Below are 49,443 nucleotides of genomic sequence, written 5' to 3'. Positions count from 1 at the left end.
CGTGAGGGAAACGCCCGGTTACATTCCGAACCCGGAAGCTAAGCCTCACAGCGCCGATGGTACTGCAGGGGGGACCCTGTGGGAGAGTAGGACACTGCCGAACTCCTTTTACAGCTCCGGCTCTTGGGCACTGCCCGAGAGCCGGAGCTTTTTTGCGTTGAGGTAGGGTCAGGGAGCACTATCGGCTCTTTTCGCACAGGAGGCCCCCGGGTGGAGGTCCAGGAGACCCGTGTCCAGACAGACCGGGTCCTCACCATCCCCAACATCCTCAGCATGGCACGGCTGGCCGGCGTACCGCTGTTCCTGTGGCTGATCCTCAGGCCGGAGTTCGGCGGCCCCAAGAGCGATGGCTGGGCCCTCCTCGTGCTGGCTCTCAGCGGGGTCAGCGACTATCTCGACGGCAAACTGGCCAGGCGCTGGAATCAGATCAGCAACCTCGGCCGGCTCCTCGACCCCGCCGCCGACCGCCTGTACGTGCTTTCCACGCTGCTCGGCCTCACCTGGCGGGAGATCCTGCCACTGTGGCTGACCGCGCTCCTGCTGGCCCGTGAAGCGGTCCTGCTGGTCATGGTGGGCATCCTCCGCCGGCACGGCTATCCGCCGCCGCAGGTGAACTTCCTGGGGAAGGCCGCCACGTTCAACTTGATGTACGCCTTCCCGCTCCTGCTGCTCAGTGACGGAAGTGGATGGATCGCGTCACTCGCTGCCATTTTCGGATGGGCGTTCGCCGGATGGGGTACAACCCTCTATTGGTGGGCAGGAGTGCTCTACGTGGTGCAAGTCCGCCGATTGGTTCGCGCGGAGACCACGACCGATTGAACTCGGCGATTGTCCAGACATGACGCCTCGATGGCCCGCGGTGTAAAAGTGCGGGACAATCTGGACGGGTGAAGTCGGCTAGACCGTCGTCTCTGGAGGAGGACGCTTCCGACATGAAGGCCGTCGTGATGGCCGGGGGCGAAGGCACACGCCTGCGCCCCATGACCTCTAGCATGCCCAAGCCGCTCCTGCCCGTGGCCAACCGCCCGATCATGGAGCATGTGCTGCGGCTGCTCAAAAGGCACGGGCTCACCGAGACCGTGGTCACCGTGCAGTTCCTGGCGTCGCTCGTCAAGAACTATTTCGGTGACGGCGAAGAGCTCGGCATGGAGCTGACCTATGCCAATGAGGAGAAGCCACTCGGTACCGCCGGAAGCGTCAAGAACGCCGAGGAGGCATTGAAGGACGATGCCTTCCTCGTCATCTCCGGCGATGCGCTGACCGACTTCGACCTCACCGAGCTGATCAACTTCCACAAGGAGAAGGGTGCGCTGGTCACGGTCTGCCTGACCCGCGTGCCCAACCCGCTGGAGTTCGGCATCACCATCGTCGACGAGGAAGGCAAGGTCGAACGCTTCCTGGAGAAGCCGACCTGGGGACAGGTGTTCTCGGACACCGTCAACACGGGCATCTATGTGATGGAGCCCGAGGTCTTCGACTACGTCGAGGCCGATGTGCCCGTCGACTGGTCCGGTGACGTCTTCCCGCAGCTCATGAAGGAGGGCAAGCCGGTCTACGGCTATGTCGCCGAGGGCTACTGGGAGGACGTCGGCACGCACGAGAGCTATGTGAAGGCCCAGGCCGACGTCCTCGAGGGCAAGGTCGACGTCGACATCGACGGCTTCGAGATCTCCCCGGGCGTCTGGGTGGCCGAGGGAGCCGAGGTGCACCCCGACGCCGTACTGCGCGGACCGCTGTACATCGGCGACTACGCGAAGGTCGAGGCCGGCGCGGAGATCCGCGAGCACACCGTCGTCGGCTCGAACGTCGTCGTCAAGAGCGGGGCGTTCCTGCACAAGGCCGTCGTGCACGACAACGTCTACGTCGGGCAGCACAGCAACCTGCGCGGCTGTGTCGTCGGCAAGAACACCGACATCATGCGCGCCGCCCGGATCGAGGACGGCGCGGTCATCGGTGACGAGTGCCTGATCGGCGAGGAATCGATCGTCCAGGGCAATGTCCGTGTGTACCCGTTCAAGACCATCGAGGCCGGCGCCTTCGTCAACACCTCGGTGATCTGGGAATCGCGCGGCCAGGCCCACCTGTTCGGCGCCAGAGGCGTCTCCGGCATCCTGAACGTGGAGATCACCCCCGAACTGGCCGTACGGCTCGCCGGCGCCTACGCGACGACCCTGAAGAAGGGCGCCACGGTCACCACGGCCCGCGACCACTCCCGCGGTGCCCGGGCGCTCAAGCGCGCGGTGATCTCCGCCCTCCAGGCCAGCGCCATCGACGTACGTGACCTGGAGAACGTGCCGCTGCCGGTGGCCCGGCAGCAGACCGCGCGGGGCAGCGCGGGCGGCATCATGATCCGTACCTCGCCCGGTGTGCCGGACTCGGTCGACATCATGTTCTTCGACGGACAGGGCGCGGACCTCTCGCAGGGCAGCCAGCGCAAGCTGGACCGGGTGTTCGCGCGCCAGGAGTACCGGCGGGCGTTCCCGGGCGAGATCGGCGACCTGTACTTCCCGGCGAGCGTCTTCGACTCGTACACCGGGTCGCTGCTGCGCAACGTCGACACGACCGGGATAGCGGAGTCGGGCCTCAAGGTCGTCGTGGACGCCTCCAACGGCAGTGCCGGGCTCCTGCTGCCCAGCCTGCTCGGTAAGCTGGGCGTGGACTCGCTGACCATCAACCCCGGTCTCGACGAGACCCGGCCCACGGAGACGGCCGAGATGCGGCGCAAGGGCCTGGTGCGGCTCGGGGAGATCGTGGCGTCCTCGGGTGCCGCGTTCGGTGTCCGGTTCGACCCCGTCGGCGAGCGGCTGTCGCTCGTGGACGAGAAGGGCCGGATCATCGAGGACGACCGGGCGCTGCTGGTGATGCTGGACCTGGTGGCCGCCGAGCGGCGCAGTGGGCGGGTGGCGCTGCCGGTCACCACGACCCGGATCGCCGAACAGGTGGCGGCGTACCACGGCACCCAGGTGGAGTGGACCACCACCTCGCCGGACGACCTCACGCGCGTGGGACGCGAGGAGGGCACCATCTTCGGCGGTGACGGCAAGGGCGGGTTCATCGTTCCCGAGTTCAGCAGCGTGTACGACGGCACCGCGGCTTTCGTACGGCTGATCGGGCTCGTGGCACGCACCCAGCTCACGCTGAGCCAGATCGACGCCCGTATCCCGCGGGCGCACGTCCTCAAGCGGGACCTGGCGACGCCGTGGGCCGTCAAGGGCCTGGTAATGCGGCGCGTGGTCGAGGCCGCCGGGGACCGCTCCGTCGACACGACCGACGGCGTGCGCGTCGTGGAGAACGACGGGCGCTGGGTGATGGTGCTGCCCGACCCGGCCGAGGCCGTCACCCATCTGTGGGCCGAGGGCCCGGACGACGCCTCCGCGCAGGCGCTGCTGGACGAGTGGTCGGCCGTCGTGGACAGCGCCGGCCGGTAGGACCGTCAGTGAAGGGCCCCGTGGCCGCCGGTACGGCGGTCCCGGGGCCCTTCGCCGTTTCGCCGACCGGCGGCGGAAATGCCGTCGCACGCGCGCGTGCCGGACACGTGTCCCCTGGCGGGCCCGTCCGGCACGCCGGTGGGGCCGTTCGGAGGTACTGCTCGCGACATGCGACGATGTGCGGCATGCCGCAGCAACCCCCCGTTCGGAGCAGCCCCACGCGGCCGCAGCGCCCGGATGCCTCCATGTCGTTGATCACCAACGTCATGGACCACAGCCTCGACGACGGGTACGCCGAGGCGGCTGCCCGGAAGAAGGCCGACGGCGAGGGCGGTCTGCCGAGGACGCTGCGGGCCAAACTGGGGCTGGCCGCCGGTCTCGTCCTCGCCGCGCTGGTCGTGACCGTGGGAGCGGCACAAGCGCGCGTGACGGCGCCCGTGGTGGCCAAGGAGCGCCAGGAGCTGATCGACCGCATCGACGACGAGACGGCGGACGCGGACAAGCTGGAGAGCGGCGTCGACGAGCTGCGGGACGACGTCGGGGCGCGGCAGCGGGCGGCTCTGAGGTCGAGCGGCGGAAGCGCCGAGGCGGACCTGGTCGGGTTGCTGTCGGGTGCCACCGCCGTGCACGGACCCGGCGTCAAACTGGTGGTGAACGACGCCAAGGAGGCCAGTGGCGGCGGTGACGCCGCCAACCCGCGCGAGACGTCGGGCTTCTCCGACACCGGCCGGGTGCGGGACCGCGACATGCAGCGGGTGGTCAACGGACTGTGGGCGTCCGGGGCCGAGGCGGTCTCCATCAACGGGCAGCGGCTGACCGCCCTGTCCGCGATCAGGGCCGCGGGAGACGCGATACTGGTCGACAACAGGCCGCTGGTGCCGCCGTACACGGTGCTGGCGGTGGGGGACGGGCAGAGGCTGAGCACCAGGTTCCAGGACAGCGCCGACGGCCTGTACCTGCACGCCCTGGAGGAGAACTACGGCATCCGCGCCACCATCTCCGCCCAGGGCGACGTCCGGTTGCCCGCCGCCCCCAGTGTGATCGTACGTACAGCACAGCCGAAGTCCGAGAAAACCGGGAAGGGCACATCGTGATCGCCGTACTGGGCCTCGTCGTGGGAGTCGTGGCCGGCCTGTTGGTCCGGCCCGAGGTTCCGGCGGTCGTGGAGCCGTATCTGCCGATCGCCGTCGTCGCGGCGCTGGACGCCGTCTTCGGTGGCCTGCGGGCCATGCTGGACGGCATCTTCGACGACAAGGTCTTCGTGGTGTCGTTCCTGTCGAACGTGGTCGTCGCCGCCCTCATCGTCTTCCTGGGCGACAAGCTGGGCGTCGGCGCGCAGTTGTCCACGGGTGTCGTGGTGGTCCTCGGCATCCGGATCTTCTCCAACGCCGCGGCGATCCGCCGGCACGTGTTCCGGGCGTGACACTTATGAGCGAACAGAACGACCCGAACCAGGGCGACGGCCGCGACGACCGGCCCGGCAACCGGCTGCGCCGGGAACTGCCGGCCGAGGTGCCGGTGCCCGCGCCCCGGCCCGCGCAGCCCGTCGAGGGGCGGCCCGAGCAGTCGCTCACGGGCCGGCAGCGGCTGGTCAAGGGCCTGTGGCCGCCGCGTTTCACCCGTGCCCAACTCATCGTGGCGCTGCTGCTGTTCGGCCTCGGCTTCGGCCTGGCCGTGCAGGTGGCGTCCAACAGCGACACCGACAGCGCGCTGCGCGGCGCGCGTCAGGAAGATCTCGTTCGCATCCTCGATGAACTGGATTCGCGTACCCAGCGTCTTGAGGACGAGAAGCAGGGACTCGAAAAGCAGCGCCAGGAGCTGCAGAGCAGCTCCGACCAGGCCGCGGAGGCGCGCCGGCAGACCGCCGAGAAGGCGAGGCAACTCGGCATCCTGGCGGGCACCGTGGCGGCGCAGGGTCCCGGCATCACCATGACGATCGAGGACACGAAGGGGGCGGTCCGGGCGGACATGCTGCTCGACGCGATCCAGGAGTTGCGCGCGGCCGGCGCGGAGGCGATCCAGGTCAACGGGGTCCGCGTGGTCGCCGGCACGTACTTCGCCGATTCCGGCGCGAGCGTCGGCGTCGACGGGAACAAGATCAACGCGCCGTATCGTTTCCAGGTCATCGGCAAGCCGCAGGACCTGGAGCCGGCGCTGAACATCCCGGGAGGCGTGGTGCAGACTCTGGAGAAGGAGCAGGCCACGGTCACCGTCGAACGGTCGGACAAGATCATCGTGGACGCCTTGCGGCAGGCGAAGCGGCCTGACTACGCTCGGTCGTCCTCCCGGTGAACCGGCGGTGCATGGGGCCGGACGGGCAGGGGCATGAGCTTGCGGGGGGTCGGCGCACCGAAGAGGTGGTGCGTGGTGGAAACTGTTTGGCGGATACGGACGTTGTGAGAATGTCCGGCTCGGCCGGTGTAGGCAATCAGGGTTCGTCCTGCCCCACGGGCGGGTCTGTTTCGGTCAAGGGGAATCGCCCGTGAAGTTGTTTGCGAAGTTGTTCGGCAAGAGCGCGCGAGAGGGCAACGCCAACGCGACCGCTCGTCATCGCGCGCAGCCTGACGCGGAGGGCCAGCGCCCGCTGTTCCGGGACCAGGTCGCTGGTCCGGGCGGTGACATTTCGGGAGGTCAGGGCGCGGCGTCTGTTGACCCTGCCCAGTCCGGCGGCATAGGTTTCGGGCAACCGTCAACCTCAGGTACGGGTGGAGGGTTTGCCTCCGGTCCGTACGCGTCCAACGCCCCGGCGGGGCAGCCGCGGCAGGAGGATCCGTCGATGTCGGTCCTGGTGTGTACGAGGTGCGGTAACCGCAATGCGGAGAACGCCCGGTTCTGTTCCAACTGCGGGGCGCCGCTGCGCCCCGGGGTGGCACCGGAGCGGGCCTCCGAGACGACGTCCACCATCTCGATCTCCGGGCTGGAGGCCTACGACTCCGAGGCGACCGGCCAGACGCCGCTGCCGATGCTCTCTCCGGAGGCACAGGCCGCGGTGGACGCGCTGCCGCTGGGCTCGGCGCTGCTGGTCGTGCGCCGGGGGCCGAACTCGGGCAGCCGCTTCCTGCTGGACAGCGACCTGACGACGGCCGGCCGCCATCCGCAGAGCGACATCTTCCTGGACGACGTGACGGTCTCCCGGCGGCACGTGGAGTTCCGGCGCTCTCCGGACGGCTCCTTCACGGTGGCCGACGTGGGCAGTCTGAACGGCACGTACGTCAACCGCGAGCGCATCGACCAGGTCGCTCTGTCGAACGGTGACGAGGTGCAGATCGGCAAGTACCGGCTGGTGTTCTACGCGAGCCGGCAGGGCATCTGACCCGCCCCCGGACGGACGTCCGGGGGGACCACCCCCAGGGAAGGTCCATGCTTCAAACACCGAGCGGCGGTGCCGGAAGCGGTACCGCCGCCAGGGACAGTGGGCTGATGAGCATCGGCACGGTGCTGAACGTGCTGCGCGACGAGTTCCCCGAAGTCACCATCTCCAAGATCCGCTTCCTGGAGTCGGAGGGCCTGGTCGAGCCGCGGCGGACCCCGTCGGGGTACCGCAAGTTCAGCGCCGGAGACGTCGAGCGCCTCGCTCATGTCCTGCGGATGCAGCGGGACCACTATCTGCCGCTCAAGGTGATCCGGGAGCATCTGGACGCCATGGCGCGCGGCGAGGCCGTGGCGCTGCCCGTGGTGGGGCGCCAGCGCACCGGAGAGGACGGGCCGGCGCCCGTGGAGGGTCCCACGGTGGCCAGGATCGGCAAGGCCGAACTGCTGGCCGCGGCGGACATCACCGAGGACGATCTGAAGGAGTGGGAGTCCTACGGGCTCATCGCTCCCCTGGAGGACGGGGCGTACGACGCCGAGACCGTCACGGTGGCCTCGCTCGTGGCCGAACTGGGCCGGTTCGGGATCGAGCCGCGCCACCTCAGGGTGATGAAGGCCGCCGCCGACCGCGAGGCGGGTCTGGTCGACCAGGTGGTGGCCCCGCTCAGGCGCCACCGCAATCCGCAGACCAGGGTGCACGCCGAGGCCCGTACGCGCGAGCTGGCGGCCCTCACGACGAAACTGCACGCGGCCCTGGTGAATACCGCTCTCGGGGTGCGGAACCCCTGAACCCCGGGGCCTCCGGGCGGCCGGATCGGGCACCTGTTCCCGGCCCGACTACCCAAACGTCCCGGGCACCGCCTAGGGTTGCTGTGTGAACGAGCTCGATGTCGTAGGTGTCCGGGTCGAAATGCCCTCCAACCAACCGATCGTGCTCCTGCGCGAAGTGGGAGGCGACCGTTACCTCCCGATCTGGATCGGGCCGGGGGAGGCGACGGCGATCGCCTTCGCCCAGCAGGGCATGGCCCCCGCGCGGCCGCTGACCCACGACCTGTTCAAGGACGTGCTGGAAGCCGTCGGCCAGGAGCTGACCGAAGTACGCATCACCGACCTGCGGGAAGGCGTCTTCTACGCGGAACTGGTGTTCGCCAGCGGGGTCGAGGTCAGCGCCCGCCCCTCCGATGCCATAGCGCTCGCCCTGCGCACCGGCACGCCGATCTACGGCAGTGACACGGTGCTGGACGACGCGGGCATCGCGATCCCGGACGAGCAGGAGGACGAGGTGGAGAAGTTCCGCGAGTTCCTCGACCAGATCTCGCCCGAGGACTTCGGCACCAGCAGCCAGTGAGACACCAGGAGCCGGTGAGACACCGGCAGGCGCTGAGCCGCCGCGCCGCAGTCGGCCAGGCGCGCGGCCGGCCTCCGGACCGGAGTTTTTCCCGGTATGGGCGGCGGCGCCGCGGGTCCGGCGCCCCGGCAATTGCCTCCGGCCGGTGAGAGCGTCCTACGGCCCGCCGCGAGGGCATTCGGCTAGCCTTTCCCCGCGGTGGGGCACGGGAAACCACTCCTAGGGTGATTATCACTCGGCGTGCCGAGTGTGGCGATCGTTGACGCACCCCTGGTGACTGCCTACCGTCGAGAAGGCAGGTCAAGGACGGAGGTCGGCGTGAGAACCAGCGGCGACGGTACGGCTGGGGGTGCCCCCGGACGCGGTTTCGGGGAGAGCGGTCCGTACCCGCCCCCGAACGCGCGGCTGCGTCCCGGCGCGGGACATGCCCATCCCGGCGGCGCGGTGGAGCACGCTCCGCAGCTTCCGACGGCGGTGCCGAACGGCGGAGGGGTGGCGTCCATGACGTCCGAGCAGATCGGCTACCGCGGGCCCACGGCCTGCGCTGCCGCCGGAATCACCTATCGGCAGCTCGACTACTGGGCCCGCACCGGCCTGGTCGAGCCCAGCGTGCGCCCGGCCTACGGGTCGGGCACCCAGCGGCTCTACAGCTTCCGGGACGTCGTCGTCCTGAAGATCGTGAAGCGGTTCCTGGACACCGGGGTGTCGCTGCAGAACATCCGCACGGCCGTGCAGCACCTGAGGGAACGCGGTTTCCGCGACCTGGAGCGGATGACCCTGATGAGCGACGGGGCCACCGTGTACGAGTGCTCCTCGCCGGACGAGGTCCACGCCCTGCTCCAGGGCGGCCAGGGCATCTTCGGGATCGCCGTCGGCGTGGTGTGGCGGGACGTGGAGAGCGCCCTCTCCCAGCTGCACGGCGAGCGCATCGACACCGGCGAGACCCTCGTCGGGCACAACCCCGCGGACGAGCTGGCGCGACGCCGCAACCGGGCGGTCTGACCGCCGGACCGGCCGGGGGCGCCCCGGCACCGCGGCCGTTGTCAGTGCCGTGGTGCAGCATCGGAGATGTGAGAAACGCGCCCACGATCCTGCATCTCGACATGGATGCCTTCTTCGCCTCGGTGGAGCAGGCGTCCAAACCGAGCCTGCGCGGGAAGGCGGTCGTCGTGGGCGGGCTCGGACCGCGCGGTGTGGTGGCCACCGCGTCGTACGAGGCACGGGTGTTCGGGGTCCACTCGGCGATGCCCATGGCGCAGGCCCGCCGGCTGGCGCCCAACGCCGCCTATCTGGTGCCGCGCTTCACGCTGTACCGGGCGATCAGCGAGCAGGTGATGGCGCTGCTGCGGGAGCTGTCGCCGCTGGTGGAGCCGCTGAGCCTGGACGAGGCGTTCGTGGATCTGGAGGCCGGGGGGACGGCCTGGGACGAGGAGTCGGCGCGGCGGGCCGGCGAGAAGCTGCGGAGGGACATCCGGACGGTCACCGGCCTCACCGGATCGGTGGGGCTCGCCGCCTCCAAGATGCTCGCGAAGATCGCCTCGGAGCAGGCCAAGCCGGACGGACTGGTGCTGATCGAGCCGGGCGGCGAGCGGGCGCTGCTGGGGCCGATGCCGGTGCGCACGCTGCCGGGCGTCGGGCCGGCCACCGGCGACCATCTGCGCCGGGCCGGGATCACCACGGTGCAGGAACTGGCCGAGGCGGGGGAGGACGAGCTGGTCCGGCTGCTCGGCAAGGCGCACGGGCAGGCGCTGTACGCGATGGCCCTGGCCCGGGACGAGCGGCCGGTGGTGGCCGAGCGGGAGGCCAAGTCGGTGTCCGTGGAGGACACGTACGACGTGGACATCCACGACCGGGCGCGGGTCGCTCTGGAGGTGCGGCGGCTGGCCGACCGGTGTGTGCGGCGGCTGCGCGGGGCCGGGCTGTCCGGGCGGACCATCGTGCTCAAGGTGCGGCGGTACGACTTCTCGACGCTGACCCGCTCCGAGACGCTCCGGGGGCCCACAGACGACCCGGCGGTCATCCGCGAGGCGGCGGCCCGGCTGCTGGACTCCGTGGACACCACGGGCGGGGTGCGGCTGCTCGGGGTGGGGGTGTCCGGGCTCGCCGACTACACGCAGGAGGACCTGTTCGCGCAGGCGATGCCGGTGCCCCTGGAGGAGGAGCCGGAGGCGGGCGCCGCCGAGTCCGCCGTGGAGCGGCCGGAGCCCGTCGAACGGCAGTGGCGTGCCGGGCAGGACGTACGGCACGCCGAGTACGGACACGGGTGGGTGCAGGGCAGCGGGCTGGGGCGGGTCACCGTGCGGTTCGAGACGCCGCTGTCGGCTCCGGGGCGGGTGCGGACGCTCCCCGTCGCCGACCCCGACCTGGTGGCGGCCGATCCGTTGCCGCTGGTCGCGGATTCCGCCCGCCCGCCCGGCGCCGGGGCGGACGCGTCCGGTCAGACCTCCTCCGAGCCCGCCAGCTTGCCGAAGTCGTGGTCGGGGACCGCGGGGGGTGGGGCCGTATCGAGTCCGTAGTGGTGGTAGAGCTGGAGTTCCTGCTCCGGGGAGAGGTGACGGCCCACGCCGAAGTCGGGGGCGTCCTTGACCAGGGCGCGGTCGAAGGGGACGCGCAGCGTGCCGTCGACGAGTTCGCTCGGTTCCAGCGGGACGAAGGCGTCCCGGGAGAAGAGGCCGGTGCGTATGGCCGCCCACTCGGGCACGCCGGTGGCGTCGTCCAGGTACACCTCGTCGATGGTCCCGATCTTGGTGCCATTGCGGTCGAACACCTTGCGGCCGATCAGGCTGCGCGGATCGATGTCGGTCTGCACGGTCCCGCTCCCTCCACGTGGTCGCGACTCATCCGTCAGCACTACCAAAGAGCACATTCAGGCAGGCGGCCACTCGAAGACCACGGCGTTGACCTCGCTGATAGGCTGACGGCGGCTGCTGACCCCGCGCGGGAGAGTCCTCCGACCACCTCGGAGGCGCCGAAGGAGCAACTCCTCCCCGGAATCTCTCAGGCTCACGTACCGCACGGACGAGGTCACTCTGGAAAGCAGGACGGGCGTCCGACGGCTCCCGTCCTCACCGACGGTGAAAGCCGGTGCCCGCGGGCGTCCGGTGAAGCTCTCAGGTGCAGATGACAGAGGGGGAGGCCGTCGGGGTGCCCGTGCCGGGGCGCCCCTCGCAGGTCGCGTCAGACCAGGAGGCCTCCGCAATGACCGCCCACCGCATTCCGCTCGCCGAGCTCGAAGCGGGCATCCCGTTCGAGCAGCGCCACATCGGGCCCGACCAGGAGGCGCGGGCCAAGATGCTCGCCCAGGTCGGGTACGGCTCGCTCGACGAGCTGACCGCCGCCGCGGTCCCGGATGTGATCAAGAACGCCGACGCCCTGGACCTGCCCGGTGCCCGCACCGAGGCCGAGGTGCTCGCCGAGCTGCGCTCGCTCGCCGACCGCAACCAGGTCCTGGGCTCGATGATCGGCCTGGGCTACCACGGCACCTTCACCCCGCCCGTCATCCTGCGCAACGTCATGGAGAACCCGGCCTGGTACACGGCCTACACGCCGTACCAGCCGGAGATCTCCCAGGGCCGCCTGGAGGCCCTGCTGAACTTCCAGACGATGGTCGCCGAGCTGACCGGCCTGCCCACCTCCGGTGCCTCCCTGCTGGACGAGGGCACGGCCGCCGCCGAGGCGGTGGCCCTGTCCCGGCGCATGGGCAGGAACAAGAAGGGCCTGTTCCTGATCGACGCGGACGCGCTGCCGCAGACCATCGCCGTGATCCGGACGCGCGCCGAGCCGACCGGCGTGGAGGTCGTCGTCGCCGACCTCTCCGCCGGCATCCCGGCCGAGGTCGCCGGGCGCGAGATCAACGGCGTGCTGATCCAGTACCCGGGCGCCTCCGGAGCCGTACGGGACATCAAGCCCGTCATCGACCAGGCGCACGAGCTGGGCGCCCTGGTGACGGTGGCCGCGGACCTGCTCGCCCTGACCCTGCTGACCTCGCCGGGCGAGCTGGGCGCGGACATCGCCGTCGGCACCACCCAGCGCTTCGGCGTGCCGATGGGCTTCGGCGGACCGCACGCCGGCTACATGGCCGTACACGAGAAGTTCGCGCGCAGCCTGCCCGGCCGCCTGGTCGGCGTCTCCGTCGACGCCGACGGGCACCGGGCCTACCGGCTCGCGCTGCAGACCCGTGAGCAGCACATCCGCCGGGAGAAGGCCACCAGCAACATCTGCACCGCGCAGGTGCTGCTCGCCGTCATGGCCGGCATGTACGCCGTCTACCACGGCCCCGAGGGCCTGAGGACGATCGCCCGCCGCACGCACCGCTACGCCACCCTCCTCGCCGCGGGCCTGACGGCCGCCGGTGTGGAGATCGTCCACGGCGCGTACTTCGACACCGTCACCGCGCGGGTGCCCGGCAGGGCCGCCGAGGTCGTCGCCGCGGCCCGGGACAACGGCGTCAACCTGCGGCTCGTCGACGCCGACCACGTCTCCATGGCCTGCGACGAGACGACCGGCCGGGCCCAGCTGGACGCCGTGTGGGCCGCCTTCGGCGCCGACGCCGACATCGAGGCGCTGGACGCGACCGCCGAGGACACCCTGCCCGAGGCGCTGCTGCGCACCGACGACTACCTCACCCACCCGGTCTTCCACCAGCACCGCTCCGAGACCGCGATGCTGCGCTACCTGCGCAGGCTGGCCGACCGGGACTACGCGCTCGACCGCGGCATGATCCCGCTGGGCTCCTGCACCATGAAGCTCAACGCGACCACGGAGATGGAACCGGTCACCTGGCCCGAGTTCGGCCAGCTGCACCCGTTCGCGCCGGCCGAGCAGGCGCAGGGCTACCTCACGCTCATCCGCGAGCTGGAGGAGCGTCTCGCCGAGGTCACCGGCTACGACAAGGTCTCCCTCCAGCCGAACGCCGGTTCGCAGGGCGAGCTGGCCGGCCTGCTCGCCGTACGCGGCTACCACCGTGCCAACGGCGACGAGCAGCGCACCGTCTGTCTGATCCCGTCCTCCGCGCACGGCACCAACGCGGCCAGCGCGGTGATGGCCGGCATGAAGGTCGTCGTCGTCAAGACCGCCGGGGACGGCGAGATCGACGTCGAGGACCTGCGGGCCAAGATCGAGCAGTACCGCGACGAGCTGGCGGTGCTGATGATCACCTACCCGTCGACGCACGGTGTGTTCGAGGAGCACGTCGCCGACATCTGCGCCCGGGTGCACGAGGCCGGCGGCCAGGTGTACGTCGACGGCGCCAACCTCAACGCGCTGGTCGGCCTCGCCAAGCCGGGCCATTTCGGCGGCGACGTCTCCCACCTGAACCTGCACAAGACGTTCTGCATCCCGCACGGCGGCGGCGGTCCGGGCGTCGGCCCGGTCGCGGTCCGCGCGCACCTGGCGCCGTACCTGCCGAACCACCCGCTCCAGCCCGAGGCCGGCCCGGAGACGGGCGTCGGACCGATCTCCGCCGCCCCCTGGGGCAGCGCGGGCATCCTGCCCATCTCCTGGGCGTACGTCCGCCTGATGGGCGGCGAAGGCCTGAAGCGGGCCACCCAGGTCGCCGTGCTCTCGGCGAACTACATCGCCAAGCGCCTGGAGCCGCACTACCCGGTGCTCTACACCGGCCCGGGCGGCCTGGTCGCGCACGAGTGCATCATCGACCTGCGCCCGATCACCAAGGCCACCGGTGTGACCGTGGACGACGTCGCCAAGCGTCTGATCGACTACGGCTTCCACGCGCCGACCATGTCCTTCCCGGTGGCCGGCACGCTGATGATCGAGCCGACCGAGTCGGAGGACCTCACCGAGCTGGACCGTTTCTGCGAGGCCATGATCGCCATCCGTGCGGAGATCGAGAAGGTCGGCTCCGGCGCGTGGCCCGCGGAGGACAACCCGCTGCGGGGCGCCCCGCACACCGCCGCCGCGCTCGGCGGTGAGTGGTCGCACTCCTACAGCCGCGAGGAAGCCGTCTTCCCGGCCGGCGTCTCGGCCGCCGACAAGTACTGGCCGCCGGTGCGCCGCATCGACCAGGCCTTCGGCGACCGCAACCTGGTGTGCTCCTGCCCGCCGCTGGACGCCTACGAGGACTGAGCGAGCCGTAAAGGCAGGCCCCGCCCGGAGGTCCGGGCGGGGCCTTTCCTTCTGGGCCGGGCGGCGGCCCCGGGCTGCCGTCGGAGAGGGGCGGTCCGCTCATCTCGTGTGCCGGGCGGCGGCCCGAGGGCGCCGGTGCGCTCAGGCCGGGTACGCGTGGGTCTGGGCCGCCTTGACCGTCGCCCAGACCGGTGCGCCCGGACGAAGGTCCAGCTCGGCGGCGGCGACCGTCGTCAGGTCCGCCGCGAGCGGCAGCTCACCCGTGAGGTCGGCGCGGATCTGGTCGCCGTGCGTCTCCAGGCCCGCGACCTCGCACCGCCACAGGTTGCGGGCGCTGGCGCCCGAGGGCCGGTCCCGGAACAGGGTCACCGCGGACGGCGGGAACGCCACGAAGACCGGCCCGGACAGCTCCTCCGTGGTCGTGATCGACGGTCCCGCGCCGAGCCGTACGGTGTGCCCGGCAGCCTGTCCCCGGTAGAGGTTGAGGCCGACGAGCCGGGCGATGTAGTCCGTGCGCGGATGCCGGGCGATGCCGGCGGGCGTGCCCGTCTGCACGACCCGGCCGTCCTCCACGACGACCAGCCGGTCCGCCAGGACCATGGCGTCCAGCGGGTCGTGGGTGACCAGGACCGACACCGCCTCGAACTCGGCCAGGTGCCGGCGCAGCCCGGCGCGGACCTCCAGCCGGGTCCGGGCGTCCAGGGCCGCCAGCGGCTCGTCCAGGAGCAGCAGCCGGGGCCGGGTCGCGAGGGCGCGGGCGAGCGCCACGCGCTGGGCCTCGCCGCCGGACAGACGGCGCGGCCTGGTGCCCGCGTGGCCGGCGAGCCCCATGCGGTCCAGCCAGGCCGCGGCCTGGGCGCGGGCCTCGGCCTTGCCCACGCCCCGGCAGCGCGGACCGAAGGCGACGTTGTCCAGGGCGGACAGGTGCGGGAAGAGCAGATAGTCCTGGAAGACGACACCGACCGGACGGGCCTCGGGCGGCGTGTGCTCCAGGGGCGTGCCGTCCAGGAGCAGACGGCCGTCCGTGAGCGGGGTGAGGCCGGCGAGGGCGCGCAGGGCGGTGGTCTTGCCGGCGCCGTTGGGGCCGAGGAGGGCGAGGACCTCTCCGGGGGCCGCCGTCAGGGTCACGTCCAAGCGGAAGCCGGGGCGGTCGACGACGAGACGGGCGTCGAGACCGGTGGCCGGGGCCGGGGTGGGGGCCAGGTTCGGGTTCGGGGTGGGGGCCGGGTTCGGCGTGGGGGCCGGGTTCGGGGTGGGGCGCCGCTCCCGGTCCTCGGCCGGGGTGTCCGGCTTCGCGTCGGCGCCGTCGGTGCGGCTTCGGTGGGTCATGGGGTCGTCATCCAGCGGTCCCTGAGGGCTGCCAGCACCGCGATCGACACGGTGAGCAGCACCAGGCTGAGGGAGATGGCGGCTTCGGGGTCGTTCTGGAGGGCGAGGTAGACGGCGAGGGGCATGGTCTGGGTACGGCCGGGGAAGTTGCCGGCGAACGTGATCGTCGCGCCGAACTCGCCGAGCGCCCGGGCCCAGGCCAGCACCGCGCCGGCCGCGATGCCGGGCGCGATCAGCGGCAGCGTGACCCGCCGGAACGCGGTGAAGCGGGACGCGCCGAGGGTGGCGGCGGCCTCCTCGTAGCGCGGGTCGGCGGCGCGCAGGGTGCCCTCGACGCTGATCACCAGGAACGGCATCGCCACGAACGCCTCCGCGAGCACCACTCCCGCGGTGGTGAACGGCAGGGTGATCCCGAACCACGCGTCCAGCCACCGGCCGACCACGCCGTTGCGGCCCAGGGCGAGCAGCAGGGCCACCCCGCCGACGACCGGCGGGAGGACCAGCGGGAGGGTCACCAGGGCGCGCACCAGGCCCCGGCCGGGAAACTCCGTACGGGCCAGCAGCCAGGCCAGCGGCACACCGAGGACGATGCTGACGGCGGTCGCCGCGGTGGCGCTGACCAGCGACAGCCGGAGCGCCTGCCACACCTCCGCGCTGGTCAGCTGGCCGGGCAGGCCGTGCCAGGGCGCGCGCACGAGCAGCGCGAGCAGCGGCAGCAGCAGGAACGCCAGCGCCAGCAGACCCGGCAGCAGCAGCGGCAGCGGCACTCCGCGCCGGCCCGGCGTGCCGACGCGACGGCGCCCCGGCCGGCCCGTGCGGGGGCCGGCCGCGGCGCCGGGCTGGTCGAGCGAGGTCACGGCTTGAGGAACCCGGCCTCGGTCAGCACCTTCCGGCCCTCGGCGGACCGCACGAGGGCGAGGAACGCCTTGGCGGCCTCGGCGTTCGGCGCGTTCTTCAGCACGGCGATCGGGTAGTCGTTGACGGCACCGGCCGACTCGGGGAACTCCACGCCCTCCACCTTGCCACCCGCGGCCCGCACATCCGTCTTGTAGACGAGCGCCGCGTCCGCCTCGTCCAGCTCCACCTTGTTCAGGGCGCTCTTGACGTCCTGCTCGTAGGAGACCGGGGTCAGCTTGATCCCGGCGGCGTCCAGGGCCTTCTGCGCGGCGGTCCCGCAGGGCACGGTCCGGTCGCACAGGACGACCTTCAGACCGGACTTGGTGAGGTCCTTCAAGGAGGACACCCCGGCCGGGTTGCCGGGCAGGGTGGCGATCTCCAGCTGGTTGCGCGCGAAGGTGGCCGGGGTGCCGGCCGCGTCCCCCCGGTCCGTCACGGTCTTCATCGTCTTGGGGCTGGCCGCGGCGAAGACGTCCGCGGGCGCTCCGCCGGTGATGCTCGCGGCGAGGGTGTCGCTGCCGCCGAAGCTGAAGGCGACCTTGGTGCCGGGGTGCCGGTTCTCGAACTCCCGGCCCAGGGCGGTGAAGCTCTCCTTCAGGGAGGCGGCCGCGAACACGGTGACCGTGCCGGACAGCTTCGGGGAGGCCGGTGTGCCGGAGTCCTGCGCGCGCGACTCCTTCGGCTCCGAGGGCGAGGCGCAGGCGCCGAGGGCCAGCAGTGCGACGGCTCCCGCACCGGCCGACTGCAGGGTCCGCCGGGTCCGGCGGACGGAACGGGTCATCACGGGGCTGCTCCTCGGCTTGGGGACAACGGTCGCGCCCTGCCACGGCCGGGCATCGACCGTTCGGCGATGATACTGCCGCATCTGCCAGGCGGAAGTCTGCTGTCACTTTGCATGAGCTGGCGGGTGGTGGCGTGTGGCTCGCATGTGCGTTTCTACAGTGGCGGCCTTGGCCGAGGAGGGCGCCCGTGTGCCGGCAAGCCGGCCGGGTCAGACGCGGTCGATGTGCACGTTCGTGGACTTCACGCGCGCGGTGGCCTCCATGCCGACCTCCAGGCCCAGTTCCTCCACGGCTTCCCGGGTCAGCAGCGAGACCAGCCGGTGCGGGCCCGCCTGGATCTCCACCTGGGCGGCGACATCGCCCAGCTTGATCGCGGTGACGATGCCGGGGAAGGCGTTGCGGACGGAGGTGTACGGGGTCTCCTCCTCGGCACTGCCTCCCTTGGCCAGTTCGACCGAGAACGCGGCGAGGTCCCCGCCCTCAATGAGCCGCCGCCCGGCCTCGTCGCGATGGGTGGCCACCCGGCCGGCGTCGGCCCAGCGGCGGGCGGTGTCCGGGCTGACGCCGAGCAGCCGTGCCGCCTGGCCGATCGTGTAGGACTGCATGCCCGTCACGATAGGGCCCCGGTGGCCGAAACCGGGGACGAGGGCTGGCCGTTCGGTATAACGCGATATAGCGTTTCTCCGGGACGGGCCCGGGGAAGAACCAGGACGGGCCGGAAATGAACCGATACGGGGGTGAGAGCGATGTCGGCGGAGCTGGTGGGGACGGCTGAGCCGGACGGTCTGCGGGCGGCGCACGTGGACCGGGACCGCGTGGTGGAGGCGCTGTCGGCGGCCGCGGCGGAGGGCCGGCTCACGGCCGGGGAGCTGGACGAACGTGTGGAGGCGGCACTGACCGCGCGCACCTTCGGAGAGCTGGCCGCGCTGACGGCCGACCTGCCGGAGCGGGCGGCCCCGGAAGCGCCCCGGGATGTCGTCCGGATCGAACAGCACGGGGCGTCGGCCACCCGGAGCGGCGAGTGGGCCGTGCCGCGCCGCATGGAGATCGAGTCGGCCTGGGGCGACGTGACGCTGGATTTCAGCGAGGCGCTGATCACGTACGACACGCTCCGCATCGACCTGGACATGCAGGCCGGTGCCCTGCGGCTGATCACCCGGCCCGGCGTGGTGGTGGACGCCGACTCGCTGGTCATCGGCTTCGGCGGCACCAGGATCCGCCCGGCCGCGGACCCGGAGACGCCGGCCGTGCTCCGGGTGGAGATACGGGGCCGGCTCAGCTACGGGCAACTGGAGGCGCGGCCCCGGAGACGGTGGTTCCGCAAAGGGTGGTTCGGTAGGCGCTGGTTGGGGAGACGGTGACATCCCCGGTGGTGCCGGTGCCGGTGCGGGCGGGTGCCGGAGCCGATGACGGCTTCGCGCGGGGCAGCCGGTTCCCGCCCGTCGGGGCTCAGCCCGTGTGCACCCGCGGACGCCGGGCGCGGTCCGGTTCCGCCTCGCGCAGCACCTCCCGGGTGACCGGGGCCACCTCGCCCTGGCCGAAGAGGAAGAAGCGGAGGAAGTTGGTGAACGGATTGCCCTCGGTCCACTCGAAGTAGATGTGCGGGGTGCGGCCCGTGACGTCACGGATGTGCAGCAGCAGCGCGGCCAGGGCGTTCGGGACGGAGGCGGACTCCAGCGTCAGGACCCGGTAGCGGCCGTGCAGCACCTCGCCGCGCACGGTCAGCCCCGCCTCGAACTCGGACGGGTCGGTCACCGTGACCTCGGCGAAGACGAAGTCCTCCTGTTCCGGCAGGTCGTTGTCGGCGCGGATCTGCTCGATCTTGTCGCGGTACTCGGCCTTGTCCCGGTGTCCCGGCTCGTTGGCGATGAACCGCATCTTCCGGCTGGCCATGTCCCGGATGAAGCGCTCGGCCATCGGATCGAGCGTCACGCTCGTCACGCGCAGTTCGAAGGCGCGGGCCAGCCGGGACAGCAGCGAGACCAGGATGATGCCCGCGATGAAACAGGCACCGATCTTCACGCCGTCCGGGCGCTCGATCACGTTCACCACGGTCGTGTAGAGGAACACCGCCGAGATCGCGCCGAACGCGAGGGTCCACCCGTGCTGGGCCGCCTTGCGCGCCGCGATGGTCACCGCGATCGCGGCCGAGCTGATCAGCACCAGCACACCGGTGGCGTAGGCGCCGCCCTGCTTGTTGACGTCGGCGTCGAAGATCCAGGTGACCAGGAAGGCGATCAGGGTGAAGACGATGACCATGGGGCGCACCGCACGGGCCCAGTGCGGGGCCATGCCGTAGCGGGGCAGATAGCGCGGCATCAGGTTGAGCAGGCCGGCCATGGCGGAGGCGCCCGCGAACCACAGGATGGCGATGGTCGAGACGTCGTAGACCGTGCCGAAGGCACTGCCGAGATACTCGTGCGCGAGGAAGGCGAGCGCGCGGCCGTTGGCCTGGCCGCCCGTCTTGAACTCCTGCTCCGGGATCAGCAGCGTCGTGATGAAGCTGGTGGCGATCAGGAAACAGCTCATGATCAGCGCGGCGGTGGTCAGCAGCTTCTTGGTGTCCCTGATCCGGCCGGCGGGCCGCTGCTCGGTGTCACCCTCGTCGCCCCGGACGTGCGGCATGACGGCGACGCCGGTCTCGAAACCGGACAGGCCGAGGGCGAGTTTCGGGAAGACGAGGAGCGCGACCCCGATCATCACGAAGACGTTGCCGTGCTCGGTGGTCAGGGCGCCGCTCCAGTCGGTGATCACATGCCCGGCGGTGACGACATGCCACAGGCCGGCGGCCACGACGACGACGTTGAGCGCGAGATAGACGCCGACCAGGGCGACCGCGACACCGACCGCCTCCAGGAAGCCCTTGAGGAACACCGCGCCGAGCAGCGCCACCAGGAACAGGGTGATCACCATCTGGTGGCCTTGCAGGGCACCGGTGAGGTGCGGGTTCTCCACCAGGTGGGTGGAGGCGTCGGCCGCGGAGAGCGTGATGGTGATCAGAAAGTCGGTCGCCGCGAAGCCCAGCAGGGTGAGCACGAACAGCTTGCCCTGCCAGAACGACAGCAGCCGCTCCAGCATCGCGATGGAACCCTCGCCATGCGGGCTCTCCTCGGCCACCCGGCGGTAGACCGGCAGGGCGCAGGCCAGGGTGACGACGACGAGCACGATGGTCGCCACCGGCGACAGCAGACCGGCCGCCAGGGCGGCGATGCCGGGCTGGTAGCCGAGGGTGGAGAAGTAGTCGACACCGGTCAGGCACATCACCCGCCACCAGCGCTGGCCCTGGTGCGGAGGCTCCGGCTCGGCGTGCGGTCCGGTGTGGCCACCGGCCTTGCCCATGTCGGACAGCCCCTCCAGCATCCAGGCGCGCAGGCGGCCGGTACTGGGAGGGCGCTCGGTCGTGGCCATCGGGCGTGCTCCTGACGTGCGGCAAGCTCTTTTCGGCCATCCCACGGACGGCGGCACCAGCGTAAGCGGAGAGTGACGCTCGGGCCCCTGCATCGGTGGCCCCGCGGCGTCAATCTTGCGTTAAGAATGGCCCGGGAGCGGCGGGTCCGCACGAAGAAGGCGAGGCGGGAGGCCGTTGCGGGGCACCGGCACCGTACCCGGGTGCCTTGCGGGGGAGCGGCGCCGACGTCGGCCGGGTGCCGCCGGTCGACCACCGAGCGTCATGGCGTGCGGGCGAGGGGCCGGTCACGCCGGGTGTGGCAGGCCGGGTCTGGCGGGCTGGGTCTGTCACGCGGGGCTGGCAGGCCGGCGTGCCGGCTACTCCCAAGCCCGGCGCGTCGGCTACTCCTAGCCCGGCGTGCCGGTTATTGCGTGCACAACGTGCCGGCTACTCCATGCCCGACGCGCGGAACACGCCCAGGGCCGTCTCGCTGTCCAGGCGGCGGGCCAGGTCGTGCAGGGCGGTCGTACCGGACACCAGCAGGCCGGCCGCCTCGGCGCGGCGGGCGCCCTCATCGAGCCGATACCACAGGTGCGGGTTGCGGACCAGGACCTCGGGGTCGATCTCCACCCGGCGGTCCAGGGCGTCGCGCAGCAGCAGGCGTTGGCTGACGCCGTCCACCGGGCGTACCGCGGTCAGCAGATCGGTGCGGACCCGGCGGGTGCACAGCAGCCGGCGGGTGGCCAGCCAGCCGGGACCGGCCGACACGCGCGCCGGGTACAGCACCAGGTACAGCAGCAGGGCCAGCAGGAGCCACAGGGCGCCGCGCCACCAGTTCAGCGAGCCGGCCGCCCCGTCGATGCCCAGCAGCAATGCCAGCAGCGCGCCGGCGCAGCGGACCGCTCCGCGTACCTCGCCGGGCCAGTCGCGGTCGTACGCCACGGCCCCGGTGCCGGACGGGTGCGAACCGGTCGTCTGGGGGCGGGTGTCGTCGCGGTGCTCCATGAGGGAAACGGTAGTCCGCCGGCGGCCCGGCGCCCGCCGTCCTGACGCCGCCCTGACGCCGGGGGAGCCGTTCTTGACGCGACGGCAGCGGGGTCCGGGGAGTCGGCCCGGCCGGGACGCGCGGACCGGGGAGTCGGCCCGGCCGGGGCGCGCGGACCGGGTCAAGGACCCTCGTCGGCAGTAAGATTCGGCGCTCGTACCGAAATTTTCGACCGCCTCCGGGAGGCGAGCATGCGGACCTACGACAACCCGGTCATCCCCGGCTTCCACCCCGATCCCAGTGTGTGCCGGGTCGGGGACGACTACTACCTGGTGTGCTCCAGCTTCGAGTACTTCCCGGGCGTCCCGCTGTTCCACAGCCGGGACCTGGTGCACTGGCGGCAGATCGGCAACGTGCTCGACCGGCCCGGCCAGTTGGCCCTGTCCGACGACGTACCGGCGTCGGGCGGTGTCTACGCGCCGACGATCCGGCACCACGACGGGCGCTTCTACGTCATCACCACCGGCGCGGGCGCGGGCGGCACCTTCCTCGTCACCGCCGACCGCCCCGAGGGCCCCTGGTCGGACCCGGTGTGGATCGACCTGCCCGGCATCGACCCGGACCTGGCGTGGGACGAGGACGGCGCCTGCTGGTGCGCGATGGCCGGGGTCACCGTGGCCCGGATCGACCCGGACACCGGCCGGGTGCTGGAGGGCCCGCTGCCGATGTGGTCGGGCACCGGACTGCGGGACCCGGAGGCCCCGCACCTGTACCGGATCGGCGACTGGTGGTACCTGCTGCTCGCCGAGGGCGGCACCGCCCTGGGGCACGGTGTCGCGGCCGCCCGCGCGCGTTCGCCGCGCGGCCCGTGGGAACCGGCCCCCGGCAATCCGCTGCTCACCCACCGCGGCACGGGCCTGCCCATCCAGTGCACCGGCCACGGCGACCTGGTCGAGGCGGCCGACGGCAGCTGGTGGATGGTGCTGCTCGGCACCCGGCCCCGCGGCTGGTTCCCCGAGTTCCACGTCCTGGGCCGGGAGACCTTCCTGGCGCCGGTGGAGTGGGCCGACGGCTGGCCCCGGCTGGGTCCGGTGCGCGAGCGGCATCCGGCCCCCGCCGTCTGGGCCCCCGTCGAACAGCCGCCGGTGCGCGACGACTTCACCGCCGCGGTGCTCGCGCCGCACTGGATATCGCCGCGGCGGAGGCCCGAGGGCTCCTGGTCGCTGACCGAACGGCCCGGCCGGCTCACCCTGACCGCCACCGGCGACAGCCTCGACCGGCCCGGGCACACCTTCGTCGGCCGCCGCCAGCAGCACCACGACTGCCGGGCCGCGGCGCTGCTGGAACCGGGGGCGGCGCGGGCCGGACTGTCGGTCCGCCTGGACGAGGCCCACCACTACGACCTGGAGGTGAGCGCGGGCACGGCGGCCGTGATCGCGCGGATCGGTCCGCTGCGGCAGCGCGTCGCCGAGCACCCGCTGCCGGCCGGTCCCGTGACCCTGGCCGTCGAGATCCGCGCGACCCGGCAGCCGGGACCGCCGCACGGCCCGGACCTCCTGGCCTTCTCCGTCGAGACCGCCGGGGGAACCGTCCCGCTCGCCGAACTCGACGGCCGTTACCTCTCCACCGAGGTGGCCGCCGGCTTCACCGGCCGGGTCATCGGGATGTACGTCACCGAGGGCAGCGCGGCCTTCGACTGGTTCGCGTACGAGCCGGTCACGCCCGCACCCTGACCTCCGCCCCCAGGCAGGCGCTCGAAACTTTCGGCGGCGCGGCGGGCCGTGCATCGGGGCCGGTACGCACGGCGTGTGCGTGGCCGGCCCCTGGTGTGTGTCGTGCCGCGCTCAGGCGGCGGTCATCACCTGTTCCGCACCCAGCGGGCGGTGCGGGGCGATGATGCTGCCGTCGGGCAGCAGCTCACCGGTGTCCTCGAAGAGCAGGACGCCGTTGCACAGCAGGCTCCACCCCTGCTCCGGGTGGTGCGCCACGAGGCGGGCGGACTCCCGGTCGGCGGATTCGGCTGGCGGGCACGGTGGCTGGTGCTGGCACATGGGCGGGATCTTTCCCTCTGTCGTGAACATGTCCGTCCCCCGTGAATGAAGAGTCGGTCTGCGCCCAGTGTTCTCTCCTGCGTGTCATTCCGCAGGGATTTCGCAGCACCGCTTCTCACAGATTCAAGACGCGTCACCCGCGCGGGCGGTTCAGCCCAACTGTGCGGTCCCTTCGGGTGGTTCGCACTGGCCGGATGTGACTAGTCCGGCGGGGAGAGGCCCGGCGGAGCCCGGAACATCACCGTACCCCGCTTCCCGGGCGGGAAGCGGGGTACGCGGGCGACGGTCAGGCAGGCGAGCCGAGCGCCGGTGAGCCCAGCAGTGGGAGAGGAGTCGCCCGATGGGTCAGTACCGGAAGCAGCTCGGCGACCCGGAACGGACGGTGTGCCGGGATGCCCGGCGGGGCCGGTGCCAGCGGGACGAGCAGGTCACCGGCGGCCGGATGGCCCCCGGTGCCGTCACCGGAGCGGTCGCCGTGCAGCCACAGGGTGAGCATGTACAGGCCGGGAACGGAGAGCAGTCTCGCCTGGTACGGCTGGGGCAGCGCCTCGGCCTGCTCCAGGGCGCGTTCGGTGGAGGCGACGTACGGGCCCTCGAAGAAGTGCGAGAAGGCCCAGCCGTCCGGAGTGAGCATGGTCTCGGCCGCGGCCACCGCGCGGTCGCCGCACCGGATCAGGAACCGCCAGCCGGCCAGCCTGGTCGCGGACAGGCCTTGGGCGGTGATCCGGTCCAACACGTGGACGGGGAGCGGGAGTTCGGGTGTCGCAGGTCCCTGCGCGGCACGCAGGGCGGGAGTACGGGCCTCATGGACCGCGGTGGGGGAACCGAGGGCCGTGAGGACGGAGCGCAGGGCGGGCGCGGGGGCCGGGGGTATGTGCAGCGGCATGTGGGTCGCCTCTCATTAGACAGGCGCGGCGGCGCGAGGAAGTGGGGCGGACGGCGCTGTCTGCTCACGGAAGGCGCGAGAGGTGGGAGCCCGGATCGGTGTGACGAGGGTGCGGCTCGGCCTGCCGCCCGTCAATCGGTACGGCGGAAACTCCGCGGCAACCAGCACCGAAGGGTGCCACCCTGTGCCTTGTGGACGGAGTTTATACGACGCGTGTTCGGCCGATGTTTCGGCTATCTGAATCCGGTTGACCGGACAAGGGCGAATTAGGCCGTCGATGTGCGGAACTCATCCCGATTTTCCGTGCGGCGCGCGCCGCTGACCTCGCCATACGCGCGGGTAACGGTCGGCCGAATGGCGTCGGCGTTTTTCATGAGGCGTTCGGGGCACTTGATGGTCAACGTGCGGCATGCCTCGTGAATGTGCCGCCGGGAACATCTGACAGAGTAGCGGGCGACAGGCCCGCGCGGGACGTTATCGATCGCTTCGGCTGGGCATCATCCCTCCTGACCCGGGAGAGCCCGGCGGCCGGATCGTCGGCCCGCCCATCCGAGGAGGGACACTTCGATGGGGGAGAAGGTCGTGGCGGGGCGGTCCGACCTGTCCGATCGCCAGCGCTACCGTGAAAAGCTCCAGAAGTGCCTCACGGGACTGGAGCGGCTACTGCGGGAGAAGCGGTTCGACCGTCCAAAGAACCTCATGGGCGTCGAGATCGAATTGAATCTCGCGGGGCCCGACGGTATGCCGAAAATGTTGAACGGGCAGGTACTGGAGCGCATCGCGAGCCGCGATTTCCAAACAGAGCTGGCCATGTTCAACCTTGAAGTCAACATAGCTCCACACCGCTTGGGCGACCGGGTATTCGACCGGCTCGCCGAGGAACTGCGCACGTCGCTGGCCTACGCCGACCGCAAGGCGGCCGAGGTCGACGCGGGCATCGTGATGATCGGGATCCTGCCCACCCTGGGCCGGGACGACCTGGTCTCCTCCAACCTCTCGGAGGTCGACCGCTACACCCTCCTCAACAACCAGATCGTCGCCGCGCGCGGCGAGGACTTCCGGCTCGACATCGACGGCGTGGAGCACCTCGTCTGCACGTCCAAGTCGATCGTGCCCGAGGCCGCGTGCACCTCGGTGCAGCTGCACCTCCAGGTCACCCCGGGGCGGTTCGCGGACGTGTGGAACGCCGCCCAGGCGGCGAGCGCCGCGCAGATCGCCGTCGGCGCCAACTCCCCGTTCCTCTTCGGGCACGAACTGTGGCGCGAGTCCCGGCCCCCGCTGTTCCTCCAGTCCACCGACACCCGGCCGCCCGAACTCCAGGCGCAGGGCGTACGGCCGCGCACCTGGTTCGGCGAGCGGTGGATCTCCTCCGCCTACGACCTGTTCGAGGAGAACCTGCGCTACTTCCCGGCGCTGCTGCCGATCTGCGACGACGAGGAGCCGCTGGAGGTCATCGAGGCCGGCGGGGTCCCCGGACTCGCCGAACTCGTGCTGCACAACGGCACGATCTACCGCTGGAACCGGCCGGTGTACGGCATCGCGGACGGCGTGCCGCACCTGCGCGTGGAGAACCGGGTCCTGCCCGCCGGGCCGACCATCACCGACGTCATCGCCAACGCGGCCTTCTACTACGGCCTCGTGCGCGCCCTCGCCGAGGAGCCCCGGCCGGTGTGGACGCGGCTGCCGTTCGCCGCGGCCGAGGCGAACTTCGACGCGGCGTGCCGGTACGGCATCGACGCCCGCTTCGTCTGGCCCCGGCGGGGACGCTACGGCGGCACGGGCGAGATCGACGCGGTCACGCTGGTCCGCGACGAGCTGCTGCCGCTCGCCGCGGCCGGGCTGGACGCTTGGGGCGTGGAGGCCGCGGACCGGGATCTCTACCTGGGCGTGATCGAGGAGCGCTGCCGGCGCCGGGTCAACGGGGCGTCCTGGCAGACGGCCACGTTCCACCAGGCGCTGGAGCGCGGGCTGTCCCGCGACGCGGCGCTGGCGGCGACCACGCGGCGCTACGCCGAGCTGATGCACGGCGGCGAGCCGGTCCACACCTGGCCGGTGGGCCTGCCCGCCCCGGCACTCACGGGCTGACGACTGGGGGCGGCGACTGGCGAGCGGACGACGGCGTACGGCGGGCGCGGGCCTGGGCTTGGTTGATCTGTGGAGCACCGGGCGCCGCGCCGCCGGGCGTCGAAGGCAGGGGCGTGGGTGGGCTCGGGCGCTGAAGGCGGGCGCGTTGGTCGCCGGATGCGGGGGCGCGTGATCGGCGGGCCCCGGCGTGGCCCGGACGCGAGACCCTGGCCGTCTGCCGTCTGCCGTCTGCCGTCTGCCGTCTGCCGTCTGCCGTCTGCCGTCTGCCGTCTGCCGTCTGCCAGGGGGCGAGGGGGCGAGGGGCCGGGGTGGTGTAAGGGGCTGCCGGGTTCTTCTGCGATCCTTGCGGGCGAACGGTGGGCCGGGGGCCCACGAGCCGGCAGGAGGTTGACTCGGTGGCCGATTCCTCGGTGCGGACGCCCGGCCCGCGGCGGATGCTGCGGGACGAGACGCTGCTCGTGCTGGCGCTCTCGCTCGGGGCGAGCGGAGTGTCCGCGCTGATCAGTTTCATCGGCTCGGTCACCAAGCCGGGCGGTCTCAAGGACCAGGCCGCCACCCTCAACGCCTCCGCCGCGCCCGGCCGTCCCTGGCTGGACCTGGCCTGGCAGCTCTTCGGCATCGCCACCGCACTGGTCCCCGTGGCGCTCGTCGCCCACCTGCTGCTGCGCGAGGGCACGGGGCTGCGCGCCCTCGGCTTCGACCGCACCCGGCCCTGGTCGGACCTGGCCCGGGGCGCCGGGGTCGCGGCCGTGATCGGCAGCACCGGCATCGCCTTCTACCTGGCCGCCCGCGGCCTCGGCTTCAACCTCACCGTCGTACCCGAGGCACTGCCGGACGTGTGGTGGAAGTACCCGGTCCTGGTGCTGTCGGCGGTGCAGAACGCGGTGCTCGAAGAGGTCATCGTCGTCGGCTATCTGCTGCGCCGGCTCGGGCAGCTGGGCTGGTCGCCGGGGGCCGCGCTGCTGGCCGCCGCGGTCCTGCGCGGCTCCTACCACCTCTACCAGGGCATCGGCGGCTTTCTCGGCAACCTGGCCATGGGCGTGGTGTTCGTCTGGCTGTACCGCCGCTGGGGGCGGGTCGGCCCGCTGGTCGTCGCGCACTCGCTGCTCGACATCGGGGCCTTCGTCGGTTACGCCCTCCTCGCCGGCAAGGTGGGCTGGCTGCCGACGGCCTGACCGCGCAGGCCGCCGGCGGGCCGCTCAGGCGCGCAGTTCGCCCTCGATGACCGTCACCGCTCGGCCGGTGAGCAGGGTGCGCTCGCCGCGCAGGCCGGTACGGACCAGCCCGGAGCGGCGGGAGGCCTGGAGCCCGGTGAGATCGTCGCGGCCGAGCCGGGCGGACCAGTGCGGGGCGAGCGCGGTGTGGGCGCTGCCGGTCACCGGGTCCTCGTCGATGCCGACGTTCGGGAAGAAGCAGCGGGAGACGTAGTCGTAGCCCAGGGACGCGTCCTCGGCGCGGGCCGTGGCGATGATGCCGCGCGAGGAGTAGGCGCCGAGGGACTTGGTGTCGGGGGAGAGAGCGAGGACGGCCTTCTCGTCGGCCAGTTCCACCAGCAGGTCGCCGACGTTCGGGCCGGTGTCGAAGGCGGCGACCGGCTGCGCGCCGAGCGCCTCGGCGACCCCGGCCGGGATCTCGACCGGGGTGAGCGGAGCGGTCGGGAAGTCGAGGGTGAGCGGACCGTCCGGGGCGGGCGTGGCGGTCAGCACGCCGCTGCGGGTGGCGAACCGCACCGGTCCCTCGTGGGCGCCGGTGGTGTGCAGGACGTGGGCCGTGGCGAGGGTGGCGTGCCCGCACATGGCGACCTCGGCGACGGGGGTGAACCAGCGCAGCGCCCAGTCGGCGTCACCGCCCGCGGGCAGCCGGTGCGCGAACGCGGTCTCGGCGTGGTTCACCTCCATCGCCACGTTCTGCAGCCAGTCGTCGTCCGGGAAGACGTCGTCGAGGATCAGGACCCCGGCCGGGTTGCCGGCGAACGGTCGGTCGGTGAAGGCGTCCACGATTCGAATGCGCATGCAGCCGACGCTAGCGGCTGCCACGGCCCCCGGACCAAGTCCACTTCACGAGTCCCGGCCCGTTTTCCCGCCACGCGCCGCCCGGGACCGCCGACTGCTCCCGGCGGTGACGTCAGGCTTGGCGGGCAGAGGTGGTGAGCCGGTCGGCGAGTGCGATGACGAGGTCGCGGAGTTCGTCCGGCCGCTCGATGACGAACGGCCGGTCGAGCGAGGCAAGGACGGGAGGCAACCAGTCGAGCCGCTCTGCTCTCAATTCGACGTGGAACCAGCGCTCGGTGTGCGGATCGCCTTCCGCGGGCGCGGGCCCCTCCACGCTCGCGATACTGGCGGGCAGTCGGGTGCGGATCTGTTCGACCGTCCCATGGATCCGCAGGGTCACTTCGTGCCGGTACGCGGCCTTGGCGAGCCCTGACAGGACGCGCTGTGCCGGATCGAGTTCAGCGGGCGGCTCGAATGAGCCTGGCAGCGTCCTCGCGTCCGCGATGCGATCGAGCCGGAAAGTCCGGTCCTGGCCGATCTCGGGATCGGTGCCCGTGACGTACCACCGGCCCGTATGGGTGACGATCCCGTACGGGTGCAGCGTGCGTTCGCTTCGTCGGCCGTCTCGGGTCGTGTACCTGATCGAGATCGGGCGGCGATGGCGTACCGCATCGGCCATGGCGAGCAGGACCCCTGTCTCCGGGGTGGCCGACTCCCCGGGCGGAGCCGTGAAGGCTAGGGATTCCATGACAGCGTCGAGCCGACGGGCCAGACGCTCGGGCAGTGCCCGGCGGATCTTGGCCGCTGCCGTCTCGCCCGCGGTCTCGGTCGCCGTCAGCAACCCCGTCCTGCGGCCGGCGACGAGGCCGAGCAGCACGGCGAGCGCCTCGTCGTCGTTGAGCATGAGCGGAGGCAGGCGGTACCCGGGGGCGAGACGGTACCCGCCATAACGGCCACGGACCGCCTCGACGGGGATGTCGAGGTCGACCAGGTGGTCCACGTACCGCCGCACGGTGCGCCCGTCGACGCCGAGCCGGTCGGCGAGTTCGGCCACCGTTCTGATGCCGCCCGACTGCAGGAGTTCCAGGAGGGTGAGCACGCGGCTGGTAGGTCGAGCCATGTTCACGAGCCTAGCGTTGATACCGGACCGATTCTGTCCACTATTTGCCCTAGCGTCCGAGGTGCAACGGCTTCACCACCCTGGGGAGAGCACCATGGACTTCGTGTCGATCCGGATCATCACCGGCGACATCGCGCGCCTCGTCGACTTCTACGAGCGAGCCACCGGAGCCCGGGCGGACTGGTCCACCGAGGACTTCGCCGAACTGCGGACCGCCGGCGCGACCCTCGCGATCGGCAGCAGCCGCACCGTGGCACTGTTCGCACCCGGCTCCGCCCGTCCGGCCGACAACAACACCGTGATCATCGAATTCCTCGTCGCCGACGTGGACGGCGTGTACCGGAACCTGGCCGATTTCGTCGCCGACTTCGTGACCGAGCCCACCACGATGCCCTGGGGCAACCGGTCGCTCCTGCTCCGCGACCCCGACGGCAACCTCGTCAACTTCTTCACCCCTGTCACCCCGATGGCCATCGAAAAGTTCGCTCGCTGACGACAGCGCGCCCACCCGGGCGGTGGCCGGTCCGGACAGGGGTATTGTCTGGCGATCGATTCCGATATATCGTTGACGTGTCGCGAAAGTACGCGATGCAGACGTGACTGATCGACGATGGAATGGAGTGATCGCTATGCGGTCCCACGGATTCGAGCGTGGACATCGGCACGAGGGTCCCGGGCGCCGGGGCATGGGCGGGTTCGAGGGCCGGCGGGCCGCCTTCGGGCCGTTCGGGCCGGGCGGCCCGGGGTTCGGCCCCGGCGCGCCCGGATTCGGACCGGGCCCCTGGGGGCCGCGCGGACGGGGCGGCCCGCGCGGGCGGGCGCGCCGCGGTGACGTGCGCGCCTCGATCCTGGCCCTGCTCAAGGACCGGCCCATGCACGGCTACGAGATGATCCAGGAGATCGCCGAACGCAGCGGCGGCGCCTGGAAGCCCAGCCCCGGGTCGGTCTACCCCACTCTCCAGCTCCTGGAGGACGAGGGCCTGATCGCCAGCGAGAGCGAGGGCGGCAAGAAGCTGTTCGCGCTGACCGAAAGCGGCCGCACCGCCGCCGAGGAGGGTCCGGACGCCCCCTGGGAAGAGGCCGGGCGTGGGGTCGACTGGGAGGCCCTCGGCGAGATCCGGCAGGCCGGCTCCGGTCTGATGGAGGCTTTCGCGCAGGTCTGGAAGACGGGCAGCAAGGAACAGCGGGCAAAGGCGCTGGCCGTCGTCAACGACGCCCGCAAGAAGCTGTACCTGATCCTCGCCGAGGAGGACTGAGGCCCGTACGCAAGGCGGCGCGCGCTCCGCGTCGGTATTCGGCCGGATCTCCTCCGTGAGGATGAAATCCGGGCCGGTGACGTCCACTCCGCGTGGGACGCGAAGATGGTTCCCCTCGTGGATGCCCCGTCCCGTTGGGGCTGATGAGGTAGGGGATGTGCAACCCCGTACAGTCCACCGGACCGCTCCCGGCGCAGCGGTTCCGCACCAGGACGGCGCTGCCGGGCTCGACGCCGAGCTGGCAGCGGTGGTGACCGGTGCCCGGCGCAGGGCCGTCCGGGACCGGGACCGCCAGACCGACACCGCCCATCTGCTCCACGCCCTGCTGGAACACGACCCCGGGGCCCGCGCCGCCGTAGGCGAACCGCGTCGGCTCGCCCGGCTCCTCGGCTATCTCGTGCAGCGCAGCATCGGCTACGGACTGCGCTGGCAGCGCAGCGTGGAGGACTCCGCCGCGCTCCCTGCCGTACCCGCGCCGGCCGGCGGTCCCGAGCACCCGGCGGCCGAATCCCCTGGCGGCCCCGGGCATCCGGTGGCAGCCATGTGCGGCTCCAGAGAACCGGCCGCGCGCGTCTGTAGTTCGGGGGACCCAGCCGCGCACGCGCGAAGTCCCAGGGATCCGGCCGCGCACGCGCGCAAGCCTGAGGGTACGGCCGGGTGCGCCCGGGGCCGGTCCGTCGCCGGGCCGGATGTTTCCGTCGCCGGGCGGGACGGTGTGGCCGGTGGCGCCGGGGGCTGGTCGCCCGCCGCCTCCGCCGCGCTCGCGGAGGCCCGGGCCCGCGCCCGGCGCCGGGGCGCGGCCCGCGTCACCGGCACCGACCTGCTCGCCGCGCTCGCCGCGGACCCGCGCTCCCGGGCCGTGGAGGTGCTGGACCGCGCCGGCATCCCGGCCCGCGAACTGCTCGCCCGGATCGAGGCCGGCACCGGCGCGTACGCCGACGACGGCACGCCGGCCCGACGGCGGTCGTCCAGCAACTGAGACAGGTGTCAACAGGAGCGAAGCTCCTGTCGGCGCCTGTCATCATGTGCGGGTGCGTACGTCTGTGAGCAGTCAGGGCAGTCCCGGCAAGGGCGCCGGTCTCGGTCTCGCGCTGGTCTCGGCACTGGCCTTCGGCGGGTCCGGGGTGGCGGCGAAGCCGCTGATCGAGGCGGGACTCGACCCGCTGCACGTGGTGTGGCTGCGGGCGGCCGGCGCCGCCCTGGTGATGCTGCCGGTCGCGGTGCGCCACCGCGGCCTGCCGCGCCGCCGGCCCGCGCTGCTCGCCGGGTTCGGCCTGCTCGCCGTCGCCGGCGTCCAGGCCTGCTACTTCGCCGCGCTCTCCCGGATCCCGGTCGGCGTGGCCCTGCTCATCGAGTACCTGGCGCCCGCCATGGTGCTCGGCTGGGTGCGCTTCGTGCAGCGGCGGCCCGTCACGCGCGCCGCCGCGCTCGGCGTGGTCCTCGCGGCGGCCGGGCTCGCCTGTGTGGTCGAGATCTGGTCCGGGCTGAGCTTCGACGCGCTGGGCCTGCTGCTCGCCCTCGGCGCCGCCTGCTGCCAGGTCGGCTACTTCGTCCTGTCCGACCAGGGCCAGGACCGGGGCGACGCGGCGCCGGACCCGCTCGGAGTCATCGCCTACGGCCTGCTCGTCGGCACCGCCGTGCTGACCGTGGTGGCCCGCCCCTGGACCATGGACTGGTCGGTGCTGGCCGGCCCGGCGGATCTGCACGGCACCGCCGTACCGGCCGGGGTCCTGCTCGCCTGGGTCGTCCTGGTCGCCACGGTGATCGCGTACGTCACCGGGGTGCTGTCCGTGCGCCGGCTGTCGCCGCAGGTCGCCGTCGTCGTCGCCTGCCTGGAGGCGGTCATCGCGACCGTGCTCGCGTGGGTGCTGCTCGGCGAGCACCTGTCCGCGCCGCAGGTGGCCGGCGGCGCGGTCGTCCTGCTCGGCGCGCTCATCGCCCAGTCCGCCACCCCGGCGGACAAGGGCACTCCGGAGCCGGTCGCCCCCGGCGACGGGGAACGGGAGATGTCCGCGCGGGGCAGCGCCGCCTAGGGTCTTTCGTTTGGATCAGGCCGGATCAGGGTGCGGTGCCAGGGCCCGCGAGCCCGGCATGATCCAAATGAGAGGTGCGGACCGGGTACTTCGGGACGGCGGCCCGGCCGGCCGGTCTGGCCGTGCTCGCCTTCGGTGGCTCGGCCGCGACCGTCCGGCGGGCGGCGGACGGGCGTGCTGTGCGTCCCGGCCTCGGCGGCCGGCTGCGGCGCGATGACCCTGCTCACCCGCTGGCCGGGCCGGAACGGCGGTGCCACGCCCGCCGCACCACGGTGGGCGCCTTCGCCGTGAGCAGCCCGGGCCCGAGGGGCGTGGGGCGCTGTGTCACCGGCCGCCGCCGCGCCGGGCCGTCGTCGTTACCGCTGCGCCAGGTAGTCCGGCAGTTCGATGCCGGGGGCCAGGTCCGGATTGGGGACCGCCGTGTCGTAGCCCTTGCGGAGCGGGACGACGCCGGCCCAGTGCGGCAGGGCCAGGTCCTCGGGCTCGTCGCTGGCCGCGCCGGCACGGGTCTTCACCGAGACCTCCTCCAGGTCCAGGCGGATCACCGCGGTGGCGGCCAGCTCCTTCCTGGTCGCGGGCCGGGAGTCGGCGGCCCGGCCCGGTACGACGTGGTCGACCAGCGCGTCCAGGGCCAGCCGTCGCTCCTCCGGGTCGGTGACCTCGTACGCGACGCCGTGCACCACGACCGAGCGGTAGTTGATCGAGTGGTGGAAGGCGGAGCGGGCCAGCACCAGCCCGTCGACATGCGTGACCGTGAGGCACACCGGCAGACCCGGGTCGGCGGCGCCGGCCATCCGTAGCGGACGCGAACCGGTCGAGCCGTGCAGGTACAGCCGCTCGCCGACCCGGCCGTACAGCGTGGGCAGCACCACCGGGGCGCCGTCCCGGACGAAACCGAGGTGGCCGACGTACCCCTCGTCCAGCAGCGCGTGCACCTGCTCCTTGTCGTACGACGCCCGGTCCGGGTAGCGCGTGGGCACGGTCCGGTCGGTCGGGGAGTAGGCGGCGGCCCGGTTGTTCTCGGTCGTGCCCTGCATGACGGTCCTCCATTGCGGCGAGCTTTGTACTAGTGCATAATGCTGTTTGTGCTAGGAGAATATCGGATCACAGGACGCGGTGCAGCCGATATCGCGGCCGGTATCGAGCAGGCGGTCGGCGACGGAGAGCTGCAACCGGGCCAAGCCCTGCCTCCCATGCGGGAGTTGGCGGCCCGGCTCGGCGTGAATCCGAACACGGTCGCCGCGGCCTATCGCACCCTGCGGGAGCGCGGGGTGATCGAGACGGCGGGCCGCCGGGGCAGCCGGGTGCGCCCCAAGCCCGCCACCACCGGCCGTGAGCAACTGCGCGTCGAGGTGCCCGCGGGCGGCCGTGATCTGTCCACGGGCAACCCCGATCCGGCCCTGCTGCCCCGCCTGGCCCCGGCCCTCGCCGCGGCGGCCGCGCAGGGCGATGCCCGGCCCGTCCGCTACGGCGACGATCCCGTGGACCCGGACCTCGCCCGCCTCGCGCGGGCCGAACTCGACGCCGACGGTGTCCCCGCGGGTCCGCTCACCGTCACCTCCGGCTCCCTCGACGCGATCGAACGCGTCCTCGCCGCGCACCTCAGACCCGGTGACACGGTCGCCGTCGAGGATCCGGGCTGGGGCAGCCTCCTCGACCTCGTGCCCGCCCTCGGCCTGCACCTGGCCCCGGTCGGCGTGGACGACGACGGGCCGCGCGCGGACGACCTGCGCCGCGCCCTGGAATCCGGGGCCCGCGCCCTGATCGTCACCGACCGGGCCCAGAACCCGACCGGCGCCTCGGTCACGGCCACGCGCGCGCGTGCCCTGCGCGCGGTGCTGCGCGACCATCCGGGAACCCTGCTCGTCGAGGACGACCACGGCCACGGCATCGTCGACCTGCCGGTGCACCCGCTCGCCGGCGTCACCCGCCACTGGGCGTTCGTCCGCTCCGTCGCCAAGGCCTACGGCCCCGACCTGCGCCTCGCCGTCCTCACCGGCGACCCCGTCACCGTGGACCGGGTCCGGGGCCGGCTGAGCCTGGGCCCCGGCTGGGTGAGTCTGCTGCTGCAACGGGCCGTGGCCCATCTCCTCACGCACGGCGCGGTGGACCGGGCGGCGGTGGCGCGGGCCTACGGCAGCCGCCGGGACGCCCTCGTCGACGCGCTCGCGGAGCGTGGCGTCACCGCCCACGGCCGCAGCGGCATGAACGTCTGGATCCCGGTCCCGGACGAGACCGGCGCGGTGGCCCGCCTGGTCCAGGCGGGCTGGGCGGTGGCACCGGGAGCCCGCTTCCGCCTCGCCTCACCGCAGGCCGTCCGCGTCACGGTGTCCTCGCTCACTCAGGAGGACGTCATCCCGCTCGCCGACGCGGTGGCGACGGCGGTACGCCCGAGTCCGGCGCGCGTCTACGGCTAGCGCCCTTCGCCTCCCCTGGGGCCTGGTGCGCGTCTGCGGTTAGCGCCTCTCGTATCTCCTGGGGTCTGGCGCGCGTCTGCGGTTAGCGCCTCTCCTGTCTGCTGGGGCCTGGCGCGCGTCTACGGCCGGCGCCCCGCGCATCTCCCGGGGCCCGGCGCGTATCTACGGCTAGCACCGCTTCGTCCCCCCGGGCCCCGGCGCCGCACCCCAGCCCCACAGGCGCGGTCGCCCAGCCCCACAGGCGCGGTCGCCCTCCTCGCCCGCCGCTCAGGCCCGCTTGCCGCGTGCCTGTGTCAGTGCGGCGCCCGCCAGTACGATCACCGCGCCCACCGGCGTCGTCCACCGGAGCGACTCGCCGAGGATCGCCACGCCCGCCGCCGTGGCGATGACCGGGATGAAGTACGTGACCATCTGCGCGGTGGTCGGCCCGACCTCGGCGACCAGGCCGTACTGGATCAGCACCGCGAGTCCGGTCCCAACCGCCCCGAGCGTGGCGACGGCCAGCAGCGGGACGACGGAGAAGTGCTCCGGGACGCTGGTGAACAGGGGCGTCACGATGGCGAGCTGGACCGTGGCCAGCAGCAACTGGCCGCCGGTCATCGACAGATGGGAGTTCCCGGTGCCGGCCAGGGTCCGCCGGACGTAGATCCAGCCCACCGGGTAGCTCAGCGAGGCCAGCAGCGCCATCGTCGTGCCCTTGGCGTCCAGGCCGTGGAAGCCCTGCCAGGCGCCCAGCACGGTCAGCACGCCCAGGAACCCGAGCCCGAGCCCGGCGACCCGGACCCGCGACGGCCGGTCCTCGGACAGGGCGACCAGGGACAGGACCATGCCCCACAGCGGGGACGTGGCGTTGCAGATGCCGGCGAGCGTGGACGGGATCGTCAGCTCGGAGTAGGCGAAGAGGGAGAACGGCAGGGCGTTCAGCAGGAACGCGGCGATCGCCATGCGCCCCCACAGCCGGGCCCCGCGCGGCAGCCGCTCCCGCTTCACGGCCATGGTCACCACCAGCACCGCCGTACCGAACGCCAGCCGGCCCAGGGTGACCTGAAAAGGCGCGTACCCTTCGGTGCCCACCTTGATCAGCAGGAAGCTGAAGCCCCAGATCACGGACAGGGCGCCGAAGCGCAGCCGCCAGTCGAGGCGGCCCCGGGGGAGGCCGGGGGCGGTGGACCGGGTGTGTGTCGACGAGGTGACCGTGCTCATGCCTCCTAGCTTTGCCGGGGGCAACCACGTAGCACAATCGAGATTTCGGCCCCGGTACCTCTTAGAATTTCTTACATGTTGAACCTGGAGCGCCTGCGCACTCTGGACGCGCTGGCCCGGCACGGCTCGGTCAGCGGCGCTGCCGAGGCGCTGCACGTCACCACCTCGGCAGTCTCCCAGCAGCTGGGCAAGCTGGAGCGGGAAATCGGCCAGCGGCTCCTGGCCAAGAACGGCCGGGGCGTGCGGCTCACGGACGCCGGCCGGCTGCTGTCGGAGCACGCGGCACGCATCCTGTCGCAGGCCGAACTCGCCGAGTCCGATCTGGAGGCGCACCGCGGCCAGGCCGTCGGCGAGCTGCGGCTGTCGGCGTTCCCGACCGCGGCCCGCGGACTGTTCCCGGCCGCGCTCGGGGCCCTGCGTGCCGAGCACCCGGGACTGCGGGTGCGCTCCAGCGAGCTGGAACCGGAACAGGGCATCGCGGGCGTCGTCCGCGGCGATCTCGACCTCGCCGTGGTCCTGGACTGGTACAACAAGCCGATGCCCGTGCCCGACGGCCTGGTCAAGGCGCCCCTGCTGGACGACCCGGCCGAGGTCGCCCTGCCCGCCGGGCACCGGCTCGCGGGCCGGGACGAGGTGGATCTGACCGAGTTCGCCGAGGACGAGTGGATCACCTGGGGCGAGGGCGAGTTCTGCCACGAATGGCTGATGTTCACCCTGCGCTCCAAGGGCGTCGAGCCGATCGTCGGCCACCGCGCGGGCGAGACCCACACCCAGCTCGGGCTGGTGGCCGCCGGACTGGGCGTGTGCATCGTGCCGCTGCTGGGCCGGCACCCGGTGCCCGAGGGCGTGGCCCTGGTCCCGCTCAAGCAGCGCCTGCGCCGCCATGTGTACGTGATATGGCGGGCGGACGCCGACCGCCGGCCCTCGATCCGCGCCGCGGTGGAGGCCCTGCGCACGGCGGCACGGAAACTGGGCTGAGCGCCGGGCCCGCGCTGTGGGCCGCCGCGCCCCGGCTATCCGTCGCTCAGTTTCCGGAAGTCCCAGGACACGATCTTCTCCGGGGTCAGCCGGGCCCACGCGTGGCGGCCGTCGTGCGGCATCTCGTCCAGGCCGAAGTACTTGCGCGCGAACAGCGTCTCGGCGGTGTCGAGTTCGGCGCACAGCCCGCCCCGGCGCGGCACCTCGCCCACGGACTCCACCCGGCCGGACAGCTCGGCCCCGCGCAGCGCGTCGTACTCCTCGCCGGAGTCGACCACGACCGCCACCCGCGGATCGCGGCCCAGCTGCGCCCAGCGCCGGCTGCGCACGACGGAGTACAGCCACAGCGAGGTGCCGTCCCAGACGAACCACAGCGGGCTCACGTGCGGTGCCCCGTCGGCCGAGACGGTCGCGACCCGGCAGGTGCGCTGGGTGCCGAGGAACCGGTCCAGTTCGCCGGGCGTCATCATGATCCGCCGGCCCCGGCGCTGCTGACCGACGGTCATGCGGTCCCCTCACTCTTCGCTCGGTGCCGGCGGGCCCCGCGGTGCCGGCGCCGGGACCGCTCAGGCCAGCCTGATCTCGTCACCGGAGACGGTGATCCGCGCCGCGGGCAGCGGGCGGGTCGCGGGCCCCTTGCGCACGCTGCCGTCCGCCGCGGAGAACTCGCTGTGGTGGCACGGACAGACGATCACGCCGTCCGCCACACCGCCCACCGCGCAGCCCTGGTGGGTGCACGTGGACGAGAACGCCTTGTAGGTGCCCGCCGTCGGCTGGGTGACCACGACCCCGTGGTCCTTGAAGACCGTACCGCCTCCCTCGGGAATGTCCGCCGTCTTCGCGAGCGCGGTTCCGCCGCCGTCGGGCGCGGCGCGGTCGGCGCCGGCTCCGGCGGCGACACGGCCGGAGGAGCCGTCGTCCGTGCCGCAGGCGGTCAGGGCGGCGGCGAGCCCCGCCGCCCCGGCCGCCGCCATGACGCCGCGGCGGCCCGGTCCGGCCGCGGGGTGGGGCGATGCGCTGGTCATAGGGGTTCCCTTCCGCAGAGCGTTCCTCGTCGTCCGCCCTGGGGTACGGCCGGGGGAGCGCGGCCGTTCAGCCGCACACGCAAACCGGCTCCGTTCACTGCGAGCGCCGGTGTCCGTCCACCGGTCCGGGCGTCGGCTGACGAGGCGGCGATGAGTTTTCGCGGCCGGGAGAGTCTCACCCCTGTTGTCACACCACAGGAGGAGCACGTGGCTCAGCTGCTGAGAGTCCAGAACTTCAACGTCTCGAGTGACGGGATCGGCGCCGGTGAGGGCCAGAGCCTGGAGAGTCCGTTCGGCCACGCCGTCGACCCGGCGAAGCTGTTCGCCTGGGCCGGTGCCACGGCGAGCTGGCCCATGCGCACCGATCCCGGAGGGAGCCGGGGCCTCGACGACTACTTCACGCGGGACTACGCGCGCAACATCGGTGCGGAGATCATGGGCCGCAACAAGTTCGGGCCCCAGCGCGGGCCCTGGAACGACCACGAGTGGCGCGGCTGGTGGGGTGACGAACCCCCGTTCCGCACCCCGGTGTTCGTCATGACGCACCACCAGCGTCCTTCGTTCACGCTCTCCGACACCACGTTCCACTTCGTCGACGGCGACCCGGCCACGGTCCTGGGGCAGGCGCGGGAGGCGGCGGGAGGAAAGGACGTCCGGCTCGGCGGCGGGGTGACCACCGTCCGGGAGTTCCTGGACGCCGACCTCGTCGACACCCTGCACGTGGCGGTCTCGCCGGTGAAGCTGGGGTCCGGACTACGGCTCTGGGAGTCCCCCGACGAACTGCTCGACCGCTTCCACCTGGAGGTCGTGCCCAGCCCGAGCGGCGTGACGCACCACCTCTTCTGGCGAAAGTAACCAACCCTCAGGGCCGGCCCCGCCGGCCCCGCTCGGCTGCTGTACCCCCCCGCGAGTCGGGGCACTCCTCCCCGGCTGTCACGCTTGGTTACTATGCTCACTTCGTGCCGGAGGCCGGAAGCAAGGGCGCACCGCCGTCGACGGGTGAGTCGGACGTGGCCGTCCCGAGCAAGGCAAGTGAGCGGGGAAGCCGTAGAAAATGTTGAGAGAAGTCACCGCTACCCGCTACATCACGCCGCTGCGTGAGGGCGGCTCGCTGCCGGGGCTCGTCGAGGCCGACGACTTCGGGACCTACGTCATCAAGTTCACCGGCGCCGGACAGGGCCGCAAGACCCTGGTCGCCGAGGTGGTGTGCGGCGAACTCGCCCGGCGCCTCGGCTTCCGCATGCCCCGGCTGGTCACCGTCGGTCTGGACCCGGTCCTCGGGCTCGGCGAGCCGGAGCAGCAGGTGCAGGACCTGCTCCGGCACAGCGGCGGCGCCAACCTCGGCATGGACTTCCTGTCCGGCGCCCTCGGCTACGACCCGCTCGCCTTCCCGGTGGACCCCGGGGAGGCCGGCCGGATCGTCTGGTTCGACGCGCTGATCAACAACGTCGACCGCTCCTGGCGCAACCCCAACCTGCTCGTGCACCACGGCGAGCTGTGGCTCATCGACCACGGCGCCACGATGATCTGGCACCACAACTGGCCCGGTGCCCAGACCTCGGCGGCCCGCCCCTACGACGCCTCCGACCACGCCCTCGCCCGCTTCGCCCCGGACGTGTCCGCCGCCGCGGCCGAGCTGGCGCCGCGGATCACCGAGGAGCTGCTCGCCGAGGTCACCGCCGAGATCCCGGACGTCTGGCTCGCCGGCGAACCGGGTTTCGACACCCCGGACGACCTGCGCCGGGCCTACGCGCGGCCGCTGCTCGCCCGGGCGGCCGTCATCGCCGACCGGATCACCGGCATCGGCACCGGAGCGAAGGAGAGCATGTGAGCGAGCGGCACATCCACATGGCCGGTCACGTCACCGAGCGGCACATCACCCGGGCGGGCCAGGGCGGCGACCGGGACGTGTTCGAGTACGCGCTGCTGCGGGTCGTACCGCGAGTGGAACGCGGGGAGTGCATCAACGCGGGCGTGCTCGTGTACTGCCGGGCCCGCGGTTACGTCGGCGCCCGCACCCATCTGGACGAGGCCCGGCTGCTCGCCCTGGACCCGGCCGCGGACGTGGCCGGGGTGCGTGCCGCGCTCGACGCGATCGAGCGGACGTGCGCGGGCGGCGAGCAGGCCGGGCAGGCGGCCGGCGACGACGCGGGGCGCCGCTACCGCTGGCTGGTCGCGCCCCGCTCCACCGTGGTCCAGCCCGGACCCGTGCACACCGGTCTGACCGCCGACCCGGCCGCCGAGACGGAGCGCTTGCTCGACCTCCTGGTGAGGTAATGGATCACACCGGCCGATGCGCCGTTGACACCGCGTGCCAGGGCTTCTAGCGTCACGGGTACCGAAGGTACTAAGCGGTCGCTCACCGCACGAGGGGACTCTCTCCGAGGGTCCGCCAGGTTCTCTCAAGGGCGAGGAGAAACAGCATGTCCACCACCGAACAGCGGGTCGCGGTAGTCACCGGCGCGGCGCGCGGCATCGGCGCCGCCACCGCCGTACGGCTGGCCGCCGAAGGCCACGCGGTCGCCGTGATCGACCTCGACGAGGCCGCCTGCAAGGACACCGTCGAGAAGATCACCGCCGCCGGCGGCACCGCCCTCGCGGTCGGCGCCGACGTCAGTGACGAGGCGCAGGTCGAGGCGGCCGTCGCCCGGATCGCCGAGGAGCTGGGCGCCCCGGTGATCCTGGTCAACAACGCGGGCGTGCTGCGCGACAACCTGCTGTTCAAGATGAGCGTCTCCGACTGGGACACGGTCCTGAACGTGCACCTGCGCGGCTCGTTCCTGATGACCAAGGCGGTGCAGAAGCACATGGTCGACGCCGGCTGGGGCCGGATCGTCAACCTCTCCTCCTCCTCGGCGCTCGGCAACCGCGGCCAGGTCAACTACTCGGCCGCCAAGGCCGGTCTCCAGGGCTTCACCAAGACCCTCGCCATCGAGCTGGGCAAGTTCGGCATCACCGCCAACGCCGTCGCCCCGGGCTTCATCGCCACCGAGATGACCAAGGCCACCGCCGACCGCGTCGGCATGGGCTTCGAGGACTTCAAGAAGGCCGCCGCCACCCAGATCCCGGTGCAGCGCGTCGGCGAGCCCGAGGACATCGCCAACGCCATCGCCTTCTTCACCGGCGAGGCCGCCGGCTTCGTCTCCGGCCAGGTGCTGTACGTCGCCGGCGGACCGCTCAACTAAGGGACCAGGCACATGACTTCCGCTGAACTCTCCGGCAAGGTCGCGATCGTCACGGGTGCGAGCCGCGGTATCGGCTACGGCATCGCCGAGGCCATGGTGGCCCGCGGCGACCGCGTCTGCCTCACCGGCCGGGGCGAGGACGCCCTGACGGAGGCCGTCGAGCGGCTCGGCGCCGACCGGGCCATCGCCGTGGCCGGCAAGGCGCACGACCTCGACCACCAGACCGAGGTCGTCGAGCGCACCATGGCGGCCTTCGGCCGCGTCGACTTCCTGGTCAACAACGCGGGCACCAACCCGGTCTTCGGCCCCCTCGCGGACCTCGACCCGGACGTCGCCCGCAAGGTCTTCGAGACCAACGTGGTCTCCGCCCTCGGCTTCGCCCAGAAGACCTGGCACGCCTGGCAGAAGGAGAACGGCGGCGCGATCGTCAACATCGCCTCGGTCGCCGGTCTCGCGCCCTCGCCGTTCATCGGCGCCTACGGCGTCAGCAAGGCCGCGATGATCAACCTGACCCAGCAGCTCGCGCACGAGTTCGCGCCGCGGGTACGGGTCAACGCGATCGCCCCGGCCGTGGTCAAGACCAAGTTCGCCAAGGCCCTGTACGAGGGCCGCGAGGAGGAGGCCGCGGCCGCCTACCCGCTCGGCCGGCTCGGCGTGCCCTCCGACATCGGCGGCGCCGCCGCGTTCCTCACCTCCGCGCAGTCCGACTGGGTCACCGGTCAGACGCTCGTCGTCGACGGCGGCATCTTCCTCAACGCCGGCGTGAGCTGAGCCCGACGGTACCGGGCGCCGATTTCCGGACGGATCGGCGCCCGGAACACCCGTGACGTCCGCTCGGCGGACTGACAACGTCGTCATCGCCGAATCGATCAAGAAGCCCTGTTCCAGGGGAGGTTCAGCCACCGGGACGCTGCGGTATGGTCTGCCGACCCTTGGTATGGCAGATCGAGGAGCGTGCGCGTGTTCAACCGGAACCGATTCCTGCGGAGCGTCGCGGCGATCGCGTCCCTAACGCTGGCCGCCGGATGCGGGGTGCTGTCCGACGGCGGTGGCGACGACCGGGGTGCGATCGTCGTGGGCACCACCAGCGCCCCCAGCACGCTGGACCCCGCCGGCGCCTGGGACGGCTCCTGGGAGCTGTACCGGAACATCTTCCAGACGCTCCTCGCCTACCCGAACGGCGCCACCACCCCGCAGCCCGACGCCGCCGGGAGCTGCGAGTTCACCGACTCCACGAGCCGCACCTACCACTGCCGGCTGCGCTCCGGGCTGACGTTCTCCGACGGCGACCCGCTGACCGCCGAGGCGGTGCGGCACTCGATCGACCGCATCCGCGCCATCAACGCCCGCGGCGGCCCAGCCGGACTGCTCGGCAGCCTGGACCGCGTGGAGACGTCGGGTGACCGCGACATCGTCTTCCACCTCAACCAGCCCGACGCCACCTTCCCGTTCGTGCTGGCCACCCCGGCCATGTCCCTCGTCGACCCGGACGACTACCCGGCCCACTCCCTGCGCAAGGACAGCGACGTGCACGGCTCCGGGCCGTACCGGCTCCAGTCCTACGAGGAGGGCGCCGAGGCCGTCCTGGTCCGCAACGACCACTACAAGGGCTTCGCCAAGCGGCAGAACGACGCGGTGACCGTCCGCTACTTCAAGGACTCCGCGGGCATGGTCAAGGCGCTGCGGGACAAGCAGGTCGACGTCACCTACCGCGGCCTGGCCGCCGACGACATCCTCGCCCTCCAGGAACACGACAACGAGAACCTGCAACTGTTCGACGGCGCCGGCACCGACATCAGCTACCTGGTGTTCAACCCCCAGGACCCGTGGGCCAGACAGCCCGCCGTACGCAAGGCCGTCGCCCAGCTCGTGGACCGGGGCGCGATCGCGCACAAGGTCTACAAGGACACCGTCGACCCGCTGTACTCGATGGTCCCCAAGGGTCTGACCGGCCACTCCACCGGCTTCTTCGACGACTACGGCGATCCCAGCGCGGCCAAGGCCCGCACGATCCTCTCCGACGCCGGCATCACCCGGCGCGTCCCGCTCACCTTCTGGTACACCACCGACCGCTACGGCTCCGAGACCGCCCGGATGTTCCAGGAGCTGAAGAAGCAGCTGGACGGCTCGGGCCTGTTCGCCATCACCCTCCGAAGCCGCCCCTGGAAGAGCTACGTCCTCGGCTACCAGAAGCACGAATACCCGGTGTTCGGACGCGGCTGGTTCCCGGACTTCCCCGACCCCGACAACTTCATCGCCCCGTTCGTCGGCGAGGACAACGCCCTCGGCACGCCCTACCCGGCCAAGGAGATCACCGGCCGGCTGCTGCCCCACGCGCGCGCCGAGAGCGACCGCGCCCGGACCGTCAAGGACGTGGAGGCGGCCCAGCGGATCATGGTGGACGACGCCCGGCTGCTCCCCCTGTGGCAGGGCCGGCAGTTCGTGGCGGCCAGCGTCGACATCTCCGGCGGCGAACAGGCCCTGGACCCGTCGACGATCATGATGATGTGGACGCTGCACCGCAAGACCAGCTGGTGAACCACCCTCACGGCACCGGTTGTCAGTGGTCGCCTGTAGGTTCGGGAGCCTGGAAGTGGACCGACACCGTGAGGACGTTGACGTGACCGACATCGCCATGCTGCCCGAGTCCTGGCGCGGGGTTCTGGGCGACGAACTGCAGCAGCCCTACTTCAAGGAGCTGACCGAGTTCGTCGAGGAGGAGCGGGCGAAGGGCCCCGTCTACCCGCCGCGTGAGGAGGTCTTCGCCGCGCTGGACGCGACGCCGTACGAGCAGGTCAAGGTCCTCGTCCTCGGCCAGGACCCGTACCACGGCGAGGGCCAGGGCCACGGCCTGTGCTTCTCGGTCCGTCCCGGCGTGAAGACCCCGCCGTCCCTGCGGAACATCTACAAGGAGATGCAGCAGGAGCTGGGCCTGCCCGTACCGGACAACGGCTATCTGATGCCGTGGGCCCGGCAGGGCGTGCTGCTGCTCAACGCGGTCCTCACCGTCCGGGCCGGCGAGGCCAACTCCCACAAGGGCAAGGGCTGGGAGAAGTTCACCGACGCCGTGATCCGCGCGGTGGTCTCCCGGCCCGACCCGGCGGTCTTCGTGCTGTGGGGCAACTACGCGCAGAAGAAGCTCCCGCTGATCGACGAGACCCGGCACGCGGTGGTCAAGGGCGCGCACCCCTCGCCGCTGTCCGCGAAGAAGTTCTTCGGCTCCCGCCCGTTCACCCAGATCAACGAGGCGATCGCCCGCCAGGGCCACGAGCCGATCGACTGGCGCATCCCCGACCTGGGCTGACGGCCGGGGACCCGGGCGGGGGGCCGTGACCGGGCCACCGGTGCGCCGCGGGACGGCGCCGCCTGACCGGGAATCCGCGGTCCGCCGGTTAGCGTCGGGAGCGGACAACCGACGACGGCCCGGAGGGACCCCGTGGCGGAGCGACAGGAGCAGGCGGCCCCCGATGCCGTGCTGACGCGGATCGGGCAGGTCGTGATGCTGCACCACGGCGGCGACCGCGAGGAGGCCCGCAGCCGTTTCCTGGACCTGTGGGCGGAGATCGGCGAGGACGGCGACCCGCTGCACCGCTGCACCCTCGCCCACTACCTCGCCGACACCCAGGACGACCCGGCGGACGAACTGGCCTGGGACCTCAGGGCGTTGTCGGCGGCCGGGGAACTGGCCGGCGGCCGCGCGGGCGGCGATCCGGCCGGCGTGCGGGGCTTCCTCTCCTCCCTGCACCTGAACCTGGCCGCCGACTACGCCAAGCTGGGCCGCACCGAGGCCGCCCACAGCCATCTGCGCCGGGCCCGCGCCGCGGCGGCCGCCCTCGCCGACGACGGCTACGGCGAGCAGGTCCGGTCGGAGATCAGCCGCCTGGCACGGCGGCTCGGCGAGGACGGCACCCCGGACCCGGAGAGCCCGGGACCGTTCCGGCGCAGGTGACGGGAGCGGCTCACGGGCCGTAGACCTGGGCGCAGATCCTCGCCTCCGGGCTGTCCTGGCGCCAGCCTCCGTAGGCCCTGCCCAGCGCGCAGACGTCCGAGGGCCTGGGTGGGGCCGGGACGGCGCGCGGGGAACGGGCCGGGCGCGGCGGCCGGTGGCCGGGTGCGGCCGGGACACGCGGCCGGACGGGCGGTCCGGACGGTGCCGCGCGCCGGGGCACAGCGGTCCGCTCCAGCGCCTCGGCGGCCGGTTCCCGTGCCTTCCCCGGCCGCGCGCCGCCGTCCGGACGGGCCGCGGCCGGCTGCGAACGCGCCGGACCCGGAGCCGTCGGGTGCCCTACCGTCACACAGCCGCCGAGGGCCGAGACGGCCACGGTGACCAGAAGCGCTGCGGTGGTCGTGGTTCGATGCACCCGCGCCACTCTGCTGGTCCGGCGCCCGGCCCGGGGCCATGCCGCCCCAGCCCGTGCGCCGTACGGGTGATCCCGTACCCCGTGCGGAGGTCTCCGCGGCGCCCCGGCTGACGCCCGTATGCTTCCGCAAGGCACCACACAGGCAAGGCGTAAGGGGAGAGCAAGTGAAGGTCGGCTGCATCGGACTCGGGGACATCGCGCAGAAGGCGTATCTGCCGGTGCTCGGCACGCAGCCGGGAGTGGACCTGCACCTGCACACCCGCACCCCCGCCACCCTGGACCGGGTCGCGGACGGCCTGCGCCTGCCCGCACGGCAGCGGCACACCACGCTGGACTCGCTGCTCGCCGCCGGCCTGGACGCGGCCTTCGTGCACGCGCCCACCGACGTCCACCCCGAGATCGTCACCCGGCTGCTGGAGGCCGGCGTCCCGACGTACGTCGACAAGCCGCTCGCCTACGAACTCGCCGACTCCCGGCGGCTGGTCGACCTCGCCGAGCAGCGCGGTGTCTCCCTGACGGTCGGCTTCAACCGCCGGTACGCGCCCGGGTACGCGCAGTGCCTGGACCACCCGCGCGAGCTGATCCTCCTGCAGAAGAACCGCACCGGGCTGCCCGAGGAACCGCGCGCGATGATCCTGGACGACTTCATCCACGTCGTCGACACCCTGCGGTTCCTGGTGCCCGGCCCGGTCGACGACATCACCGTCCGCGCCCGCGCCAAGGAGGGGCTGCTCCACCACGTGGTGCTCCAGCTCGCCGGGGACGGCTTCACCGCGCTCGGCGTGATGAACCGGCTCAGCGGCTCCAGCGAGGAGATCCTGGAGGTGTCCGGGCAGGACACCAAGCGCCAGGTGGTCAACCTCGCCGAGGTGATCGACCACAAGGGCCAGCCCACCGTGCGCCGGCGCGGCGACTGGGTGCCGGTGGCCCGCCAGCGCGGCATCGAGCAGGTGGTGCTCGCCTTCCTCGACGCCGTACGGGCCGGACAGGTGCTCAGCGCGAGGGACGCACTGGCGAGTCATGAGCTGTGCGAGCGCGTGGTACGCGCGGTGCGGGACGGGGCCGGCGCGGCCTGAGCGCCCGGACGCCCTCCGTCACGGCCAGCGCGGCCAGCACCAGCAGCGCGCCGAGCGCGGGCCAGTCGCCGTAGCGGACGTACGGCGTGCTGCCGTGCGCCAGCGGTACGTCGTACACCCGGGCGGCGCGTGCGCCGGTGCCGAGCCACGGGCCGAGGCGCCGCCCGTCGGGGCCGTACACCGCCGTCACGCCCGTGAGGGTGGCGTGCACCATCGGGCGGCCGGTCTCGGCGGCGCGCAGCGCGGCCAGCGAGGCATGCTGCCCGGGCGCCCAGCTGTGCTGGAAGGACGAGGTGGAGGACTGGCCGAGGAGGACGTCCGCGCCGTCCTCGGCGAGATGCCGGCTCATGTCCGGGAAGGCGGTCTCGAAGCAGATCAGCGGGCCGACCCGCAGCCCGTGCCCGACGTCCAGCACGGTCTGCGCGGTGCCCCGGCGCCGGTCCTCGCCGGCGGCCCGGCCCACGGAGGTGGCCCAGCCCAGCAGCGAACGGGCCGGTATGTACTCGCCGAACGGGACCAGCCGCATCTTGTCGTACCGGCCGCCGGTCGGACCGTCCGGGCCGACCAGCACCGCACTCTTGTAGATGCCGGGCCGGTCGGAGCGGCGGGCGTCCACGTTCACCAGCACGTCGGCGCCGGTCGCACGGGACAGCGCCGCCAGCCGCCGGGCCAGGGCGGGCCGGCCGGCCAGGTCGGAGCCGACGCTGGACTCGCCCCACACCACCAGGTCGACGTCCTGTCCGGCGAGCCGCCGGGTCAGCCGCTCCTCCTCGTCGAACCGCCGGTCACCGCTGTCCGTCCCGGCCACGACACCCGGCTGTACGACGGCGATCCGCACCCGCCCGTCGACCTCCGGGCGCGGCGCCCACCCCCACGCGGCCGAGGCCACCGCGGCCGTGGCGACCAGCGAGGCCACGGCCGGCACACGCGCGGTCCGCACCGCCACCAGCACGGCCACCGCCACGTTGACGGCCACCACCAGGAAGCTGAGCAGCCACACCCCGCCGACCGAGGCCAGCCGCAGCGCCGGCTCCACCTGCCACTGGCTGGCACCCAGCATGCCCCACGGCCCGCCGAGCCCCTGCCAGGACCGGACCAGCTCCACCGCCAGCCAGGCCGACGGCAGCACCAGCAGAGCGGCGGCGGCCCGGCCCGGCGACGGCACCCCGCCCAGGAGGCGGTGCACCAGCAGACCCCACGGCGCCCACAACAGGCCCAACAGCGCGGCTATCAGGAAGATGAACACGTGCAGGCTCGGCAGCAGCCAGTGGTGGACGGCCACCAGGAAGCCGAAGCCGCCGCACCAGCCGTCGTACGCGGCCCGGCGCCCGGTCGGCGCCGAACGCGCCAGCAGGATCCACGGCACCAGGGCGACGTAGGCGAACCACCACAGGGAAGGGGCCGGGAACGCGAGCACGGGCAGCGCGCCGAGGAGCGCGGCGGCGGCCGAGCGGCGCCAGGGGGAGGTCAGCAGGCGGTTGATCGTCCTCATAAGGACCCTCCCTACCCAGCTGTCGTTCCCGTGTGCGCCGGACGTGGTGCCGGCGTGTCCCGGAACGCGGGCCGGGTGCCGCCTCCCGGCCGTCTCCTACGGGGCGCCGGTCCCGTCGGCCGCCCGGCGGCGCCACTTCTCGTGGACGACGACCTCGCGCAGCCGCCAGCCGTCCGGGGTGCGCAGCAGCCCGAAGTCGTACCGGCCGCCGCACAGCAGATCCGGTGCGGGGCCGGCGGAACCGGCGAGGCGCAGGGGGCTGAGGTAGTCGGCGCGCACCCGCGCGGTGTCGCCGGTGTCCTGCTCCAACGCACCGAACCGTACCTGCCGGTTGACGATCAGATGCTGGCGCGGGGCGGACAGGGCCAGGCTCTCGGCGAGCCAGACCGCGACCTGTTCCGTCTCGCCCTCGATACCGCCCGCCGAGCGGTAGTCGGCCCGCCCGTCCGCCGTGAACAGCGTCCGGTACGCCGCCCAGTCACCGTCGTCCACCGCCACCGCGTACGCGGTGACCAGGTCGTCCACGGCCAGCCGGTCCCTTACCGTCGCGAACTCCGTACGCTGCGTCATCGGGACAGTCTTGGGCACGACGGGCCCAGCGCCAAGAGGGCGTGCCCGGCGGAACCGGGCGGCCTGCGAGCGGGGGGGTGCCTCTATGTCTTTCGTCAAGCGATGCGGGGGCTCCTGGGTTCGTAGAAGGTTCCGTCGCGGAGCATGGCGAACAGGACGCTGGT

At 72.4% G+C, this 49,443-nt stretch carries 47 protein-coding genes, 1 rRNA gene and 1 riboswitch; of the genes, 31 read left to right on the top strand and 17 right to left on the bottom strand.

Annotated features, from left to right (window positions below; all coding sequences use genetic code 11):
• From rrf to ACH4OA_RS33625, 11 genes are all read left to right on the top strand, one after another.
• Positions 1-103 (top strand): 5S ribosomal RNA (gene rrf / locus ACH4OA_RS33675); the annotation flags it as partial.
• A gap of 107 nt (positions 104-210) precedes the next feature.
• Positions 211-819 (top strand): CDP-alcohol phosphatidyltransferase family protein, encoded by a 609-nt coding sequence (locus ACH4OA_RS33670; protein ID WP_397941328.1) that lies wholly within the window; start codon positions 211-213, stop codon positions 817-819.
• A 113-nt stretch (positions 820-932) separates the two neighbouring features.
• On the top strand, positions 933-3,428 hold the full coding sequence (locus ACH4OA_RS33665; RefSeq protein ID WP_365879029.1) for a mannose-1-phosphate guanyltransferase: 2,496 nt from the start codon (positions 933-935) through the stop codon (positions 3,426-3,428).
• 176 nt (positions 3,429-3,604) lie between these two features.
• Positions 3,605-4,522, top strand: coding sequence for a DUF881 domain-containing protein (locus tag ACH4OA_RS33660; protein ID WP_397941330.1), 918 nt, complete (start codon positions 3,605-3,607; stop codon positions 4,520-4,522).
• Positions 4,519-4,851: a small basic family protein gene (locus tag ACH4OA_RS33655; RefSeq protein ID WP_003988855.1), complete on the top strand. Its 333-nt coding sequence runs from the start codon at positions 4,519-4,521 to the stop codon at positions 4,849-4,851. Before ACH4OA_RS33660 ends, ACH4OA_RS33655 begins: the two co-directional genes overlap by 4 nt.
• A 5-nt stretch (positions 4,852-4,856) precedes the next feature.
• Positions 4,857-5,720, top strand: coding sequence for a DUF881 domain-containing protein (locus ACH4OA_RS33650; protein ID WP_365879025.1), 864 nt, complete (start codon positions 4,857-4,859; stop codon positions 5,718-5,720).
• Positions 5,721-5,910: 190 nt separating this feature from the next.
• Positions 5,911-6,741 carry an FHA domain-containing protein gene (locus ACH4OA_RS33645; protein ID WP_365879023.1) on the top strand — a complete coding sequence of 277 codons (831 nt, stop codon included), beginning with the start codon at positions 5,911-5,913 and terminating at the stop codon, positions 6,739-6,741.
• Between the two features lie 47 nt (positions 6,742-6,788).
• Positions 6,789-7,526: a MerR family transcriptional regulator gene (locus ACH4OA_RS33640; protein ID WP_397941333.1), complete on the top strand. Its 738-nt coding sequence runs from the start codon at positions 6,789-6,791 to the stop codon at positions 7,524-7,526.
• 85 nt (positions 7,527-7,611) lie between these two features.
• The gene (locus ACH4OA_RS33635; RefSeq protein ID WP_026253112.1) at positions 7,612-8,085 is read left to right on the top strand and encodes a bifunctional nuclease family protein; all 474 of its coding nucleotides are present in this window, start codon (positions 7,612-7,614) and stop codon (positions 8,083-8,085) included.
• A gap of 318 nt (positions 8,086-8,403) precedes the next feature.
• A complete protein-coding gene (locus tag ACH4OA_RS33630) occupies positions 8,404-9,087 on the top strand; it encodes a MerR family transcriptional regulator (protein ID WP_365879019.1) in 684 nt (227 codons plus the stop codon).
• Positions 9,088-9,155: 68 nt separating this feature from the next.
• The gene (locus tag ACH4OA_RS33625; protein WP_397973197.1) at positions 9,156-10,601 is read left to right on the top strand and encodes a DNA polymerase IV; all 1,446 of its coding nucleotides are present in this window, start codon (positions 9,156-9,158) and stop codon (positions 10,599-10,601) included.
• On the opposite strand, the gene ACH4OA_RS33620 is transcribed toward ACH4OA_RS33625, so the two are convergent.
• Positions 10,523-10,894, bottom strand: coding sequence for a PRC-barrel domain-containing protein (locus tag ACH4OA_RS33620; RefSeq protein ID WP_365879014.1), 372 nt, complete (start codon positions 10,892-10,894; stop codon positions 10,523-10,525). The genes ACH4OA_RS33625 and ACH4OA_RS33620 overlap by 79 nt on opposite strands.
• Before the next feature lie 119 nt (positions 10,895-11,013).
• A riboswitch (glycine riboswitch) is annotated at positions 11,014-11,108 on the top strand.
• A 175-nt stretch (positions 11,109-11,283) separates the two neighbouring features.
• Here ACH4OA_RS33620 and gcvP point away from each other — a divergent pair.
• Positions 11,284-14,169: an aminomethyl-transferring glycine dehydrogenase gene (gene gcvP / locus ACH4OA_RS33615; RefSeq protein WP_397947220.1), complete on the top strand. Its 2,886-nt coding sequence runs from the start codon at positions 11,284-11,286 to the stop codon at positions 14,167-14,169.
• A gap of 141 nt (positions 14,170-14,310) precedes the next feature.
• Here the strand turns inward: gcvP and ACH4OA_RS33610 are convergent, their stop codons facing one another.
• The 4 genes from ACH4OA_RS33610 to ACH4OA_RS33595 form a co-directional block, all read right to left on the bottom strand.
• Positions 14,311-15,498, bottom strand: coding sequence for an ABC transporter ATP-binding protein (locus tag ACH4OA_RS33610; RefSeq protein WP_397973195.1), 1,188 nt, complete (start codon positions 15,496-15,498; stop codon positions 14,311-14,313).
• Positions 15,495-16,355: a molybdate ABC transporter permease subunit gene (gene modB / locus ACH4OA_RS33605; RefSeq protein WP_397941342.1), complete on the bottom strand. Its 861-nt coding sequence runs from the start codon at positions 16,353-16,355 to the stop codon at positions 15,495-15,497. The genes ACH4OA_RS33610 and modB overlap by 4 nt, the downstream gene beginning before the upstream one ends.
• Positions 16,352-17,176, bottom strand: coding sequence for a molybdate ABC transporter substrate-binding protein (gene modA, locus ACH4OA_RS33600; RefSeq protein ID WP_397941344.1), 825 nt, complete (start codon positions 17,174-17,176; stop codon positions 16,352-16,354). Before modA ends, modB begins: the two co-directional genes overlap by 4 nt.
• Positions 17,177-17,386: 210 nt before the next feature.
• Complete coding sequence (locus ACH4OA_RS33595; RefSeq protein WP_397941346.1) at positions 17,387-17,782, bottom strand: molybdopterin-binding protein; 396 nt, start codon at positions 17,780-17,782, stop codon at positions 17,387-17,389.
• Between the two features lie 141 nt (positions 17,783-17,923).
• On the opposite strand from ACH4OA_RS33595, the gene ACH4OA_RS33590 reads away from it, so the two are divergent.
• Entirely contained in the window at positions 17,924-18,538 is a 615-nt protein-coding gene (locus ACH4OA_RS33590; protein WP_397973192.1) for a DUF1707 domain-containing protein, read from the top strand.
• 88 nt (positions 18,539-18,626) lie between these two features.
• Here the strand turns inward: ACH4OA_RS33590 and ACH4OA_RS33585 are convergent, their stop codons facing one another.
• Both ACH4OA_RS33585 and ACH4OA_RS33580 read right to left on the bottom strand, forming a co-directional pair.
• Positions 18,627-20,585 (bottom strand): amino acid transporter, encoded by a 1,959-nt coding sequence (locus ACH4OA_RS33585; RefSeq protein WP_397941349.1) that lies wholly within the window; start codon positions 20,583-20,585, stop codon positions 18,627-18,629.
• Positions 20,586-21,012: 427 nt separating this feature from the next.
• Entirely contained in the window at positions 21,013-21,570 is a 558-nt protein-coding gene (locus ACH4OA_RS33580; protein ID WP_397941351.1) for a hypothetical protein, read from the bottom strand.
• A 231-nt stretch (positions 21,571-21,801) separates the two neighbouring features.
• On the opposite strand from ACH4OA_RS33580, the gene ACH4OA_RS33575 reads away from it, so the two are divergent.
• Positions 21,802-23,283 (top strand): glycoside hydrolase family 43 protein, encoded by a 1,482-nt coding sequence (locus ACH4OA_RS33575; RefSeq protein ID WP_397973190.1) that lies wholly within the window; start codon positions 21,802-21,804, stop codon positions 23,281-23,283.
• A gap of 111 nt (positions 23,284-23,394) precedes the next feature.
• Here the strand turns inward: ACH4OA_RS33575 and ACH4OA_RS33570 are convergent, their stop codons facing one another.
• A complete protein-coding gene (locus ACH4OA_RS33570; protein WP_365880284.1) occupies positions 23,395-23,601 on the bottom strand; it encodes a DUF5999 family protein in 207 nt (68 codons plus the stop codon).
• A gap of 286 nt (positions 23,602-23,887) precedes the next feature.
• Positions 23,888-24,487 carry a hypothetical protein gene (locus ACH4OA_RS33565; protein WP_397941354.1) on the bottom strand — a complete coding sequence of 200 codons (600 nt, stop codon included), beginning with the start codon at positions 24,485-24,487 and terminating at the stop codon, positions 23,888-23,890.
• A 567-nt stretch (positions 24,488-25,054) separates the two neighbouring features.
• On the opposite strand from ACH4OA_RS33565, the gene ACH4OA_RS33560 reads away from it, so the two are divergent.
• Together ACH4OA_RS33560 and ACH4OA_RS33555 are read left to right on the top strand one after the other, a co-directional pair.
• Complete coding sequence (locus ACH4OA_RS33560) at positions 25,055-26,572, top strand: glutamate--cysteine ligase (protein WP_397973188.1); 1,518 nt, start codon at positions 25,055-25,057, stop codon at positions 26,570-26,572.
• 434 nt (positions 26,573-27,006) lie between these two features.
• The gene (locus ACH4OA_RS33555) at positions 27,007-27,747 is read left to right on the top strand and encodes a CPBP family intramembrane glutamic endopeptidase (protein WP_397941516.1); all 741 of its coding nucleotides are present in this window, start codon (positions 27,007-27,009) and stop codon (positions 27,745-27,747) included.
• Positions 27,748-27,771: 24 nt separating this feature from the next.
• On the opposite strand, the gene ACH4OA_RS33550 is transcribed toward ACH4OA_RS33555, so the two are convergent.
• Positions 27,772-28,584, bottom strand: coding sequence for a PhzF family phenazine biosynthesis protein (locus ACH4OA_RS33550; protein ID WP_397973185.1), 813 nt, complete (start codon positions 28,582-28,584; stop codon positions 27,772-27,774).
• A gap of 112 nt (positions 28,585-28,696) precedes the next feature.
• Complete coding sequence (locus ACH4OA_RS33545; protein ID WP_397941359.1) at positions 28,697-29,683, bottom strand: helix-turn-helix transcriptional regulator; 987 nt, start codon at positions 29,681-29,683, stop codon at positions 28,697-28,699.
• Between the two features lie 94 nt (positions 29,684-29,777).
• On the opposite strand from ACH4OA_RS33545, the gene ACH4OA_RS33540 reads away from it, so the two are divergent.
• The 4 genes from ACH4OA_RS33540 to ACH4OA_RS33525 all read left to right on the top strand — a co-directional run bounded on the left by ACH4OA_RS33540 (position 29,778) and on the right by ACH4OA_RS33525 (position 32,972).
• Complete coding sequence (locus tag ACH4OA_RS33540; RefSeq protein ID WP_397973183.1) at positions 29,778-30,176, top strand: VOC family protein; 399 nt, start codon at positions 29,778-29,780, stop codon at positions 30,174-30,176.
• A gap of 136 nt (positions 30,177-30,312) precedes the next feature.
• Positions 30,313-30,939, top strand: coding sequence for a PadR family transcriptional regulator (locus ACH4OA_RS33535; protein ID WP_397973181.1), 627 nt, complete (start codon positions 30,313-30,315; stop codon positions 30,937-30,939).
• A gap of 157 nt (positions 30,940-31,096) precedes the next feature.
• On the top strand, positions 31,097-31,918 hold the full coding sequence (locus ACH4OA_RS33530) for a Clp protease N-terminal domain-containing protein (protein ID WP_397973178.1): 822 nt from the start codon (positions 31,097-31,099) through the stop codon (positions 31,916-31,918).
• A 46-nt stretch (positions 31,919-31,964) separates the two neighbouring features.
• Positions 31,965-32,972, top strand: coding sequence for an EamA family transporter (locus tag ACH4OA_RS33525; protein WP_397973175.1), 1,008 nt, complete (start codon positions 31,965-31,967; stop codon positions 32,970-32,972).
• Positions 32,973-33,328: 356 nt separating this feature from the next.
• On the opposite strand, the gene ACH4OA_RS33520 is transcribed toward ACH4OA_RS33525, so the two are convergent.
• On the bottom strand, positions 33,329-34,009 hold the full coding sequence (locus ACH4OA_RS33520; RefSeq protein ID WP_365873894.1) for a pyridoxamine 5'-phosphate oxidase family protein: 681 nt from the start codon (positions 34,007-34,009) through the stop codon (positions 33,329-33,331).
• A gap of 48 nt (positions 34,010-34,057) precedes the next feature.
• Between ACH4OA_RS33520 and ACH4OA_RS33515 the strand changes: the two genes are divergently transcribed.
• Complete coding sequence (locus ACH4OA_RS33515; RefSeq protein WP_365873891.1) at positions 34,058-35,389, top strand: aminotransferase class I/II-fold pyridoxal phosphate-dependent enzyme; 1,332 nt, start codon at positions 34,058-34,060, stop codon at positions 35,387-35,389.
• Positions 35,390-35,656: 267 nt separating this feature from the next.
• Here ACH4OA_RS33515 and ACH4OA_RS33510 read toward each other — a convergent pair whose 3' ends face one another.
• A complete protein-coding gene (locus tag ACH4OA_RS33510; RefSeq protein ID WP_365873889.1) occupies positions 35,657-36,592 on the bottom strand; it encodes a DMT family transporter in 936 nt (311 codons plus the stop codon).
• 75 nt (positions 36,593-36,667) lie between these two features.
• On the opposite strand from ACH4OA_RS33510, the gene ACH4OA_RS33505 reads away from it, so the two are divergent.
• Positions 36,668-37,570 (top strand): LysR family transcriptional regulator, encoded by a 903-nt coding sequence (locus ACH4OA_RS33505; protein WP_397941367.1) that lies wholly within the window; start codon positions 36,668-36,670, stop codon positions 37,568-37,570.
• 35 nt (positions 37,571-37,605) lie between these two features.
• Here the strand turns inward: ACH4OA_RS33505 and ACH4OA_RS33500 are convergent, their stop codons facing one another.
• Both ACH4OA_RS33500 and ACH4OA_RS33495 read right to left on the bottom strand, forming a co-directional pair.
• Positions 37,606-38,076, bottom strand: a complete 471-nt coding sequence (locus ACH4OA_RS33500; protein WP_397973173.1) for a pyridoxamine 5'-phosphate oxidase family protein — start codon at positions 38,074-38,076, stop codon at positions 37,606-37,608.
• A 60-nt stretch (positions 38,077-38,136) separates the two neighbouring features.
• Entirely contained in the window at positions 38,137-38,595 is a 459-nt protein-coding gene (locus ACH4OA_RS33495; protein ID WP_397973170.1) for a Rieske (2Fe-2S) protein, read from the bottom strand.
• A 207-nt stretch (positions 38,596-38,802) separates the two neighbouring features.
• Here ACH4OA_RS33495 and ACH4OA_RS33490 point away from each other — a divergent pair, with 207 nt between their 5' ends.
• From ACH4OA_RS33490 to ACH4OA_RS33450, 9 genes are all read left to right on the top strand, one after another.
• Positions 38,803-39,450, top strand: coding sequence for a dihydrofolate reductase family protein (locus ACH4OA_RS33490; RefSeq protein ID WP_397973167.1), 648 nt, complete (start codon positions 38,803-38,805; stop codon positions 39,448-39,450).
• Positions 39,451-39,649: 199 nt separating this feature from the next.
• Positions 39,650-40,426 carry a HipA family kinase gene (locus ACH4OA_RS33485; RefSeq protein ID WP_365873879.1) on the top strand — a complete coding sequence of 259 codons (777 nt, stop codon included), beginning with the start codon at positions 39,650-39,652 and terminating at the stop codon, positions 40,424-40,426.
• Positions 40,423-40,872 carry a DUF3037 domain-containing protein gene (locus tag ACH4OA_RS33480; RefSeq protein WP_397947203.1) on the top strand — a complete coding sequence of 150 codons (450 nt, stop codon included), beginning with the start codon at positions 40,423-40,425 and terminating at the stop codon, positions 40,870-40,872. Before ACH4OA_RS33485 ends, ACH4OA_RS33480 begins: the two co-directional genes overlap by 4 nt.
• A 146-nt stretch (positions 40,873-41,018) precedes the next feature.
• On the top strand, positions 41,019-41,780 hold the full coding sequence (gene fabG / locus ACH4OA_RS33475; RefSeq protein WP_365873875.1) for a 3-oxoacyl-ACP reductase FabG: 762 nt from the start codon (positions 41,019-41,021) through the stop codon (positions 41,778-41,780).
• 12 nt (positions 41,781-41,792) lie between these two features.
• Positions 41,793-42,551, top strand: a complete 759-nt coding sequence (locus tag ACH4OA_RS33470; RefSeq protein ID WP_365873873.1) for an SDR family oxidoreductase — start codon at positions 41,793-41,795, stop codon at positions 42,549-42,551.
• A gap of 189 nt (positions 42,552-42,740) precedes the next feature.
• Complete coding sequence (locus ACH4OA_RS33465; RefSeq protein ID WP_397941375.1) at positions 42,741-44,318, top strand: ABC transporter substrate-binding protein; 1,578 nt, start codon at positions 42,741-42,743, stop codon at positions 44,316-44,318.
• 82 nt (positions 44,319-44,400) lie between these two features.
• Positions 44,401-45,084 (top strand): uracil-DNA glycosylase, encoded by a 684-nt coding sequence (gene ung / locus ACH4OA_RS33460; RefSeq protein ID WP_365873869.1) that lies wholly within the window; start codon positions 44,401-44,403, stop codon positions 45,082-45,084.
• A 132-nt stretch (positions 45,085-45,216) separates the two neighbouring features.
• Positions 45,217-45,729 carry a hypothetical protein gene (locus tag ACH4OA_RS33455; protein ID WP_397941376.1) on the top strand — a complete coding sequence of 171 codons (513 nt, stop codon included), beginning with the start codon at positions 45,217-45,219 and terminating at the stop codon, positions 45,727-45,729.
• Between the two features lie 576 nt (positions 45,730-46,305).
• Positions 46,306-47,217 (top strand): Gfo/Idh/MocA family protein, encoded by a 912-nt coding sequence (locus tag ACH4OA_RS33450; protein WP_397941378.1) that lies wholly within the window; start codon positions 46,306-46,308, stop codon positions 47,215-47,217.
• Here the strand turns inward: ACH4OA_RS33450 and lnt are convergent.
• Both lnt and ACH4OA_RS33440 read right to left on the bottom strand, forming a co-directional pair.
• On the bottom strand, positions 47,135-48,709 hold the full coding sequence (gene lnt / locus ACH4OA_RS33445; RefSeq protein WP_397973164.1) for an apolipoprotein N-acyltransferase: 1,575 nt from the start codon (positions 48,707-48,709) through the stop codon (positions 47,135-47,137). The genes ACH4OA_RS33450 and lnt overlap by 83 nt on opposite strands.
• Before the next feature lie 96 nt (positions 48,710-48,805).
• Positions 48,806-49,279 carry a nuclear transport factor 2 family protein gene (locus ACH4OA_RS33440; RefSeq protein WP_397941381.1) on the bottom strand — a complete coding sequence of 158 codons (474 nt, stop codon included), beginning with the start codon at positions 49,277-49,279 and terminating at the stop codon, positions 48,806-48,808.
• Between the last annotated feature and the right edge of the window lie 164 nt (positions 49,280-49,443).

Source organism: Streptomyces sp. NPDC017095 (assembly GCF_044332325.1).
GTDB lineage: Bacteria > Actinomycetota > Actinomycetes > Streptomycetales > Streptomycetaceae > Streptomyces.
Note: the sequence above shows the minus strand (reverse complement) of the source record. Positions and strands in the feature narration are given on the sequence as shown.

What these genes read in the sequence shown, in the direction of transcription:
- lnt (WP_397973164.1), bottom strand. Translation starts at nt 48,709, where the DNA reads ATGAGGACGATCAACCGCCTGCTGACCTCCCCCTGGCGCCGCTCGGCC.
- ACH4OA_RS33560 (WP_397973188.1), top strand. Translation starts at nt 25,055, where the DNA reads ATGGGGGAGAAGGTCGTGGCGGGGCGGTCCGACCTGTCCGATCGCCAG.
- ACH4OA_RS33510 (WP_365873889.1), bottom strand. Translation starts at nt 36,592, where the DNA reads ATGAGCACGGTCACCTCGTCGACACACACCCGGTCCACCGCCCCCGGC.
- ACH4OA_RS33665 (WP_365879029.1), top strand. Translation starts at nt 933, where the DNA reads ATGAAGGCCGTCGTGATGGCCGGGGGCGAAGGCACACGCCTGCGCCCC.
- ACH4OA_RS33540 (WP_397973183.1), top strand. Translation starts at nt 29,778, where the DNA reads ATGGACTTCGTGTCGATCCGGATCATCACCGGCGACATCGCGCGCCTC.
- ACH4OA_RS33495 (WP_397973170.1), bottom strand. Translation starts at nt 38,595, where the DNA reads ATGACCAGCGCATCGCCCCACCCCGCGGCCGGACCGGGCCGCCGCGGC.
- ACH4OA_RS33590 (WP_397973192.1), top strand. Translation starts at nt 17,924, where the DNA reads ATGTCGGCGGAGCTGGTGGGGACGGCTGAGCCGGACGGTCTGCGGGCG.
- ACH4OA_RS33585 (WP_397941349.1), bottom strand. Translation starts at nt 20,585, where the DNA reads ATGGCCACGACCGAGCGCCCTCCCAGTACCGGCCGCCTGCGCGCCTGG.
- ACH4OA_RS33470 (WP_365873873.1), top strand. Translation starts at nt 41,793, where the DNA reads ATGACTTCCGCTGAACTCTCCGGCAAGGTCGCGATCGTCACGGGTGCG.
- ACH4OA_RS33535 (WP_397973181.1), top strand. Translation starts at nt 30,313, where the DNA reads ATGCGGTCCCACGGATTCGAGCGTGGACATCGGCACGAGGGTCCCGGG.
- ACH4OA_RS33505 (WP_397941367.1), top strand. Translation starts at nt 36,668, where the DNA reads ATGTTGAACCTGGAGCGCCTGCGCACTCTGGACGCGCTGGCCCGGCAC.
- ACH4OA_RS33555 (WP_397941516.1), top strand. Translation starts at nt 27,007, where the DNA reads ATGCTGCGGGACGAGACGCTGCTCGTGCTGGCGCTCTCGCTCGGGGCG.
- ACH4OA_RS33550 (WP_397973185.1), bottom strand. Translation starts at nt 28,584, where the DNA reads ATGCGCATTCGAATCGTGGACGCCTTCACCGACCGACCGTTCGCCGGC.
- gcvP (WP_397947220.1), top strand. Translation starts at nt 11,284, where the DNA reads ATGACCGCCCACCGCATTCCGCTCGCCGAGCTCGAAGCGGGCATCCCG.
- ACH4OA_RS33570 (WP_365880284.1), bottom strand. Translation starts at nt 23,601, where the DNA reads ATGTGCCAGCACCAGCCACCGTGCCCGCCAGCCGAATCCGCCGACCGG.
- ACH4OA_RS33660 (WP_397941330.1), top strand. Translation starts at nt 3,605, where the DNA reads ATGTGCGGCATGCCGCAGCAACCCCCCGTTCGGAGCAGCCCCACGCGG.
- fabG (WP_365873875.1), top strand. Translation starts at nt 41,019, where the DNA reads ATGTCCACCACCGAACAGCGGGTCGCGGTAGTCACCGGCGCGGCGCGC.
- ACH4OA_RS33565 (WP_397941354.1), bottom strand. Translation starts at nt 24,487, where the DNA reads ATGCCGCTGCACATACCCCCGGCCCCCGCGCCCGCCCTGCGCTCCGTC.
- ACH4OA_RS33650 (WP_365879025.1), top strand. Translation starts at nt 4,857, where the DNA reads ATGAGCGAACAGAACGACCCGAACCAGGGCGACGGCCGCGACGACCGG.
- ACH4OA_RS33640 (WP_397941333.1), top strand. Translation starts at nt 6,789, where the DNA reads ATGCTTCAAACACCGAGCGGCGGTGCCGGAAGCGGTACCGCCGCCAGG.
- ACH4OA_RS33595 (WP_397941346.1), bottom strand. Translation starts at nt 17,782, where the DNA reads ATGCAGTCCTACACGATCGGCCAGGCGGCACGGCTGCTCGGCGTCAGC.
- ACH4OA_RS33500 (WP_397973173.1), bottom strand. Translation starts at nt 38,076, where the DNA reads ATGACCGTCGGTCAGCAGCGCCGGGGCCGGCGGATCATGATGACGCCC.
- ACH4OA_RS33610 (WP_397973195.1), bottom strand. Translation starts at nt 15,498, where the DNA reads ATGACCCACCGAAGCCGCACCGACGGCGCCGACGCGAAGCCGGACACC.
- ACH4OA_RS33440 (WP_397941381.1), bottom strand. Translation starts at nt 49,279, where the DNA reads ATGACGCAGCGTACGGAGTTCGCGACGGTAAGGGACCGGCTGGCCGTG.
- modA (WP_397941344.1), bottom strand. Translation starts at nt 17,176, where the DNA reads ATGACCCGTTCCGTCCGCCGGACCCGGCGGACCCTGCAGTCGGCCGGT.
- ACH4OA_RS33520 (WP_365873894.1), bottom strand. Translation starts at nt 34,009, where the DNA reads ATGCAGGGCACGACCGAGAACAACCGGGCCGCCGCCTACTCCCCGACC.
- ACH4OA_RS33575 (WP_397973190.1), top strand. Translation starts at nt 21,802, where the DNA reads ATGCGGACCTACGACAACCCGGTCATCCCCGGCTTCCACCCCGATCCC.
- ACH4OA_RS33485 (WP_365873879.1), top strand. Translation starts at nt 39,650, where the DNA reads ATGTTGAGAGAAGTCACCGCTACCCGCTACATCACGCCGCTGCGTGAG.
- ACH4OA_RS33580 (WP_397941351.1), bottom strand. Translation starts at nt 21,570, where the DNA reads ATGGAGCACCGCGACGACACCCGCCCCCAGACGACCGGTTCGCACCCG.
- ACH4OA_RS33545 (WP_397941359.1), bottom strand. Translation starts at nt 29,683, where the DNA reads ATGGCTCGACCTACCAGCCGCGTGCTCACCCTCCTGGAACTCCTGCAG.